The following is a 57,671-nucleotide window of genomic DNA, read 5'->3' as shown; positions in this document are numbered from 1 at the left end:
CCGCTGGTACTTCGTCGCCCGGGACGTGACGCGGGATCAATGGCGAACCTTCCGGGCCGACAGGGTCGACCGACTGCAGCCAACCGGGCACGCGGTGGAACTCATCGACCCACCCGACCCGGCGCTGCTCGTCTCCCGCTCCGTCGCCACCGGCCCCTACCCTCTCTCTGCCACGATCCGTCTCCCGGTGTCCATGAACCAAGCCCTGCGGCTGATTCCTGCGACGGTCGGCACCCACCGTGCCGAAAGCCCCGACACCACGATCGTCGACATCGGCGGTCCCGACGCGGACGGGCTCGCCAGGTACCTCCTCAGCCTGGCCACGCCCCTACGAGTCCTCTCACCGGACGCTGTCCGGCAGGCCCTGCTACGCCGTACCCAGGAACTCTTCGAGGACAACGCGAACGGTCAGTCCACGCCGGGCTGAAGCACCTCCCAAAACCGATTGCAGTCCGGCCCGGGCCCTGACTACGGTTCGCGCATGTCTGTTACGCCCCGTGTCTCTTAGCTCGGACACCAGCTTCGACGTCACCCTTGTGCCCTTGAGCTGTTACGGAGCGTAACTCCATTGAATACTCTTCGCGGTCCCGGCCTGTTCCGGAACCGGGACTTCTCGCTGCTGCTGAGCGGCCAGTTGGTCTCTGCTGTCGGTGACCAGGCTCATTTCATGGCCCTGCCGCTGATCGTGCTGGCCCTCACCGGGTCGGCCACCCAAGCCGGCTTCGTACTCGGCCTCGGTACCCTTTCGTTCCTGGTGTTCGGTCTGATCGCCGGCGCCTTGGTCGACCGGTGGGACCGTAAGGCCACCATGATCTGGTGTGAGCTCGGCCGGGCCGTGCTCACCGCCGGCGTCGCCGTCGCGCTGTGGCTGAACAGGCTCACCATGCCCCAGCTGTATGCGACAGCGGTGCTTGTCGGGATCCTGAGCACTCTCTTCCAGGTGGCGAACACAGCGGCGTTGCCCAACGTGGTCGGTCCGCGCCAGTTGTCCGCCGCGCTCGGCTACTCGCAGTCCGCCGCCGGCGCGGTGGGCATCTTCGGAGCCTCGCTCTCCGGTGCGCTCTACGCCGTCGGCCGGACCGTGCCGTTCGCCGTCAACGCGGTTTCCTTCGCGGTGTCCGCGGCGTCGCTGCGTTTGATGCGTGCTCGATTCCAAGTGGACCGGCAGGACGTGCGGACGACGTCCCGACTCACCACCGAGATCCGAGAGGGGCTCGGCTGGCTCTGGCGTCAGCCGGTCATCCGCTTCCTCACCCTGGTCTCGGCCGCTGACAAGGTACGTTACGGCGCCGGGTACCTGTTGATCATCACTCTCGCCCGGCAGGTGGGTGCCTCGCCGCTGTGGATCGGCGTCATCTTCAGCGGCGCGGCGGTCGGTGCCATGGCGGGGGCGCTGGTCTCGGACAGGGCGACGCGACGCTTCCCGCTGGGCCGGATCGCCGTGGTGATGCTTTGGTTGGAGGCATTGATGTTCCCGCTGTACGCGCTCGCGCCCAACCCGCTGCTGCTGGCAGCGGTCGCGGCCGCCGAGTCGCTGGTGGCTCCCATCTATGCCGTGGCCATGACCACCCACCAGCTGGCCATCACCCCCGATGAGCTGCGAGGCCGGGCCACGAGCGCGGTCTCCACGCTCACCACGGGAGCCTTGTCGATCGGCACACTCGCGGGCGGCGCCCTGATCACCACACTGGGTGCCAAGCCGCTGGTCTGGCTCTGCGGAGCATGGCTGCTCGTCCTGGCCCTCCTCACCACGGCCAACCGGGCCGTGCGGCAAGCACCGCCGGCGGGCGCGCTTCCACAGCAACAGGCCACCAGCGCGGCCGAGACCGCCGACATGACTGGCTGACACCCAGCGCCACGGCCACCGTTGATCGTCAGTGGGCGGAAGAGCACTGACCTTTCAGCGGTGGCCGCTGCAGCGTCAGCCTGCGGAGAAGTCCTCACATGAAAGATCGCCAGGCGCACCTTGCCTGATGCGGCACTGGTTGTATGAGTCATCTCCACCTGCACCGCTCGGTCTGCCACGGACAACTTGTCCGTGGATAAGTGAGGCCTTCATCCGGGTTCTGATCAACGCCACGCTTGATCAGTCGAACACGGGAGGCTGAGATGAACCGGGCGCTGCTGGCCGACTTTCTCCGGGCACGTCGGGAGGTACTGCAGCCGGATGACGTCGGGCTTCCCCGGGGGCCGCGGCGTCGTACCGGGGGGCTGCGGCGCGAGGAAGTGGCCGCACTGGCCGGCATGTCGGTCGACTACTACAGCCGGATCGAGCAGCAGCGCGGCCCGATGCCATCGGAGCGAGTGCTCGCCGGGCTCGCCCGGGGACTGCACCTCAGCCTGAGCGAGCGCGACCACCTCTTCGAACTCGCCGGGCACTCGGCACCGCAACGGGTCCTGCGCGAGGACCACGTCGGCCCCACCATGATGCGCATCGTCGAACGGCTCGCGGACACACCGGCGTTGGTGATGTCCCGGTTCGGTGAGGCGCTGCTGCAGACCCGTCCCGCGGTCGCCCTGCTGGGCGACTACACCCGCTTCAGCGGACTGTCCCGCTACCTGGTCTACCGCTGGTTCACCGACCCGGCGCAACGCGCGCTCTACCCCGTCGAGGACCACGCCTTGCGGGGCAGGGTCTTCACCGTGGAGATCCGGGCGGTGCACACGGCGGAGCCCATGGGCAGGGCCGGCGAGATCGTCGCCGCACTGCTGGCGGTCAGCCCGGAATTCACCGAGGTCTGGAAGTTGCACGAGGTGGACGTCACCCACCACAACGACCTCAAGCGCTACCGCCATCCCGAGCTGGGCGAACTGGAGCTGTACTGCCAGCGCCTCGTCGACCCCGACCAGGCCCAGGAACTCCTGGTCTTCTCCGCCACACCCGGCTCACCCAGCTACGAAAAGCTCCAACTCCTGCCCGCCGTGGGCGCTCAGACATCGCATGACCCAAAAGTGCTTCGAAGGGACTTCCCATGAAGGCAGTACGTTTCCACGAGTACGGCGACCCGAGCGTCCTGCGTTACGAGGACGTCGAGCAACCCGTACCCGGCGCCGGGCAGGTTCTGATCCGGGTCGCCGCGACGTCGTTCAACGGTGTCGACGGCAACATCCGCGGGGGCTTCATGCAGGGCCCCATCCCGGTGACGTTGCCGCACACTCCCGGCATCGACGTCTCCGGCACGATCGACGCGCCGGGTGAGGGCGTGGCCGGCCTCGAGGTCGGCGATCAGGTCGTCGGCTTCCTGCCGATGGCGGGCACCGGCGCGGCCGCCGAGTACGTGGTGGCCCCGGCCGAGATTCTGACGCCGGCGCCCCGGAGCATCCCGCTGCCCGACGCCGCCGCGCTGCCGCTGGTGGGTCTCACGGCCTGGCAGGCGCTGTTCGATCACGCGAAGCTGGCGCCGGGGCAGCGCGTGCTCATCAACGGTGCGGGCGGCGCGGTAGGCGGCTACGCCGTGCAGCTGGCCAAGAACGCCGGCGCGTACGTGATCGCCACGGCCGGCCCGCGCAGCAGCGAGCACGTCGAGACGGCGGGTGCCGACGAGGTCGTCGACCACACCGCCACCGAGGTGACCGCGGCGGTGACCGAGCAGGTCGACGTCGTGCTCAACCTCGCGCCGATCGACCCGGCGCGGCTGACCGCGCTGCTCACCATGATCCGTTCCGGTGGAGTGCTGGTGAACACCACGGTGTGGATGCCCGCGCCCAGCGACGAGCCGCGCGGTGTGCGCGGCATCGACCTGTTCGTCAACAGCGACGCCGAACAGCTGTCGCGGCTGGTGGCGCTGGTCGACTCCGGCGAGCTGCGCGTCGACGTGGCGCAGCGGGTGCCGCTGGCGGAGCTGCCGGCAGTCCACACCCGGGCCGCCACGGGCGAGCTGCACGGCAAGGTCGTCATCGTCGCGCCCGGCACCTGATCCTCACCCGACCGGCCATTGAAGGAGTCGACCCAGATGATCCCCGACGACGACCCGTCCCGCTCACTGACCGTGGCGGACCCCGACGATCCCGGCACGACGTACATCTCTCTGGTGGGCAACACGTACGCCATGCTGGTCACCGGCGAGCAGACCGACGGCCGGTACTGCCTGATCGACATGCGCGTCCCCGACGGCGGCGGCCCGCCGCCGCACCGGCACGACTTCGAGGAGATGTTCACCGTCCTCGAGGGCGAGATCGAGTTCACTTTCCGCGGCGAGAAGCACACCGTGCGGGCCGGGTCCACGGTCAACATCCCGGCCAACGCCCCGCACAACTTCCGCAACGCTTCGGGTGCGCCGGCCCGCATGCTGTGCATGTGCACCCCCGCCGGCCAGGACGAGTACTTCACGCGCATCGGCGATGTCGTCGCGGGCAAGGACGCGCCGCCACCCCACCTGTCGGAGAACGAGCTCGCGGAGCGCCGCCGCCGCGCGGCCGAGTTGGCCCCGACCTACCGGAGCGAGTTCCTGTGAGTGGCAGGAGCACATGAGCAGTCGGTGCGGCGGCGGCCCCCGCGCCGGCGGAAAGCCGCCGCCGCACCGCTCAGAGAGTCACGTGTGTCACTTCGCCGGCTTGTAGAAGGCGTACGTCGCGGTGTACGCCACGCTCACCTGGTCCGTGCCGGTGCAGGCGGCGGCCGGGGCGACGCCGCCGGTGGTGTTGAGGCGCTGTATGTAGGAGACGCCCGCGAAGACGCCCGCGCCCCGGGTGGCGGTGGCCTGGAGCAGGAGCTCGGGGATGGTGCCGGTCTTGGGGGAGCTGGCGATCGCCGCGGCGTTCACCGCGCTGCCGTCCACCGTGGAGACCCAGACGGGGCCACGGGAGTGCAGGGCGACCGTGCGGCCTCTCCTGTCCGACAGGGTGGCGGCCGGCTCCAGGAGCTTCCAGGCACCGTCGGTGCAGGTGTAGGTCTGCACGCCCCGGGCCGGGTAGACGCCCGTCAGCTTGTTGCCGTCGGGCACCTTGAGGGCCGCGGGGGCCTTCACGGGCTTCGGCGCCGCGTCGGCGGGGGCCGCGTTACCGGCGGTCGTCCCCAGGAAGGCGGTCGCGGCGGCGAGGGCCGCGGTGGTCAGGGCGAGACGCTTGGTGAGCTTCAAGTCGGTTCTCCGGAAGGGTTCTTGACTGGTTTTCAGTACAGCGACATCGATGTCGCCGCCCCCGGTCCGGGACTCTACGGGCCCGCCCGAGGGTTACCGGCCAGTTGGCCGAACCCCGTCCCGAGAAGCCGCCTCACCCCGGCCAGACGATCGACTGCACCTCGCTGTAGGCGTGCAGCGCGTACGACCCGCAGTCCCGTCCGACCCCGCTGCTGCGGAAGCCTCCGAACGGTGCCTCCATGTTGCGGCCGACCGTGTTGACCCCGACTCCCCCGGCCCGTAGTCGCCGTGCCACCCGGAAGGCGCGGGCCACGTCCGCCGACCAGACGTAGTCGATGAGGCCGTAGTCGCTGTCGTTGGCGAGCGCGATGCCCTCCTCCTCGTCGTCGAAGGGCGTCACGGTGACGACCGGGCCGAAGATCTCCTCGCGGACCACCCGCAGCTCCGGGCCGCAGTCGGCGAGGAGGGTGGGGGCGACGTAGAAACCCCGGTCCAGGGCGGGCCGTTCACCGCCCACGATGACGGAAGCGCCTTCCTTGCGGCCGAGTTCGACGTACGACTCCACCCGCTCCCGGTGCGCCGCCGAGATCACCGGCCCGACGACCGTCCCGGCCTCCCGGGGGTCGCCCACCTTCAACCTGCCTGCGTATCCGGCCAGTTGCTCGACAAGCCGCTCGTAGACCCCCCGCTGCACCAGCACCCGCGTCGGTGCCGTGCAGATCTGTCCGCTGTAGAAGGAGAAGGTGGTCCCGATCCCGGCCACGGCCGATCCGAGATCCGCGTCCTCGAAGACGACCGCCGCTCCCTTCCCGCCCAGCTCCATCAACTGCCGTTTCATGGACCGCCCGCACACCTCGCCGATGCGCTGTCCGACGGCCGTGGAGCCGGTGAAGCTGACCATGTCGACGTCCGGCGAGTCGACCGCGGCCTCACCGACCTTCACGGAACGGCCGCTCACCACGTTCACGCCCCCGCGCGGCACCCCGGCGGCCTCCAGCGCCTCCGCCATGCGGTAGACGGAGAGGGGGTCCTGCGGGGCGGGCTTCACGACCACCGTGTTGCCCATGGCGAGGGCGGGGGCGATCTTGCCCGCCGGGTTCGCCCAGGGGTTGTTGTACGACGTGATGCAGGTGACGACCCCGACGGGCTGCCGGACGGCCAGCGCGCCCATCACCGCGGCCTTCCCCATCGGCCCGGCCTCGTTGACCTGCGGCGGGATCGCCCACTCGGCGGGCTCGACCTGCGCGTACCGCCGGAAGCGGGCGGCGGCGACGCCGACCTGCATCGCGCGGGCCGTGGCGGTGGTCGCCCCGGTCTCGGCCTGGGCGAGTTCGGCGTACGGCACCAGGCGGGCGCGCATGAGGTCGGAGGCGCGGGCGAGGATCGCCGCCCGCTCCCCCGCCGGCGTGCGTGACCACGGCCCGAAGGCCTCGCGGGCCGCGGCACAGGCCGCGCGCACCTGATCCCGCGAGGCCTCCGGAGCCCACCCGACGGTCTCCTCGGTGGCCGGATCGACCACCGCGTAGTGCCCGCCGTCCGGCACCACCCACTCACCGCCGACGAACAGCCGTTGCTCCTCCGGAGAACTCACCTGGTGCTCACCGTCCGCGTGTCCCGTCCGGACCGCAGCACCCGGCCCGGTACGGCCCCGCTCACCACGTCGTCCCGGATCGCCTCGACCCCGTTGACCCATACGGCCCGTATCCCGATCGCCTTGGCGTCCAGCCGTGGACTGTCACCCGGCAGGTCGTGCACCAGGGTGGCCGTGCCCGCGGCGATCCGTTCCGGGTCGAAGAGCACGAGGTCCGCATGGAAGCCCTCCTCGATCCGCCCGCGCTGCCGCAGGCCGAACAGCTGGGCCGGGTCGTCGGTGAGCATCTTCACGGCCTGCTCCAACGACGTCAGCCGCCGCCCGCGCAGACAGTCCCCGATGAAACGGGTCGTGTACGGCGCCCCGCACATCCGGTCCAGATGCGCGCCCGCGTCGGACCCGCCCAGCAACACGTCCTCGTGCTGCCAGGCCTCGGCACGCATCGCCCAGGACGCCGGGTCGTTGTCGGTGGGCATGGGCCACAGGACCGTACGCAACGAGTCGGCCGCGCAGATCTCGACCAGCGCGGCGAACGGCTCCTGCCCGCGCTCGGCCGCGATGTCCTCCACGACCCGCCCACTGAGCCCACGGTTCGTCTCGCTGTAGGTGTCGCCGATGACGTACCGCCCGAAGTTGGTCAGCCGCCGGAAGACCCCGGCCTCCTTGGACTGGGACTGCCTGAGCAGTTCCTTCTGTATGTCGGGGTCGCGCAGCTTCTCGATCCGCTCGGGGACGGGCAGTCCGAGCACCGGTCCCCAGCCGGGGATCAGGTTCAGTGCGCAGAAGGTGCCCAGGGACATGTTCATCGGGGTGAGGATCGGCATGGTCAGCGCCACCACCCGGCCGCCCGCCTTGCGGGCCTGCTCGCTCGCGAACAGCTGCCTCGGCACCCGCTCCGGCACGGCCGAGTCGATGGTCAGCACGTTCCAGTTCAACGGCCGCCCGGCCGCCGCGCTCATCTCCACGAACAGTTCGATCTCGGCATCGCTGAACTGATCGAGACACCCGGCGACGATCGCCTCGATCTGCGTCCCCTCGTGCTCCCCGACGGCCCGCGACAGGGCCAGCAGCTCGGCGGGCAGCGCGTGCCGGGACGCCACGGGCTTTCCGTCCCCGTCGGAGTGCGTGGACGACTGAGTGGTGGAGAAACCCCAGGCGCCGGCGTCCATGGCCTCGTGGAACAGCCGCAGCATCTCGGCGAGTTGCTCCTCGGACGGCTGGCCCCCGATGGCGTCCGGCCCCATGACATACCGCCGCAGCGCGCAATGGCCCACCATGAAGCCGGCGTTGACCGCGATCCGGCCTTCGAGAGCGTCCAGGTACTCGCCGAAGGAGTGCCAGCTCCAGGGTGCCCCCTCCTCCAGGGCGACCAGCGACATCCCCTCGACCTTGGACATCATCCGGCGGGTGTAGTCGGCGTCGTCCGGGCGGGCCGGGTGCAGAGGCGCCAGCGTGAAGCCGCAGTTCCCGGCGGCGACCGTGGTGACCCCGTGGTTGAGCGAGGGGGTCGCGTACGGGTCCCAGAACAGCTGGGCGTCGTAGTGCGTGTGCGGATCGACGAACCCGGGAGCGAGGACGAGCCCTGAGGCGTCCTCGCTGCTGCGGGCCTCCTCGGCGACACCCCGGCCGATCACGGCGATACGACCGTCCCGGATGCCGACGTCGGCGGTGAAGGCGGGCGCACCGGTCCCGTCGACAACGGTCGCACCCTTGATGACGTGATCGAGCATGGAACCGAGCCCCCTTATGCGGATTCGCGGAATCGGGTCGTCCGGTGCACCGGATCCGTGTCGATCTTCGGGATCACGTGCTCCCCGATGAGCCGGATCGTCTGCAGCGTCTCCTCCTTCGGCACCCCCACCGGCAGCCCGAAGCTCAGCTGGTCCGCCCCGGCCTGCTCCCACCGCTTGCACTGCCGGACCACCTCGTCCGGGTCCCCGCAGATCAGCAGCTCCTCCTCGATGAGCACCTCCACGAACTCCGCGGTGTACTCGGGCAGCGTCTCCGGCCACACCGGGAACCCCTCGGGCCGCGGGAAGGTGTCGTGGTACCGGAACACCAGGGACGGCAGATAGTGCAGCCCCCCGTTCACGGCGATCTCGATCGCCTCGGCGTGCGTCGGCGCGCAGATGGCCGTCGTCGTCACCATCACGTTGTCGTTGACGAAGTCCCCGATCGGCTCGGCGTCGACCACCGCCGTCTTGTACTGCTCGAGGACCCACTCCATGTCGGAGACCTTCTGCACGCTGAAGCCCAGCACTCCGAGCCCCTTGCGCGCGGCCATGGCGTACGACGGCGGCGACCCGGCCGCGTACCACATCGCGGGGTGCGACTTCCCGTACGGCTTCGGCAGCACCTTCCGCGGCGGCAGCTGCCAGTGCTTGCCCTGGAAGCCGGTGTACTCGTCCTGGAGCCACATCTTGGGGAACTCCGCGATGGTCTCTTCCCAGATCTCCTTGGTGTAGTTCATGTCGGTCACGCCCGGTATGAACCCGAGGATCTCGTGCGACCCCGCCCCGCGCCCGCTGCCGAACTCGAAGCGGTTCTCGGTGAGATGGTCGAGCATGGCCACCTTCTCGGCGACCTTCACGGGGTGATTGACCTGGGCGAGCGGGTTGAAGATCCCGGAGCCGAGATGGATCCGCTCGGTCGCGTGCGCGAGGTACCCGAGGAACACGTCGTTGGCGGAGAGGTGCGAGTACTCCTCCAGGAAGTGGTGCTCGGACGCCCAGGCGTACTTGAAGCCGGACCGGTCCGCCTGGATGACGTACTCGGTCTCCTCCATCAGCGCCTTGTGCTCGGCCAGCGGGTCGGTCTCGGCACGCTTGCCCACGTATCCCTGTACAAAGAGCCCGAATTCCAAGGAGGTTCACCGTCCCCAGTCTGTCTCTGACACTCCTGTTTCTGACACTCCGTCAGATTTCTGATCCGCCGCCGACTGTGGCACCGGGCGCATACACCGTCAATAGCTGACGGGTGGTCAGATGACGGAGACCCCGGCGAGCCACCCGCCGTCGATCACGAACGGCTGGCCGGTGATGTACGAGGAGTCGGCGGAGGTCAGGAAGAGCGCAAGCGCCGCCACCTCCTCCGGCCGCCCGATCCGGCCCAGCGGGACGACCTTGCGGTAGAACCGGTCGAGCCCCCGGGAAGCCTCCTCGCCGTCCGCCGACGGGTCCAGGACCGCGGGGTTGGACATGGCGGTGTCCACGGCACCCGGGCACATGGCGTTGACCCGGATACCGCGCGGTGCCAGCTCCAGCGCGGCGACCCGGGTGAGCCCGAGGATCGCGTGCTTGGAGGCCGCGTAGGCGCCCACGCCCGCCATCCCGGTCACCCCGGTATAGGAGGCGGTGTTGACGATCGTGCCGCCGTCGGACAGCACGGGCGCCACGGTCCTGATGCCGAGGAAGCAGCCGACCTGGTTGACGTTCACGATCTGCATGAACTCGTCGAGGGGTGTGTCGAGAAGGGAGTTGAAGCGCAGGATGCCGGCGTTGTTGACGAGCCCGTCGACCCGGCCGTACTCCTCGACGACGGCCTGTGCCGCCCGCCGCCAGTCGGACTCCTGACTCACGTCCAGGTGGATGTACAGCGCCCCGATCTCCTCGGCGAGCGCCTTCCCCTGCTCGTCCAGCACATCGCCCACGACGACCTCGGCGCCCTCCTCCCGGAACAACCGGGCCTCCTGCTCGCCCTGTCCACGCGCCGCGCCGGTGACGAGGACGACACGTCCGTCCAGCTTGCCCATGCGGTGACTCCTCAGAGGTGGGGGCCTATGTCGGCGCCGAACGCCGCGATCTGGTCGATGAGTTCGGCACGGCCGCGGCTGCGGAAGCGCACCTGGATCTGGTCCACGCCCATCGCGCGGTAGGCGCGCAGGGACTCGGCGAGTGCGTCGGGCGCGCCGCTGAGCGTCCGGCAGCCGACGTCCCACGTGGACGTGCCGACGTAGAGCGGCTCGGCGATGGCCCCGACGCTGAACGGCCCTTCGATGCCCGCCTCCGCCCGCAGCCGCCGTATCCGGTCGATCTGTGCGGGCAGCCGGTCCCGGGGGTCCCCCTGGGGCAGCCACCCGTCACCCTTGAGCGCGGCCCGGCGTACGGCGGCCGGAGAGGACCCACCGACCCACACCGGTACGCGGGACTGCGCGGGCCGTGGACGCTGGCCGAGGCCCTCGAAGTCGTAGAGCTTGCCGTGGTGTTCGGGGAACTCCTCGGGCCCCAGGGCCTTTCGCAGCGCGTCGATCGACTCGTCGAGAACGGGCCCGCGCCCCGCGAAGTCGACCCCGAGCGCCTCGAACTCCTCCTGCACATGTCCCGCGCCGACACCGAGGATCAGCCGGCCGCCGCTCAGATGGTCGAGGGTGGCGTACTGCTTGGCGGTGAGCAGGGGGTGCCGCAGCCCGACCACCGCCACATGGCTCAGCAGCCGCACCCGTTCGGTCAGGCCCGCCAGGAAGGCGAGGGTGGCGACCGGGTCGTACCAGACCGTGCTCATCGCGGGAGCGAGACGGCGCGGTACGGCCACGTGGTCGCAGGCCGCGATGTACGCGAACCCGGCGCGGTCGGCGGCCCCGGCCACCTCGGCGAGGTCTTCAGGCCCGGCGCCGGCCTCCCAGGGCTCGGCGTAGATGGTGCTCTGGGACTGGACGGGGAGCTGGATGCCGTACTCCATCACTTCGGGCCGCCCCAGAGTCCGTCCGGGGTGAGACCGAGCAGGTCGATGGCGTTGCCGCGGACGATCCGCTCCACCACGTCGGCGTCCAGGTGCCCCATCTGGGCTTCCCCGACCTCCCTCGACTTGGGCCACGTCGAGTCGGAGTGGGGGTAGTCGGTCTCGTACAGCACGTTCCCGACACCGATCGCGTCGAGGTTCTTCAGGCCGAACGCGTCGTCGAAGAAGCAGCCGTAGACGTGCTCGGTGAAGATCTCGGACGGCGGGCGGTGGACCTTGTCGGCGACGCCGCCCCAGCCGCGGTTCTCCTCCCAGACCACGTCGGCGCGCTCCAGGATGTAGGGGATCCAGCCGATCTGGCCTTCCGCGTACATGACCTTGAGGTTCGGGAAGCGCTCGAACTTGCCGCTCATCAGCCAGTCGACCATCGAGAAGCAGCAGTTGGCGAAGGTGATCGTGGAGCCGACGGCGGGCGGGGCGTCGGCGGAGGTGGAGGGCATACGGCTGCTGGAGCCGATGTGCATCGAGATGACCGTGCCGGTCTCGTCGCAGGCGGCGAGGAAGGGGTCCCAGTCGTCGGAGTGGACGGAGGGCAGGCCCAGGTGGGGGGGTATCTCGGAGAAGGCGACGGCGCGGACCCCGCGGGCGGCGTTCCGCCGTACCTCCGCCGCCGCCAGTTCGGCGTCCCACAGTGGGATGAGGGTGAGCGGTATGAGCCGGCCCTGCGCGTCGGGGCCGCACCACTCCTCCACCATCCAGTCGTTGTAGGCCTGGACGCACAGCAGGCCCAGTTCGTGGTCCTTGGCCTCGGTGAAGGTCTGGCCGCAGAAGCGCGGGAAGGTCGGGAAGCAGACGGCCGACTGGACGTGGTTGACGTCCATGTCGGCGAGGCGCTGCGGGACGTCGTAGGAGCCGGGGCGCATCTGTTCGTAAGTGATGACCTCCAGCTTGATCTCGTCCCTGCTGTAGCCGACCGCCGTGTCGAGGCGGGTGAGGGGGCGCTGGAGTCCCTCGTACAACCACCAGTCGCCCAGGGGTCCGTCGTCCCCGGGGGCGCCCATCACGGGCTTGAAGCGGCCGCCCAGGAAGCTGATCTCCTTGAGCGGGGCGCGGACGATGCGGGGGCCGGTGTCGAGGTACTTCTTCGGGAGCCGGTTCTGCCAGACGTCGGAGGGCTCCACCGTGTGGTCGTCGACGGAGATGATCTTCGGAAGTGCCGTCGTGGTCTCCATGGCGCTCACGGTAGCGCCGATCTGACGGTCCGTCAGCTGGGCGGACGGCGGCCGATGACGACGGTTCCTGTGCGGAAGTGTGCGGAGAGAGGGTGAGGGCCCTGTGACTTACCGCGCGCCCATCTGTGATCAGCCTCCCCACAGCTGACGCATCCGCCATGGACAAGGCAAACTGACGGGGTTGTCAACAGGCCCTAGGGGGACGGCGATGGACGGTGTACCGCGGGTGCCGGAGCAGAGGCGTCCCGGCTCCTCGGCGGGGGCCGGGGAGGACACGGGCTCCGTGGCGGGGGCCGCGCTGCGCTTCAGTGTGCTCGGGCCGGTGCGGGCCCGGCGTGGTGAGGAGTTGCTGAACACCGGCTCGCCCCAGCAACGTGCCCTGCTCGCCGCCCTGTTGCTGCGTGAGGGCCGTACCGCGACCGCCGCCGAGCTGATCGACGCCCTGTGGGGCGAGGAACCGCCCTCCCAGGCCTTGGCCGCCGTGCGCACGTACGCCTCCCGGCTCCGCAAGATCCTCGACCCCGGGGTCCTGGTCAGCGAGTCCGGCGGGTACGCGATCCGCGGGCTCGGCGAGGACGCGCTCGACCTGGCCGCCGCCCAGGAGCTGGCCACCGAGGCGGAGAAGGCCCGCACCGCCGGGGACCTGTGCCATGCGCGGGACGCTCTGACCCGGGCGCTGGCCCTGTGGGACGGCGAGGTGCTCGCGGGAGTGCCGGGGCCGTACGCCGAGGCACAGCGCGTGCGCCTTCAGGAGTGGCGGCTGCAACTCCTCGAAACCCGCCTGGACATGGACCTGGAGCAGGGCTGCCACGCGGAGGCGGTCTCCGAACTCACCGCCCTCACCGCCGAACACCCCCTGCGCGAACGCCTGCGCGAACTGCTCATGCTGGCCCTGTACCGCTCCGGCCGCCAGGCGGAGGCCCTCGCGGTCTACGCCGACACCCGCCGTCTGCTCGCCGACGAACTCGGCGTCGATCCCCGCCCCGGCCTGCGCGAACTCCAGCAGCGCATCCTCCAGGCCGACCCCGGCCTCGCGGCCCCCACCGCCCCGCAGCCCGAACCGGTCGCCGCCCCCGTCCGGCCCGCACAACTCCCGGCCACCGTCCCGGACTTCACCGGCCGCGCGTCCTTCGTCACCGAACTGAGCCAGGTGCTCGCCTCCGGCTCCGAGGGCCGCGTGATGGCGGTCTCCGCGCTGGCCGGCATCGGCGGCGTCGGCAAGACGACCCTCGCGGTGCACGTGGCCCACCAGGCCCGCCCGGCCTTTCCCGACGGGCAGCTCTACGTCGACCTCCAGGGCGCGGGCTCCCGGGCGGCCGAGCCGGAGACGGTCCTGGGCGCCTTCCTCAGAGCCCTCGGCACCGCCGACTCCGCGATCCCGGACTCCCTTCAGGAGCGGGCCGCCCTGTACCGCTCGGTCCTCGACGGCCGCCGGGTCCTCGTCCTGCTCGACAACGCGCGCGACGCGGCGCAGATACGGCCCCTGCTGCCGGGCACGGAAGGCTGCGCGGCTCTGGTGACCTCCCGGGTCCGCATGGTCGACCTCGCCGGAGCCCACCTGGTCGACCTGGACGTGATGTCCCCCGACGAGGCCCTCCAGCTGTTCACCAAGATCGTCGGCGAGGAACGGGTCGCCTCCGAGCGCAAGGCCGCCCTCGACGTGGTGGCCGCCTGCGGATTCCTCCCGCTCGCCATCCGTATCGCCGCCTCCCGTCTGGCGGCCCGCCGCACCTGGACGGTCTCCGTCCTCGCGGCGAAGCTCGCCGACGAACGCCGCCGCCTCGACGAACTCCAGGCCGGCGACCTCGCGGTGAAGGCCACCTTCGAACTCGGCTACGGCCAGCTGGAGCCCGCCCAGGCCCGCGCCTTCCGCCTGCTGGGCCTCGCCGACGGCCCGGACATCTCGCTGGCCGCGGCCGCCGCGGTGCTGGATCTTCCCGCGGAGGACACCGAGGACCTCCTGGAGGCCCTGGTCGACACTTCCCTGCTGGAATCGGCGGCGCCCGGCCGCTACCGGTTCCACGATCTCGTACGGCTCTACGCGCGTGCGTGCGCCGAGCGGGACGAATGGCCGCCGAGCGAGCGGGAGGCGGCCATGTCCCGGCTCCTGGACTTCTATCTCGCGACCGCGGCGGCCGTGTACGCCATCGAGCGTCCCGGCGACCGGCTGGTGGAGCACCTGGAGGAGATCCGCTACCCCGGGCTGTCCTTCGAGGACCGCCACACCGCCCAGGACTGGCTGTACGCGGAGGCCAACGCCCTGCTCGCCTTCGTCCAGCAGTGCGCGAAGGGGGCCCTGCTGCGACGCGCGGTGGATCTGCTGTGGGTGGCCAAGGACCTGGCCGAGTCGGGGGCCAACTCCAAGCAGTACGAGGTCGCCGCCGTCGCCCTGCGGGACGCGGCCGACGCGGCGGACGACCCGCGCAGCCGCGCGCGTGCGCTCACCACGCTGACCAACGTGCATCTCGTCGCCGGCCGCTTCGAGCAGGCGGACGCGGAAGCCCGGCTGGCCATGGAGCTCGCTCGCGCGGCGGACGACCTGGCGCCCAGTTGCTGGGCCGCCAACGACCGCGGCATCATCGCGCTCTACCAAGGGCGCCACCCCGAGGGCGAGGCGTACCTGAAGGAGGCCATCGAAAGCTTCCGGCTGGACCGGAACCTCGCGGGCGAGGCCAGCGCGCTGTGCAACCTCTCCCGCATCCACCTGGCCATGGGTCAGAGCAACAGCGCCGTGGAACTCGCCCAGCAGGGCATCGTCATCTACGACCGGCTGGGGCACGCGCTGCGCGGCGCGAACGGCCGGTACGCGCTGGGCCTGGCGCTCACCGGGCAGGGGCGCCTGGACGCCGCCGTGGACCGGCTGACGGAGGCGCTCGAGGTCTTCCGTGACAGCCGGCAGCGGCTGTGGGAGGGCATGACGCTCTTCCGGCTCGCCGAGGCGCACCTCGTCGGCCGCCGGCCCACGCAGGCCGCCGCCCTGACCGAGCAGGCCCTGGCCGTACTGCGGGGCATCGGCGGCGAGTGGCGGCGCGGCAACGTCCTCACCGTCCTCGGCCGCGCCCTCAGCGGGCTCGGGCAGCCCGGCAGGGCGGAGGCGTGCTGGCAGGAGGCGCTCGGCATCTTCGAGCAGCTGGGCTCGCCGGAGGCGGCCGACGTACGGCGCCTGCTCACCCCGTCGGCCACCGTGTAGGGCGCCCGGCGGACCGGCGTTCATCGTTCGTTTATCGCCGCACGGCACGCTCATGGTGTCGATCCGTCGCGTCGGGGGGCAGACGGGTCAGCGGTGGTCTCCATCGCTAGGGTTACCGACCCTGACATGCCCGTCCGGCGACCCTCGGGGGAGTCGCCGGGCGGGCATCGCCCATCACACAAACGGGAGAGTCACCACCCATGAGTGCAACCGAGAAGCAGGACGGCACGGTCAAGCCGCTCGACAACCACGCCACGGGGACCGAGGACGAGGTCAAGCCGCTCGACAACCACGCCACCGGCGCCGAGAAGGTCGTCACCCTGGCCGCCGACACGACGGACGGCACGGTCAAGCCGCTCGACAACCACGCCACGGACGAGAAGGCCTGACAAGGACTTTTCCTCGCACGGGGATCGGCCGCGGCGGCGCGGAGGGGGAGCCGTCGCGGCCGAGGCATGTCCGGGGGCCGGCCCGCTCAGGTCCGGCGCAGCTCCCCCTTCACCACCTTCCCGCTCGCGTTCCGCGGCAGCGTCGTCACGAACTCCACGGTCCTGGGCACCTTGTAGTTCGCCATCTCCCGGCGGGCCCAGGCGATGAGGTCGTCGGCGGTGAGGACCGAGCCCGGGCGGCGGACCACATACGCCCTGCCGACCTCGCCGAGCCGTGCGTCGGGCACACCGACGACCGCCACGTCGGCCACCGCCGGGTGCAGCCCGAGCAGTTGCTCTATCTCCGCCGGGTAGGCGTTGAAGCCGCCCACGATGAACATGTCCTTCAGCCGGTCGGTGATCCGCAGGTTGCCCGTCGCGTCCAGGACGCCGATGTCACCGGTGCGCAGCCAGCCGTCCTCCGTCACGGCTTCCGCGGTGGCCGCCTCGTCCTCGTAGTAGCCGCGCATCACGTTGAAGCCGCGGACCAGGACCTCGCCGGGCTCGCCGGCCGGCGCCTCCACCCGCACCTCCGTCCCGGGGATGGCCCGCCCGGACGTCGACGCGATCACCGGCAGCGGGTCGCCGCGCCGGCACATCGTCACGATGCCGCTCGCCTCCGAGAGGCCGTACGCGGTCAGGACCGTCTCCACGCCCAGTTCGCCGTGCAGTTGCTCGACCAGACGCAACGGCACCACCGCCGCGCCCGTCACCACCAGGCGCAGCGCGGACAGGTCGTAGGAGGACCGTGCCGGATGGTCGAGGAGCGACTGGTGGAGGGTCGGCGGGCCCGGCAGCACCGAGACCCGTTCCGCCGCGATGTTCGCCAGAACGGTGTCGACGTCGAACACCGGCTGCGGGATCATCGTCGCCCCGCGCATCAGACAGGCGATGACCCCGGCCTTGTAGCCGAAGGTGTGGAAGAAGGGGTTCACGATCAGGTAGCGGTCGCCCTGCCGCAGCCCGGCCAGTTCGCACCAGACGTCATACGCCCGCAGGGTCTGCTCGTGGGTGATCACCGCGCCCTTGGGGCGGCCGGTGGTCCCGGAGGTGAAGACGATGTCCGAGGGCCAGGACCCTTCGACCGCCGAGGCCCTGGCCCGTACCTCGGCCCGACCGACCCCGTCCCCGCTCGCCAGGAAGTCCTTCCAGGTACGGAAGTCCGCCGGGGCGTCGTCCGACAGCACCACCACCTGTTCCAGCTCCGGCAGCGCCGGGCCCTCCGCGACCGCCCGGCGCAGGGACGCCACGTACGACGTGCCCAGGAAGGTGCCGGTCACGAACAGCAGCCGGGTCCCGCTCCGGCGCAGCACATCCGCCGCCTCGGCGCCCTTGAAGCGGGTGTTGAGGGGCACCAGGACCGCGCCCGCCGACACCGCGCCCAGCGCGGAGACCATCCAGTCCAGGGAGTTGGGGGCCCAGACGGCCACCCGGTCGCCCGGCCGCACGCCGTTCGCGATGCACGCGGCCGCCGCCCGCTCCACGCGGGCGCCCAACTCGCCGTACGTGACCCGGTTCCGGCCCTCCACGACCGCCTCCGCGGCGCCGTAGCGCTGCGCGGCCCGGGAGACCAGCTCCGGGATGCTCCGCCACTCCATGTCGGCCTCCCCGAAAGCGGAAACACATTAGCTGACTACCCGTCAGATTAGCTGTAGCCTGACGGGCTGTCAGCAGGCCTCACAGCGTGCGGAGGTGCGTGCAGCGTGACCCTCAAGGACGCCACGGCGATCGTCGGTATCGGACGGACCCCCTTCGCCAAACGCCTCGCCGAGGACGAGAGAACCCTGGCCTGCCGGGCCGTTCTCGCCGCCCTCGACGACGCCGGGATCGCCCCCGGCGAGGTCGACGCCCTGGCCTCGTACACCATGGAGGAGACGGACGAGGTCGAGCTGGCCAAGGCCGTCGGCCTCGGCGACCTCACCTTCTTCAGCAAGGTCGGCTACGGCGGCGGCGGTTCGTGCGCGACGGTCGCGCATCTCGCGGCGGCGATAGCGAGCGGCCAGGCCACGGTCGGCGTCGCCTGGCGGTCCCGCAAGCGCGGCTCGGGCCCCCGCCCCTGGACCAACACCAGCGTCCAGCTGCCCACCCCGGCCCAGTGGACGAGACCCTTCGGACTGCTCCGCCCCGCCGACGAGATAGCCATGCTCACCCGCCGCTACCTGCACGAGTACGGGGCCACCCGCGACCACCTCTTCAACGTCGCCCTCGCCTGCCGCAACCGCGCCAACCAGAACCCCGCCGCGATCATGTACGACCGTCCCCTGACCCGCGAGATGTACATGTCCTCCCGCTGGATCAGCGAACCCCTCTGCCTCTTCGACAACTGCCTGGAGACGGACGGGGCGCTGGCCTGTGTGCTGGTCGGCCGGGAGCGCGCCCGCGACTGCCCGAACACCCCCGTCTACGTCCACTCCGCCGCCCAGGGCCTGCCCGCCCAGCACCACGGCATGGTCAACTACTGGAACGACGACCCGCTCACCGGCCCCGCCTGGACCGCCGCCCGGCACCTGTGGAAACACGCCGACTTCACCCCGCAGGACGTCGACGTGGCCCAGATCTACGACGCGTTCACCTCCCTCGTCCCGCTCTCCCTGGAGGGCTACGGGTTCTGCGGTCGCGGAGAGGGAGGTGCCTTCACGGAGGGCGGGGCCCTGGAGATCGGCGGACGGCTGCCGATCAACACCTCGGGCGGGGGACTGTCCGAGGCCTACGTGCACGGCTTCAACCTCATCGACGAGGGCGTACGGCAGCTGCGCGGGACCAGCACCGCCCAGGTACCGGACGCCACCACCTGCCTCGTCACCGCCGGCGAGGGCGTCCCCACCTCCGCCCTGCTGCTGACCAACAGGAGCTGACATGCTCGAACCGGTGAAGGACGCCACGGGCGCCCCCTTCTGGGAGTACGCCGCCCGGGGCGAACTGCGCGTCCAGGCCTGCGCCGACTGCGGGGAACTCCGCTTTCCGCCCCGGCCCTGCTGCCCGCACTGCCAGTCGTTCGCCGAGAAGTGGCGCCCGGTCTCCGGGCGCGGCCGCGTCTGGTCCTACGTCGTCCCCCACCCGCCCCTCCTGCCCGACTACGCGGCGCAGGCGCCGTACAACGTGGTCGTCGTCGAGCTGGAGGAGGCTCCTCGGATACGGCTGGTCGGGAACCTGGTCACCGTGGCCGGGGCCCCGCTGGACTCCCTCGATCCGGGCCGGATCCGGATCGGCGCCCGGGTGCACGTGGTGTTCGCCGACGGGCTTCCGCAGTGGGTGCTGTCGTGACCGGCCTGCGGGTCACCGCCGACAAGGACACCGGTGTCGCCGTCGTCACCCTCGACCGGCCGCACCGGCTGAACGCCATCGACCTCGGCATGCGGGACGAACTCGTCGCCACCTGGCAGCAGTTGCGTTTCGACGACTCCGTACGGGCCGTGGTCCTGACCGGTGCCGGGGAGCGGGCCTTCTGCACGGGACTGGACCGGGACGCCGAGGTTCCGCAGCCCAACTCCCCCTACATGACGGATGATCCGCTCCTCCACATCGGGCCGAAGTCCAACGACCTCTGGAAACCGGTCATCGCCGCCGTGAACGGGATGGCCTGCGGTGGCGCCTTCTACCTCCTGGGTGAGAGCGACTTCCTCGTCGCCGACCCGGCCGCCACCTTCTTCGACCCGCACACCACCTACGGGATGGTCAGCGCCTACGAGTCGGTGCTCATGGCGCAGGTCATGCCGCACGGGGAGGCCGCGCGGATGGCGCTGATGGGGACGGCGGAACGGCTCTCCGCCGAGCGCGCCCACGCCATCGGGCTCGTCACCGAACTCACGGCACCGGGCGGGGCGTTGGCCGCCGCGGCCGCTGCCGCCGAGGTCATCGCCGGGTATCCGCCGGAAGGGGTGCAGGGCACGGTCCGCGCGCTCTGGGCCGCCAAGGAGGCCGCCGTGAAGCAGGGCTTCGCCCAGGCCCCGCACCTCGTCTCGCTCGGGAACCTCCCCCTGGACCGCCAGGCCGAACTGTTCCGTTCCCGGCGGTCGGGATTCAGGTCGCGCTAGCGCGACACCACGTCGGCTTCCGGCTCGACCTGGCAGCGGTCGAGCTCCGCCAGGACGGCCTGGCCCGCCTTCACCTGGACGTTCGACGTGCCCCTCGCGGGCACCGAGATCTGCTTGGTCTGCGAGCTCAGCGACTTGCCTGCCGCGTCCACGAAGGCGAACTCGACCTCGAAGGTGGCCTGGCGGCTGTTCGGGTTGGTGACCTCGACCGTCGCGTAGGGAGTCGCCTTCGTCGCGCAGCTCACCACCAGCGCGGTGCCGTCCTGGAGGGTCGAGCTGCTGCGGGTGCTGGTGGAGCGGGGTGTATAGCTGTCGTGCTTCTGGCGGGAGCTGCTGCAGCCACCACCGCTGTCACTGTCGCTGTGGCTGCTCTTGTGCCGCCCGCTGCTCTTGTGGCCGCTGGAGAAGCCCGTCAGCGCGAGCACCACCGTCGCCATGACCGCCGTAAACCTGAGAACACGCCCCCGTGAATGCATGCCATCACTCTAACGGGGGCGTCCGCATCACGCTCAAGTGGCCCTGGCCGTCCCCGTCCCCTTCTCCGCGTCCAGCGCGTACACGCACCGGTCCTTGCTGCACGCGTACACGACCCCGTCCTTGACCACCGGCGACCCGGTGATCTCCCCACCGGTCGCGAGCTTCCAGCGCAGCCGGCCGTCGTCGGCCTTCAGGGTGTAGAGCAGATGGTCCGTGGACCCGAAGTGGATCCGCCCCTCGGCCACCGCGGGCGCCCCCACGATGTCCCCGCCCGCCTGGAACCGCCACTTCGGCGTACCGGTGACCGCGTCCAGCGTGTAGAGCCCCTTGCCGCTGCCCACATGGACATGTCCCCCGGCCACCAGCACCGGCTCGACCGACGCCCGGGCCTCGGTGGCGATGCGCCAGCGGTCGCGGCCGTCGGTCGCGTCGAGGGCGTACACCGTGCCGAGGTAGTCGGCGAGGTACACCCCGCCGCCCGTGACCGCGGCCCCCGGTACGAAGGTCGGCGGGCACAGGAAGACCGCCGGGGCCTCGAAGTGCCAGCGCACCCGTCCGCTCGCCACGTCGAGGGCCATGACGCGCGTCCCGGCCGAGATGTACACGAACCCGTCGTGGGCCTGGGCCACCCGGACCGGCACCCCGCCGCAGGAGGCCGCGTCGCCGATGGGGAACGCCCAGCGTTCCTCACCGGTGCGGGCGTCCAGAGCCCGCAGACGGCCCTCCTGCCAGATGTAGACCGTGCCCTCGTGGAGCGCGGGACCGGCCTCGGGGGACTCGAAGTCGGTCTGGCAGCCGGCCAGCTCCCAGAGCTTCTGTCCGGTGGCGGCCTCCCAGGCCTGTACGCCGCCACCGCGGGTCCCGGTGATCACCGTCCCGCGTTCAGCCTTGAGGGAGTACACCCACGCGTCCGTGTTCAGCCGCCACTGGTCGGCGCCCTCGCGGGCGTCGAGGGCGAAGAGCGTGGGGCCGTCGGAGGCGTGGATACGGCCGTCCGCGACCGCCATGGACCAGGCCACGTCCCGCGTCTTGAAGCGACGGCGGCCGGTGCCGACGTCGAGGGCGTGCACCTCGAAGGAGGTGACGTAGACGAGGTCCCCGGCGACGGCCGGGGTGCCCCACACGTCGTTCGACATGCGGAACCGCCAGGGCCGCCAGCCGCCCGAGTTCTCCGGGGGCGCGGGCGGGGGTGCCGGTACGGCGGGGCCCACGGCGGGCTCCGTGCCGTTGACGCCGGGGCGCGGCCGGGACCAGGTGGCGACCAGACCGGCCTCCGGCGGGGGCGCCTTCACGGCGGCGGCACGGGCGTCGGCGACGCGCGGTCCGGGCCCGATGGGCACCTGGGCACCGGCGAGGCGCACGGGGCCGGCGTCGGGGGCGCCGACGGGGACGGGAGCGGGCGGCGGCGGGTCGTAGGCGGGCGGCGGCGGTACGGCGGCGGGGCGGCCGCCTCCGCTGCGGGCACCGCCGGCCTGGGTGGGCACCGGGCGCCCGCCGCGCCGCGTCTCGATCAGGGCCACGGCCTTCTCGGGCAGCCACGCCGACGCCGTACCGCTGTCGTCGGAGCCGGAGCCGAAGAGGTGGGGTGCCAGCTGGGCCTGGAGGTCGGCCGGGTTGGGACGCCCCGTGGCCTCCATCTGCATACAGGACTCGATGAGCGGACGCAGCTCGTCCGGGAGGCCCTCGAGGTCGGGGCCCTCGCGCAGCAGCATGAAGACCGTCTCGACCGGGTTGGCGCCGTGGAAGGGCGGGTGACCGGTGGCGGCGAAGACCAGCATGGAACCGAGCGAGAAGACGTCGCTGGCGCCGGTGACGCTGCGGGAGTCCTTCGCCTGCTCGGGGGACATGTAGGCGGGGGTGCCGACGGCGACGTTCGTCATCGTCAAACGGGTGTTCGAGACGCCGGACGCGATACCGAAGTCGATCACCCGGGGGCCGTCCTCGACCACCAGGACGTTGGAGGGCTTGAGGTCACGGTGGACCAGCCCGGCGCCGTGGATGGACTGCAGCGCCTCCGCGACGCCCGCCGCGAGCCAGCGCACCGCCTGGGCCGGGAGCGGCCCGCAGTCGTTCACTATCTCTTCGAGGGAGGGCGCGGGGACGTACGCCGTGGCCAGCCACGGCACCGCCGCGCGCGGGTCGGCGTCGACCACGGCGGCCGTGTAGAAACCGGAGACCGCCCGGGCCGCCTCCACCTCACGGGTGAAGCGGACCCGGAAGAGCTGGTCCTCGGCGAGCTCCGTACGGACCGTCTTGATCGCCACCCGCCGGCCCGACGCCGAGCGCGCGAGATAGACCAGCCCCATGCCGCCGGCACCCAGCCGTCCCAGCACCTCGAACGGCCCGATCCTGCGCGGATCGTGCTGCGTCAGCTGATCCACCACTCTGCCTGCCACCTCCCCGTACAAGCCGCGCCACCCACATATGTACGCGACCCCGTGCAGCGTCTCACCACCGCACCGCCATGGCGGCACGCAACCCTGATTCTTCCTGGCCGGAGGCCTGGTGGCGAACCCGGGGTCAATTGGGGTGTCTCACCTCAAAGCGGAACCTTCTACCGCTCCGATCGCTCCAGAAGGGCGAACGACGCTCCCTGATTGTCGGTGACGACGGCCACTTTTCCGTACGACGTCTCGAATGGCGGCGCCTGGACCCGCCCGCCGAGCCGGCCGACCGTCCCGAGCGCGGCCTCGCAGTCCTCGACGCCGAAGTGCACGAGGAAGTGGGGCGGCATCTCGGCGGGGAACACGTCGGAGACCGGGGCGCGGCCGAAGTCGGGGTGGGCCTCCGGTCCGAAGAGTGCGTCGTGGAAGAGCCCGCCGTAGAAGGTGTTGGCGGCCTCGGTGTCCCGCGCGTACAGCTCGGCCCAGGCGAAGGTGCCGGGCTCGTGCCGCACACCGAACCCGGCGTGGCCGCCCGGCTCCCACAGGCCGAAGACGGCCCCCTCCGGATCGGTGACCAGCGCGGACGTACCCAGCTCCGCCACCGGCATGGGCGCGGTGACGACCTGTCCGCCGGCCGCCCAGATCCGGTCGGCAAGACCCTCGATGTCCGGGGTGGCGAAGTAGACCGTCCACACGGTGGGCATCCGGCCGTCCGTCTTGTGGGCGAGGGCGGCGACGGGGCGGCCCTTGTGGTGGGCCCACACGGAACCCCCGTGGACGTCCGGCCGGTCGTGGAAGGTCCAGCCGAAGAGCTCACCGTAGAACCGCTGTCCGGCGGCCACGTCGGGAAGCTGCGCGTCCACCCAGCAGGGGACGCCCTCGCCGTATCCCGTTCCGTCTGCGGATGCCCTGTTTTCGGCCATACCGTCAAAGTAACGGCGTCGCACGCACCCCGCAGGACCAGGCACACCCGTCTCCACGGCCCCGTGCACCCCATTTGCAGTCGGCCGAATCGCGCTCCGATCACCCCTCGGTAAGCTGACGGCATGACAGGACAAGTGCGTACCGTCGACGGCCGTGTGGCCGGTCGGCGTGGGCAGGCGACCCGGCAGAAGCTGCTCGACTGCCTCAGCGAGATGCTCAGCTCCTCCCCTTACCGGGACGTCAAGGTCATCGATGTCGCCCGGAAGGCGGGCACTTCACCCGCGACCTTTTACCAGTACTTCCCGGACGTCGAGGGCGCCGTCCTGGAGATCGCCGAGCAAATGGCCACCGAGGGCGGCCAGTTGACGCAGCTGCTCGAAGGCCGGTCGTGGGTCGGCAAGGCGGGATGGCAGACCGCGCAGGAACTCGTGGACGGATTCCTGGAGTTCTGGCGCAGGAACGACGCGATCCTGCGCGTGGTCGACCTCGGCGCCGCCGAGGGCGACAAACGCTTCTACAAGATCCGCATGAAGATCCTCAACTCGGTGAACAACTCCCTCGTGGACGCGGTCACCGAGCTCCAGTCCAAGGGCAAGGTCGACAAGGACGTCAACCCGGCCGCGGTCGCGGGTTCCCTCGTCGCGATGCTCGCGGCGGTGGCCTCGCACCAGAAGGGCTTCCAGACCTGGGGCGTCAAGCAGGCCGAACTCAAGCCGAACCTGGCGCTGTTGGTACACCTGGGCGTGACGGGCAAGAAGCCGACGAAATAGCGGCCCTCCTCGAGTCCTGTCTGGCAGGCGGCTGTTCACACGGGTGGACAGCCGCCTGTCGTGCGTCCGGTCATCACCTCCGGGTGATCCGGAAGAGCCGTATCTCCCGCTCGACCCGTGCCTGATAGGTGGCGTACGGCGGCCAGAACGCCAGCGCGGTCTTCCACACGGCCGCCCGCTCCTGTCCCGTCAGCAGCGCCGCCGTCACCTCGATGTCCTGCCCCTTCCAGCTGACCGAGGCCTTGGGGTGGGCGAGCAGGTTGGCGGTCCAGGCGGGGTGGCCGTCGCGGCCGAAGTTCGAGCCGATGAGGATCCAGCTACGGCCTTCGTCCTCGGGCATGCAGGCGAGCGGGGTCCGGCGGGACAGCCCGCTCCTCGCCCCCGTCGAGGTGAGCACGACACCGGGCAGCATCTGCGCGCTGAGCAGGTACTTCCCCCGCGTGATCCGGTGCACGGCCCGGTCCAGGGCCGGAATCACATGCGGCGCGACCTTGGCGAAGCCGCGCGTGGACGACACCTTCTGGACGATCCGCGCCCCGATCACACCGACACCTCCGCCCGCTCGAAGAGCCGCGCCGCGTCGGCGGCGTGCGCCCGCAGCCGGTGCGCGGGGCCGAAGAGCAGCTCGTCCGCGGTGGCGCGCTTGAAGTACAGCTGCGCCTCGTGCTCCCAGGTGAACCCGATGCCTCCGTGCAGCTGAATGCCCTCGGCGGCGGCGGTACGCAGGGCTTCGAGGGCCTGGGCGAGGGCGAGCCCACCGATCCGCCGCTCGTCGTGAACGGCGGCCCAGGCGGCGAAGTAGGCCGCGGAACGGGCCGCCTGAAGCTGGACGTACACATCGGCGAGCCGGTGCTTCACGGCCTGGAAGGACCCGACCGGCCGGCCGAACTGCTCCCGCTGCTTGACGTATTCGACGGTCATCTCCAGCACACGGTCGGCGGCCCCGACGGCTTCACAGGCGAGGACGCCGGCGGCGGAGTCCCCCGTGCGGGCGAGGACCCCCAGGACATCGGCCCCGTCGTCGTCCCCGAGCAACTCCGCTTCGACGTCCCGCAGTTGGACGCGGGCCTGCGGGCGGGTGGCGTCGAGGGCGCGCTGCCGGGTGCGCACGAGCCCGGGGGCGTCACCGGGGACGAGGAAGAGGAGGGTACGGGACCGGGCGAACCCGCCGGCGTGGGCGGCCACGAGCAGGAGGTCGGCGCTGTGGCCGTCGAGGACTTGATCGACCTGACCGTAGAGCCGCCATCGGTCGGCGCACGGCCCTGACACGTCGGCCGGCGGTTGCTGCGCCGCGGTCCTCGGCTGCTGCGCCGCCGTCTGCGGCTGCTGCGCCGCGGGGGCGGTCGAGCGTCCCGCCGGGGCGGTGCCCGGCGCGCCGGGGGTGGTGCCCGCCAGGGGCGCGGCCGTCCGTCGCTCCACCGCTGCTGCGGCCGACCGTCCCGCCGAGGCGGCTCCCGAACCCCCTGGAGCGGCCCCCGCCAACGGCCCGGCCGTCCGTCCCGCCTGGGCGGATCCCAGCTCCTCGGAGGCGGTTCCCGCCAGGGGCCGGCCGGGGGCGGCACCCCCGCCCGCCCCGGGAACAGGCCGAGCCTGCACCCCGCCCGCACGTCCGCCTCCCGCCCAGTCGTCCCGGTTGTCACCGGTCAGGGCGAGGGCCGTACCTGGTGGCACGGCCAGGGCTGCCGTCAAAGTGCCCGCCGCGATGCGCGGCAGCAGGTCCGCGCGCTGGGCGTCCGTCCCCAGGGCCAGCACCAGCGGGGCCACCAGAACCGCCGTGCTCAGCAACGGCGTGGCCGCCAGCACCCGCCCCGTCTCCTCGCAGGCCAGCGCCAGTTCCGTCACCGAGCACCCCACACCGCCGTACGCCTCGGGAAGCGCCAGCCCCGGCAGTCCCAGCTGTTTCGCGAGGGCCGTCCACAGCGCCGGGTCGTAGCCGGCCGGGGTGTCGACCGCACGCCTCGACTCCTCGGGCCCGCAACGCCTCCGCAGCAGTTCCCGCAAGGCACGCCGGATCTCGTCCTGTTCGGCGGTGAAGCGAGCGTCCATGGCTCTTCCTCTTCCCTCCGGATCTGACGGTCCGTCATATTAGGAGCGCCCGCACCAGATGCCCAGAGGCAGGAGGCCCTCATGCCCCCCGGGAGCCGGAAAGTCGCGATCACCGGCGTGGCCCTGGCCGACTGCGGCCGCGTGGACGACACGACCCCCTACGCCCTGCACGCCCAGGCCGCCCGCCGCGCCCTGGCCGACGCCGGACTGGACCGCTCGCTGGTCGACGGCCTCGCCTCGGCCGGCACCGGCACCCTCGCCCCCGTAGAGATCGCCGAGTACCTGGGCCTGCGCCCCACCTGGGTCGACTCGACCTCGGTCGGCGGTTCCACCTGGGAGGTCATGGCGGCGCACGCGGCCGACGCGATCGCCGCCGGACACGCGAACGCGGTCCTGCTGGTCTACGGCTCCACGGCCCGCGCCGACATCAGGGCGGGCCGCCGCACCGGCACCCTCTCCTTCGGCGCCCGCGGCCCGCTCCAGTTCGAGGTGCCCTACGGTCACACCCTGATCGCCAAGTACGCGATGGCGGCCCGCCGCCACATGATCGAACACGGCACGACCATCGAGCAGTTGGCGCAGATCGCGGTCCAGGCCCGCGCCAACGCCGCCCTCAACCCCGAGGCGATGTTCCGCGACCCGATCACCGTCGACGACGTCCTGTCCGGCCCGATGATCGCGGACCCCTTCACCAAGCTGCACTGCTGCATCCGCTCCGACGGCGGCGCGGCGGTGCTGCTCGCGGCCGAGGAATACGTACGGGACTGCCGTACCGCTCCCGTCTGGGTGCTCGGCACCGGGGAGTACGTCTCGCACGTCAGCATGTCCGAGTGGCCCGACTTCACGGTGTCCCCGGCGGCGGTGAGCGGACGGCTGGCCTTCGAGCGGGCGGGCGTACGCCCCGAGGAGATCGAACTCGCCCAGATCTACGACGCGTTCACCTACATGACGCTGGTGACGCTGGAGGACCTCGGCTTCTGCGCCAAGGGCGAGGGCGGTGCTTTCGTGGAGAAGGGACGGCTGAAGGTCGAGGGCGGGGACCTGCCGGTGAACACGGACGGCGGTGGACTGTCCGCCCAGCACCCGGGCATGCGCGGGCTGTTCCTGCTCGTGGAGGCCGTACGGCAGTTGCGCGGGGAGGCGGGCGCACGGCAGGTGCGGCGCCCGGACGGGTCGGCGCCGGGGCTGGCGGTGGCGTCCGGGACGGGGGGCTGGTTCTGTTCGTCGGGGACGGTGGTGCTGGGGCGTTAGGGTCCGTCTTCGTGCAACTCCCCGACGAGTTCCGCCAATTACCGTGACCGAAGGGGGCATTGGCACTCCTCGGCCACAGGATTCCCTTGAGCCGCTTTCCGCGCAGCGCTCACTCTGATCACTGGCTTCCGCTCACCAGGCCGGAAGCGTCGTCAGTGTTCAGGGGAGGACGCCACCCATGCGAAGACACCACGCCTTCTGGGCCGTGGCAGGAGCGGCCGGACTGCTCACGGGCGCGATCACGCCCGCCGCGGCCGGTTCCGGATCGCAGGTCACCGCACCGGAATCCACGCCCGTGCGGAGCGGCGCCGGGACCGGTGCGACGAGTACGCAGACCGTCACCCTCATCACCGGTGACACCGTGTCCCTCAGCGCCGGACCGGACGGCAAGTACGCCGTCGACGTCCAGCGCGGCAAGGGCCGCGAGGCCGCCACCTTCCTGTCCAGCGAGAAGGACGGCGAGGTCAGTGTCCTACCGTCGGACGCGATCCCGCTCGTGAACGCGGGCCGTCTCGACCCGGCCCTCTTCAACGTCACCCAGCTGGTGAACCAGGGGTACGCCGACGCGAAGACCGGCGACACCCCGGTGATCGCGACGTACACGAAGGGCAACGCGACCCCCGAAGGCGCTCGCCGGATACTCAAGCTGCCCACGATCGACGGCGCCTCGCTCAGCGCGGAGAAGTCGACCGCGTTCTGGACGGACATCGCCCCCGCGCTCGGCACCGAACCGGCCACGAAGGCCGCACGGCAGCTCGGCGAGGGGATCGACAAGATCTGGCTCGACGGCAAGGTCGAGGCGTCCCTCGACGTCAGCGTGCCGCAGATCGGCGCGCCCGAGGTGTGGAAGTCGGGCTACGACGGCAAGGGCGTCAAGGTCGCCGTCCTGGACACGGGCGTGGACGCCGGTCACCCGGATCTCGCGGGGAGGATCGCCGAGTCGACGAGCTTCGTGCCGGGCCAGGCGGTGCAGGACGGCCACGGTCACGGCACCCATGTGGCGTCCACGATCGTCGGCTCGGGCGCGGCCTCGGACGGCAGGCGCAAGGGCGCGGCGCCGGGCGCGGAGCTGCTGGTCGGCAAGGTGCTGGGCAACGACGGCCGCGGCCAGGACTCCTGGATCATCGCGGGCATGGAGTGGGCCGCGCACTCCGGCGCGAAGATCGTGTCGATGTCGTTGGGCGGTGACGCGTCCGGCCCCTCGGACGTGCTGAGTGAGACCGTCGACGAGCTGTCCGCGTCCACCGGCACCCTCTTCGTGATCGCGGCGGGCAACTCCGGCCCGTCCGAGCAGACCGTGGGCACTCCGGGCATCGCCGATTCGGCGCTGACGGTGGGCGCCGTGGACAAGTCCGACAAGCTGGCCTCGTTCTCGAGCCGGGGCCCGCGCATCGGCGACTCCGCGGTCAAGCCGGAGATCACCGCACCGGGTGCGGCCATCACGGCGGCCCGCGCGGCCGGCACCACCATGGGCACGCCGGTCGACGACTACTACACGACATCGAGCGGTACGTCGATGGCCACCCCGCATGTCGCGGGCGCCGCGGCGCTGGTCGCGCAGGCCCATCCGGACTGGACGGGACAGCAGATCAAGCAGGCGCTGGCGACCACCGCGAAGACGAACACCGTCAACTCCGTGTTCGAGCAGGGCGACGGCCGGGTCGACGCCGTACGGGCGGTCGACCAGGGCGTCTTCGCGACACCGACCCTGAGCTTCGGCAAGTACGAGGAGACCGACGCCGAAGTCGACAACAAGGACGTCACCTACACCAACACCACCGACAAAGCGGTGGAGTTGAAGGTCGCCTCGTCCCTCCCCGGTGCCACCGTGAACGTGGACACCGTGACCGTCCCGGCGAAGGGCACCGCCACCGTCAAGGTCACGGTCGACCCGGCCGCGGAGGCGACGGGCCGGTACACGGGCCACATCACCGCGAGCGCCGACGGCGTCCAGGTCACCACCGCCATCGGCTTCGAGAAGCTGGCCAAGACGTACGACCTGAAGCTGTCGCTGGTGGGCAGGGACGGCAAGCCGTCCACCTCGGCGTCGATCTTCACGCTGCAGGAACTGAACGGCGCCTACGAAACCTACGGGTACCTCGGCAGCGGCTACACCTTCAAGGTGCCGGCCGGTACGTACTCCACGGCGTCCTGGATCTCGCAGCGGGACGCGGCCGGACTGGAGGTCGGCACCTCGGTCGTCGGCGATCCGCAGATCAAGGTCGACAAGGACACCGAGGTCGTCCTCGACGCCCGCACGGCGGTCGAGATCAAGCCGAAGACCAAGGAGGACTCCGAGTTCCAGGGCTTCAGCACCACCTGGCACCGAGAGGGCCCGGGCAGCAACTGGGGCCTGACCTACAGCCAGGGCTGGTGGACCGACCACGTCTACGTGGCGCCCACCGAGAAGGTCACCGAGGGCACGCTGGAGTTCTCCTCGAAGTTCCGTCTGTACGCCAAGGAGCTGACGGCGAGCGTCACCAGCCCCGAGAAGTACGCGCTGCCCCTCGACTACGCGCAGACGTCCAGCGGGTTCCCGGTGAAGTTCAGCGGTGCCCGCACGGTCCGTGCGGTGGACGCGGGCAGCGGCAGCGCGGCCGACTTCGACGGGCTCGACGTCAAGGGCAAGGTGGCGGTCGTCCGAGTGGCCGCCGGTGAGACGGCCGACGAGGCACTGGCCAACGCGACCGCTGCCGGGGCCGGTTACGTCCTCGCCTACCACGAGACGCCCGGGTACTGGATCTCCTGGGTGAAGAGCGCGACCATCCCGCTGATGACCGCCACCGGCGAGGACGGCGCGAAGCTCGGGGCCCTGCTGAAGAGCGGGAAGAAGGTCAGGCTGAAGCTGGACGGCACCGCGGTCAGCCCGTACGTGTACAGCGTGATGTTCACGCAGACAGGCGCCGTCTCGGACCAGCAGACGTACCACCTGAACAGCTCCAACACGGTGAAGCAGACGGTTCGCTACCACGGGGGCAAGGCCGGTCAGGTCGGCAAGGACGCCGTGTACAGGTTCCGTCCCGGGCAGAAGACCGACATCGCGACCACCAACAACGTGCGGCTCGGCACGGAGCGCACCGAGTACTACAACGTCTCCGACAACCGGATCTGGCACGCCGTCTACCCCGACACGAAGGCGAACAGGCCGCAGTGGGATTCCCTGCAGACCTTCGACAAAGCGGGCAGGCTGCCCGCCGAGGACTGGCTGCGCCCGGTCGTCCGCCCGGCGACCGTCGAGCAGTACGCCCTCTCCCAGCGCACCGGCGACAAACTCACCTTCGGCGTCCCGGAGTTGAGCGACTCCACACCGGGTCACTACGGGTCGGTGGACAACCTCCAGGACACCGCGAAGGGCACGCTGTACGCGAACGGACAACTGGTCGGCGACACCGCGCTCGGCGGAATCGGCACCTTCGACGTCCCGGCGGCGAAGGCCTCGTACCGCCTCGTGCTCGACGCCCGGCGCACGGCCGACTGGGCCGCGTACTCCACCGGCACCCACACCGAGTGGTCCTTCGCCTCGGCGCACACGGACCAGCGGACGGCGCTGCCGCTGCTCTCGGTCGACTTTGACGTGGACGGGCTCGACCTCCTGGGCCGTGTCGACCGCAAGCACAAGTCGGAGCTCGGACTCTCCGTACGGAATCAGTCGGGCAGCGTCACGGCCGGCGACCTGAAGGCGTGGGTCTCCTACGACGACGCCACGTCCTGGAAGGAGGTGAAGGTGAAACGCGGCGAGCTGGAGCTCAAGCACCCGAAGGGCGCCACGTTCGTGTCGCTGCGTGTGCGGGCCGCCGACCGGAACGGCAACGCGGTCGACCAGACCGTGCTGCGGGCGTTCGGCCTGAAGTAGACGGACGGACGTGGATGGCCTGAAGGAGACGGCCTGAAGTGAACGGCGTCCCAGGCCGGGACAAACGGCCTTAACAAAGATCGCCTACCGTGCCGAGCCATGGTGAACACGGCGTACGACACGGGAGGGCAGACCCCCGCCGCGAGCCCCTGGGCCGCGGTGGGGGTCTCCGCGTTCGACGAGCTGCTGTACCAGGCCATCCTCAACCAACCCGACGCCGGCGCGGCCGGCTGGGCGTTGCTGACGGGTGCCTCCCCGGGCCGGGTCCGTGAGGCCTGCAACCGGCTGCTCACGCTCGGGCTGCTGCAACCACCGGACTCCATGGGCGGCTTACGAGCCGTCGACCCCCGGGTGGCGATCCGCGCGCTGATCAGGCGGCGTGAGACGGAGTCCGAGCTGCTGGCCGCCACCGCCGAGGAGATGGCGACCGCGTACGAGGCGGGGCTGCTGCGCGAGGAACCGTCCCGGCTGGTCGAGGTGGCCTCCGGCGAGGGCGCCATCGCGGCACGCCTGGAGGAGATGTACGCGCGCGCGGAGCACGAGGTGTGCCTTTTCGACACACCGCCGTATCTCGCCCCGGCCGGTCCGCAGGTGGACCTCCAGGCCGATCTGCTCAGCCGCGGGATCCTCTCTCGTGGGATCTACGCGGCGACCGGCCTGGAGGATCCGAAGATCCTGTCCCGTGCCTTCAGGATGGTCGAACTCGGCGAGCAGGCCCGGGTGTTGCCGTCCGTGCCTCTCAAGCTGCTGGTGGTCGACGGATGCCGGGCGCTGCTGCCGCTGACCGCCTCCGCGGCCGGCGGCTACTGTGCCGTCGTGGTGTGGCACTCGGCGGTGACCGAGGCCCTGCAGAAGCTCTTCGAACTGGCCTGGCAGCAGGCTGCGCCGCTGGGGCAGGCGGTCGACGACGGCGGGCTCTCCGAGAGCGAGAGGACGTTGACCCGGCTGCTGGCGGCCGGAATGAAAGACGAGGCGGTGGCTCGCCATCTGGGAGTGAGTCTGCGGACCCTGCGTCGGCGTGTGAGCGAGTTGCAGGAGCGGCTGGGTGCGGCGAGCAGATTCCAGCTGGGGATGCGGGCTTCCCAACGGGGCTGGGTGTAGCAGCGACACCGACCGTTCCCGGCCTCTAATGCACGACTCTGATGGTCGCCTTGTCGTTGGATGTGTCCGGGTCCCTGCGGCCCACGTCCCACGGGCTGGAGGGGGCCTTCTCCAACAGGCTCAGGGAGCCCTCGCCGGGGGCGCCGAGTTCGGCTGTGAACTCGAAGGAACGTGTCTCGCCCGGCTTCAGGCGGGGTACCTCGCAGGTGTAGGTGAAGCCGTTGTTGTGGCAGTACGCCCGGTAGACGCCGTCGTCGTACTCCTCCATGGGCTCCTTCACCACCCTCAGCTCGAAGGGCGGCTCGAAGACCAGCTCGGCCGTGGTGCCGGCGTCGGCGGGCCCGTTGTTGGTGACCTCGATGCGGAAGGTTCGCCGGGTGCCGGGATCGCCTCGCAGTTCGACGTCGGAGAGCTGGTAGTCGGCGTGGGTGTCGACGACGAGCTGGGTGGATCCGCCGCCCCCGACAAAGGTGCCCCGGGTGCCGGCGGTGGGCTCGGCCTCCAGAGCCGGTCCGTCGCCGGGGCCGCCGCCCTTCGAGTAGCTGTGGTACTGCCCCGGGCCCATGTCCAGGGCCCAGACGTCCCGGCCGTAGGAGGGGTACATCTGCGCGTTGGGGACGCGCAGTCTCATGGCGGGGCGGACGACGAGCGTCTCTCCCGGGTCGATGGTCACCTCCGGCAGCTCGCACACCGCGAGATGCCCCTTGCTCAGCTCGGGGTAACGGCAGGTGTCGTACCGCTGCGTGAACTCCGTCCCGTCGGCGCTCATCGCGATCCCCAGCCCCTTGACCGGCACCTCGCCGGTGTTCCGCACGACGAGCGGGGAGACCAGCTCGGAGCCGGGCCGCAGGAGATCCTTCGCGTACGCGGGCACCACCGCCTCGACCACCGGCTCCCCGACGACGAACCGGGTCCGTGCGGTGAGCTTTCTGCCGCTCTTCGTGGTGTAGGTGTAGCGGACGACGGCCGTGGCACCGGCCTCGGCGCCCTTGACGGCGTGCGGCTGCGCACGGGCGCTGTCCGCCCAGTTGCTGTAGTCGGCGTCGACCTCGCAGGTCAGATGCGCGGAGTCGCCCTCACAGGGGCCGTACTTCTTCAGCCGGACCACGTCCCGCCCGTCGGGGGCCACCTCCACCGTGAGCCGGCGGACGCCGGGCCCGTTTCCGTCCTCGGCCGTCACGGAGAAGGGCATCTTGTCCTTCGGGCCGGACTTGTCGCCGTAGGGGCGCAGGTAGTAGAGCTCGGGGACGGTGAGGGAGGAGTGCGCCGCCCCGGAGTCGCAGGCGGCCAGGGACGCGAGCAGAAGTACTCCGGCGGCGCCAACTGCCGTACCGGACCAGCGATTCACCGACCATCCCTTCCTCGGGTGTGCGAAGTACCCTGAACTGTATGGCCCTGACTCGTGAGCAACGTGAACAGTTCCTGGCCGAGCCGCATATCGCCGCGCTGGCGGTCGACGCCGGAGAGGGGCGCGCACCACTCGCTCTGCCGATCTGGTACCAGTACACGCCCGGTGGTGACATCTGGATCATGACCGGGCGCGATTCCCGCAAGCACGAACTGATCCGGGCGGCCGGCCGCTTCTCCCTGCTGGTCGAGCGCATCGAGCCCACCATCCGGTACGTGTCCGTGGAGGGGCCGGTCGTCGACACCCGGCCGGGCACCGTCGAAGACCTCCGGGAGATCTCCGCCCGCTACCTGCCGGCCGAGAAAGTGGACGGGTACGTGGAGTTCGCCTCGAAGAACCACGGCGAGCAGGTGATCATCCGGATACGGCCCGAAAGGTGGGTGACGTCCGACCTCGGTACCGTCTGAGGCATGGCAACGGATCTTCACGAACTGCTCCGGTCACTGCGGGTGTGGGACCCGGAGGTCACCTCGCTGCCCTCCTTCGACCCCGCGACCGCGCCCGCGACCCCGCTGGAGCTCTTCACCATCTGGTTCGCGGAGGCGGTGGCAGCCGGGCAGACCGAGCCGCACACCATGTCCCTCGCGACGGCGGACGCGCAGGGCCGGCCCGACGTACGCACCGTGATGCTGCACGGCGCGGACGAGGACGGCTGGTCCTTCGCGAGCCACTCCCACAGCCGCAAGGGAGGGCACCTGTCGGTACGGCCGTACGCCGCCCTCGGCTTCTACTGGCCGGTCCTCGGCCGGCAGGTGCGGGTGAAGGGGGCGGTGACCGCCGCGCCCTCCGAGGAGGGCCAGGCCGACCTGCACGCCCGCTCGACCGGCGCGCTGGCCGCCGCGCTCACCGGACGGCAGAGCGAAGTGCTGGGATCGCTCGGGGAGTTGGCGCGGGTGTCCGAGGAGGCCTGGGAGCGGGCGCAGCGTGAGCCGGAGGTGCCGGTCCCGTCCTGGACGCTGTACCGACTGCTTCCGGACGAGGTGGAGTTCTTCCAGGGAGACGAGCGCAGGAGGCACATCAGGCTCAACTACCGTCGAGCGGATAAGGGTTGGGCTCAGGAACTGCTCTGGCCCTGAAAGTCGTACACCGCGAAGTCCGCCACCGGCCGGTAACCGATGCGCTGGTAGAGGCCGTTGCTGGTCGGGTTGGCCAGGTCGGTGAAGAGCAGTACCTCGTCGGCGCCCCGCTCCCGTGCCAGCCGGCTGACCTCGGCGGTGGCGGCGCCGGCGTACCCGCGGCCGCGGAGACCGGCCGGGGTGTAGACCGGCGCCACCCGGATCTGGCCGGCCACCGGCGGAGTGAGGCCGGCCATGGAGACGGGGGTGCCGTCGGGGGCCTCCCAGAGGGTGACACCGCCGTAGGAGAGGCGGGCGTCGGCCCAGGACTCGGCGCGCACGGAGTCGTTCTCGCTCTCTCCGATGTCCCGGACGAACTCCCGGAACCAGCGCGCCAGCAGCTCCCGGTCGGCCTCCCCCGCGATCCGCGGCCGTCCCTGTGGCACCGGCTCCGGCTGGGTCAGCGTGTCCAGCCGGTACAGCCGCTGGCGCTGATACGGCGCCACCTCGGCCCCGGTGCGGCGCCGCCAGGCCTCGGCGAAACCTTCCGCGGTCGCGGCCTCGGCACTGACACCGGGCACGGTATGGCCCAGGCCCGCCAGATGAGCGGCGAGGGAGTCGGCCCGAGCGGGGGCCAGGGGCGTGAGATACAGCCGGTACGGCGGTGTCCGGAAGTAGGCTCCCCGTACGCTCCCGTCCTCCTCCAGCAGCCCGAAGAGGGGCGCCTCGTCGCCGTACGCATGGAGCCCGCGGGTGCGCAGGCCCTCGGTCACGGTGAGGACGACGGTGTGCAGGTCCGGGCGGGAGCGCAGGAAGTCACCGGCGCGGGTGAGGAACTCGTCGAGGTCTTCGGTGGAGTGCCAGGCTGTGGGAGGCATGTCTCATGATCCTGCGCGGGCGCGCCGGACGCCTCCGAATTACGACGGCTCGGGGTCCGTCGCCAGTCGGGCGTGCAGGTGGACGTCCCGGAACGCGTCGTGCCGTCCCGCCTCGAACATCGCGCCCCGCAGCGTGCCCTCGTAGCGGAAGCCGCACCGTTCGGCGACGGTGCAGGAGGCGTCGTGGCCGAGGGCATGGCCCAGTTCCAGCCGGTGCAGGCCGAGGTCGGTGAGGGCCCAGTGGGCGCCGAGGCGGAGGGCGCGGGTGGCCACCCCGTGGCCGCGGGCCTCGGGCAGCACCCAGTAGCCGACGCGGGCGGTGCGGAAGACGTGGTCGATGACGTTGATGCCGAGGTGCCCGAGCGTCGTACCGCTCGACTCGTCCGTGATCCGGTACGACACGCTCGTGCCCTGCGCCGCCTGTTCGGCCCTGCGTCGCATACCGGCACGGGCGCCGTCGAGGTCGTGGATCAGGGTCAGAGGCGTGTTCCAGCGCCCGAACTCGGGGTCCAGCGCGCCGCGCAGCCAGTCCTGGGCCTGGGCGCCGGAGTCCGCGTCCCAGGCGCACAGGCGCAGGCCGTGGCCGTGCAGCGGGGTGAAGGGGCGGATGAGGTGCTGATCGTCGACGTCGGTCATCCGCCCATTCAAACCGCCCGGGACGTCCCGCGCGGCCTGAATTTCGGTACCCGGTCCGGGAAGACCGCCTCCAGGTCCAGCCCGGCCCGCAGGTCCTCGTGTGCGCAGTCGACGGCCTCCGTCACCACCAACGGATCCCCAGCAAGGCCGACGCCCGTCACCCACCCCCAACCGCCCCTGCCCCCCGGCGCGGCCTGAATTTCGGCACCCCGTCCGGGAAGACCGCCTCCAGGTCCAACCCGGCACGCAGGTCCTCACAGGCACAACCGACGACCTCCGCCACCACGCCCCTGCCCCCGGCGCGGCCTGAACCTCGGCACCCCGCCCAGGAAGACCGCCTCCAACTCCAGCCCGGCCCGCAGGTCCTCGTGTGCGCAGTCGACGATCTCCGTCATCATCCGGGGGCCCTCGGCGAGGTCGACGACCGCGGCGACGTACGGGGTGCGGTCCTTGAAAGGCGGCAGGTCGTTGCGGTGGACGACGGACCAGGTGTGGAGCGTGGCGCGGCCGGTGGCCGGGGACCAGGAGACGTCCTCGCTCCAGCAGCGCGGGCAGAACTCACGGGGGTAGTGGTGGACCCGGTCGCATGTCCCGCAGTGCCTGAGCAGCAGGACGCCCCGCGCCGCCGCGTCCCAGTAGGTCCGCGTGAAGGCGTCCGCCTCCGGCAGGTCGTACCTCGCGCCCATCAGAACCAGCCCAGCGCGGCGTCGAGCGACCAAGTCTGCCAGGACATCGCGAACAGGGCCACGAGCGAGATGAGGGCCATCATCGAGTTCTGCCCCTGCTCGGCCCAGTCGTGGATCATGAGCGTGAAGTAGAGGACGTTCAGGAGCAGGCCGCCGACCAGCGCGAGCGGGGTCAGGAAGCCGAGGATCAGGCCTGCGCCGAGGGCGAGTTCGGCGTAGGCGACGACGTACGCCATCGTCCTGGGGCGGGGCGCGACCAGTACGTCGAAGCCGCTGCGGACCGGGGTCCAGCGGTGCTTGGCGGCGATGTCCGCGGCCCAGGTGATGCCGCCGCCCTCGAACCACGTCCTCTTGTCCTTGTGGCGCCAGCTCTCCAGCCACCACAGCCCGAGGCCGATGCGCAGGACGGCCAGCCATTGCGCGCCGGTCAGCCAGATCGTGTCCATGGAATCTGACGGTACGTCAGATCACGGACCCCGGGAAGACCGCGGCCGAAGGGAGAATCCTGTGCGTGCACCGAGAAGCTGTGGGTCCCCCATGAATCCCTCAGGATTGTTGGCAATTTTGTCAAAGACACGGCTACGTTCGTTCCCGCCAGCAAAAATGCCGAGGGAGCCAACCGTGAAGCACAGGGCAATCAAGCGCAGGAAAGTCGTCATCGGCATCGGTGCGACGGCGGGGGTCGCGGCCGTCGGAGGCATCGCCCTGAACGCCAACGCGGCGACCGGCAACGCCTCCGGGAGCAGCGCCGGCAGCCTCGTCTTCGACCCCGACGCCTACACCGAGCTGACGACGACGGTCACGGACACCGAGGGGACCGAGCACGCGGTCACCTACCACTTCTGGAAGGCGATCACCTACGTCTCCAAGCCGGTCGACGCGACCTACCAGTCTCTGAACGTCAGCGTGCCGGTCGAGATCGACGGCACGGCGGTCGACGCGAGCAACGCGCCGATCCTGCTCGCCAACTCCGTCGGCGGGTACATGCCGTCCTCCGTGGCCGACGCCACCGGCATCGGAGGCGCGAGCATGGGCGGCGGTGCTCCCAGCGGGGCTCCCACCGCGAGCGCCTCCGCCTCGGCGCCGGGCGCCAACGGCAACACCAACGCCACCGGCGGCGCCATGAACACCAACCAGCTGCTGGCCCTGGCCGCCGGGTACGTCGTCGTCGAGCCCGGCGCCCGTGGTCGTGGACTCAAGAACTCCGCCGGCGAGTACTACGGCAGCGCTCCGGCCGTGATCGTCGACCTCAAGGCGGCCGTCCGGTACGTGAGGTCCAACAAGGGGCGCATCCCCGGCAACGTCGACCGGATCGTCTCCGCCGGCACCAGCGCGGGCGGTGCCGTGTCCAGCCTGCTCGGTGCGTCCGGCGACAGCCCGATCTACGAAAAGCACCTGAAGGAGATCGGCGCGGCCAACGCCTCCGACGCGATCTTCGCGGTGGGCGCGTGGTGCCCGATCACCGACCTGGAGCACGCCGACGGCGCCTACGAGTGGAACTGGGGGACCAACGCCCTCAGCACCGGAAAGCAGGTCGACCAGACGGTCTCCAAGGACCTCCGGTCGCAGTTCGCCGAGTACCAGGCGAAGTTGAGGCTGCGCGGCCTCAGGGGCTCGGGCTTCGGCACCCTGACCGCCCGGAACTACGACGAGTACCTGCTCAAGCAGTACATGGAGCCCTCGGCCACCACCTATCTCGCGGCCCTGTCGGACTCCGACCGTGAGACCTACCTCGCGAAGAACACCTTCCTCACCTGGGACGGCGAGAAGGCCACCTTCACCTGGGACGGCTTCCTCACCCATGTGGGCGCCCGCAAGAAGACCGTGCCGGCCTTCGACGCCTTCGACCTGTCGGCCGGCGAGAACAACGAGTTCGGCTCGGCCACGACCGCGAACCGCCACTTCACCGCGTACGGCGCCAAGAACGACACCACGGGCCTGTCCACCAAGCGCGTCGAGAGCGACATCCCCGAGCTGCTGAACCTGATGAACCCGATGTACCACCTGGTGGAGAAGGTCAACGGCAATCGCTCCAGGCACTGGTGGATCCGCCTCGGCACGAACGACACCGACACCTCGCACGTCATCTCCGCGAACCTCGCCGCCCGCGCCGAGAACCTCGGCGACGAGGTGAACCACCTCTACTACTGGGACGAGGGCCACGGCGCCAACACCGACCCCGGCGACTTCATCACCTGGATCGCCAAGGTCACGGGCTACAAGAAGGCCGGCAAGAAGTAACCCCGTACCGCAGGACCCCCTGTACCGCGGCCCCGGTTTCCCGTCAGTTTCCGGCCGCCGCGCACCACGGTGCCGAGCCCCGCACCCGCGGGCCCGGCGCCGTGGCCTTTCTCCCGTGACTTTTCCGTACACGCACAACCAGGTGACCTACGCCACAGGTCCCACCCACCCCTCCTACAGCCGTGATCGATCCGCAACCAATTCCCGTCTTGACCGAGACCCATCAACGCGCTGTCTGATTACGCTCGCGCTCATGGCCGACTCCGCACCCGCAGACCGCCCCGACCAGCCCGATCGCCCCGTCTACGTCGTCGGTGGCGGTCCGGCCGGACTCTCCGTCGCGTACGCGCTGCGCGCCCGGGGCATCCGCGCGGTCGTCCTGGAGAAGTCCGAGCACGTCGGCGCCTCCTGGCGGCGCCACTACGACCGGCTGCACCTGCACACCACCCGCCGCCTGTCGGCCCTGCCGGGCCTCCCGATGCCCCGCCGCTTCGGCCGCTGGGTCGCCCGCGACGACGTGGTGCGCTACCTGGAGAAGTACACCGAGTTCCACGAGCTGGAGACCGTCACCGGCGTCGAGGTCTCCCGCGTCGAGCGCACCCCCGACGGCACCGGCTGGCTGCTGCACGCCACCGGCGGCCGCGAGCTGACCGGCGCCGCGGTGGTCGTCGCCACCGGCTACAACCACACCCCGCTGCTGCCGGACTGGCCGGGCCGCGACACCTACAAGGGCGAGCTCCTGCACGCCGGCGGGTACCGCAACCCCGAGCCCTACGCCGGCCGTGACGTCCTCGTCGTCGGCGTGGGCAACACGGGCGCCGAGATCGCCGTGGACCTGGTCGAGGGCGGCGCCTCGCGGGTACGGCTGTCCGTGCGCACCGCCCCGCACATCGTCCGCCGCTCCACCGCCGGCTGGGCCGCCCAGTACACGGGCGTTCTCGTACGGCGGCTGCCGGTCGGCCTCGTGGACCGGCTGGCCCGGCCCATGGCGAAGCTCAGCGTGCCCGACCTGTCGGAGCACGGACTGCCCCGCCCCGACACCGGGCTCTACAGCCGGGTCAAGGAGGGCGCCATCCCGGTCCAGGACGTCGGCCTCATCGACGCGATCCGCAAGGGCAAGGTCGAGGTGGTGGCCGCCGTGGAGGGCTTCGAGGACGGCGAGGTGCTGCTCGCCGACGGCACCCGCGTCGCCCCGGACGCGGTGATCGCGGCGACCGGGTACGCCCGCTCGCTGGAGGGCCTGGTCGGCCACCTCGGCGTCCTCGACGCCCACGGCAGACCGGTCGCCAACGGCTCCCGCTGCTCCGACAACACCCCAGGGCTGTTCTTCACCGGCTTCGTCACTCCCATCAGCGGCACCTTCCGTGAGGTCGCGATCGACGCGGAGAAGATCGCCAAGGCCGTAGAGAAGGACGGCGCGGGCAGGCTCTCGCGGCTTCCCGTCTGACGTAGAAAATCTCAACTCTCTTCAGTACGACTCCCGTTACTCATGTGCCAGATGTGGCGGGAGCGTTGTCGTGTGCCACCGTACGGGGCCAGAATGTGAACACTTCTCATGTTCTAGCTCCACACTCTCTCCACTACGGAGGACGCACGTGGCACGCGAAAGACAGCTCCCCCCGCTCTCCCGGCGCTCCCTGCTCGGCGGTGCCGCCGCGGCGGCCGGTGCCGTCACCCTCACCGGCACCGCCGCCTCGCCCGCCTCCGCCGCCACCCGTGACGTGGACGTCGCGATCGTCGGCGGCGGTCTCGCCGGGCTCACCGCGGCCCGTGACCTGGTCGCGGGCGGAAAGACCGTGGCCGTACTGGAGGCCCGTGACCGGGTCGGCGGCCGGGTCCTCAATCTGACCCTGGCCAACGGCGGTGTCACCGAGGGCGGCGGCGAGTTCATCGGCCCCACCCAGGACCGCATCAAGGCCCTTGCGGACTCGCTCGGGGTGGGGACCTTCGCCACCTACAACACCGGCAAGAACCTGCTCTACAAGGACGGCAAGAAGACCGCCTACGCCACCGACGGCCTCCTCGGCTCGGTCCCGCCGATCGACGCGGCCGGTCTCGCCAACGCGGCGATCGTCCAGGCCTCCCTCGACGACATGGCCAAGACGATCCCGCTCGACGCGCCCTGGACCGCCGCCAAGGCCGAGGAGTGGGACCGGCAGACCTTCGAGACCTGGCTGCGCGCCAACGCCGTGATCCCGTCGGCCAAGTTCCTCCTGGACGTGGCCTGCACGTCGATCTTCTCGGCCGAACCCCGTGAACTCTCCCTCCTGTTCGTCCTCTTCTACATCGCCGCCGCCGGCAACGAGACCACTCCCGGCACCCTGGAACGCCTCACCGAGACCGCGGGCGGCGCCCAGGAACTGCGCTTCGTCGGCGGCTCCCAGCTGGTGCCGATCAAGCTCGCCGCCACGCTGGGCGACCGGGTGGTGCTGAACGCCCCGGTGCGCACGATCGCCAAGTCCGGCTCGAAGTACGTCGTCACGGCCGACGGGGTCACCGTCACGGCCAAGCGGGTCGTCGTCGCCGTACCGCCGCCGCTCGCGGCCCGCATCACCTACGACCCGCTGCTGCCCGCCGCCCGCGACCAGCTCACCCAGCGCCTCCCGATGGCCTCGGTCGGCAAGGCGATCGCGATCTACGACACCCCCTTCTGGCGGGCGGACGGGCTCAACGGCCAGGTCGTCAGCGACACCGGCGTGATCAGCTCGACCTTCGACAACTCCCCGCCCGACGCCTCATACGGCGCCCTGATGGGCTTCATCGAGGCCGACGAGGCCCGCAAGTACGACGCGGCGAGCGAGGCGGAGGTCAAGGCGGCCGTCCTCAAGGACTACGTGACGTACTTCGGCTCGAAAGCGGCCTCCCCCACCTCCTTCGTCCTGCAACGCTGGAACAACGAGGCCTACACCCGCGGCGGCCCCGTCTCCATCGGCGCGCCCGGAGTGCTCACCCAGTACGGTCCCGCCCTGCGCGCCCCCGTCGGCGGCATCCACTGGGCCGGTACGGAGACGTCCCTGCACTGGATGGGCTTCATGGACGGAGCGGTGCGGTCGGGCGAGCGGGTGGCCAAGGAGGTTCTCGCGGTCCTGTAGTCGGCGCCTCAACTTTGTGTGCACGCCCGTTCCTGACATCCCGTCAGTTCTGTAATCTGACACAGCGTCAGTTAATCGAGCTGTCACACAGGAGCGGGCGGACCGATGCTTGGATCAACCCACGGCACCCTCACCACCGACTCCCGCCGGGCCCGGGTCGTCGCGTGCGGCGAGCAACCCGGGCCCGCCGTTCACGGCCGGCCCGCCGAGGTCGACGATCTCGACGTCGGCGGCCGTCCGTTGTATGCCGACGTCCCCGATCTGGACCGCTTCTTCCGTCCGGAGTCGGTCGCCGTGATCGGCGCCTCGGACACCGAGGGCCGGCCGAACACCGGTGTCACCCGGCAGTTGATCGACTGGGCGGACCGGGTGGGAGCCCGGCTGCACCCGGTGCATCCGAGCCGCCCGTCGGTCTTCGGCATCCCCTGCGTGGCAGCCGTCGCCGACCTGCCCGAGCAGGTCGATCTCGCCGTCCTGCTGGTCGCGGAGCCTCTTCCGCTGATCGGGCAACTGGCGGAGGCCAAGGTGAAGTTCGCGGTCGTCTTCGCCTCCGGCTTCGCGGAGACCGGCGAGGAGGGGGCGGTGGCGCAGGAACGTCTCGCCGCTGCCGTGGCGGAGTCCGGGATGCGGCTGCTGGGGCCCAACACCAACCTGAACGCCTTCTCGTCGTTCCGCGACGACCTCGACGGGCCCGGGATCGCCCTCATCACCCAGTCCGGCCACCAGGGCCGCCCGGTCTTCGCCCTCCAGGAGCTCGGCATCCGCCTCACCCACTGGGCCCCCACCGGCAACGAGGCCGATCTGGAGAGTGCCGACTTCCTCTCCTACTTCGCCGAGCGCCCCGAGGTCGGCGCCATCGCCTGCTACCTCGAGGGCCTGAAGGACGGCCGCTCCTTCCTGCTCGCCGCCGACCGGGCCGCCCGCCGCAAGGTGCCGGTGGTCGCGGTCAAGGTCGGCCGCACCGAGACCGGCGCCCGCACGGCCGCCTCCCACACCGGCAAACTCACTGGCGCCGACACGGTGGTGGACGCCGCGATGCGGCAGTACGGCGTGATCCGCGTCGACGGTCTCGACGAACTCCAGGACACCGCGGCCCTGTTGGCCCGCGCCAGGCCGCCGCGCGCCGAGGGGGTCGTCGTCTACTCGATCTCGGGCGGCACGGGCGCGCACTTCGCCGACCTGGCGACGGAGGCGGGCCTGCGGCTGCCCGCCCTCTCGGAGGCGAAGCAGACCGAACTGCACCAGTGGATACCGGAGTTCCTGAGTGTGGCCAACCCCGTCGACAACGGCGGGCACCCGGTCGGCGACTGGCGCGGCCGGAAGATCATCGACGCGATCCTCGCGGACCCGTCGGTCGGGGTCCTGATCTGCCCGGTCACCGGGCCCTTCCCTCCGCTGAGCGACCGGCTGGTGCAGGACCTGGTGGACGCGGCCGAGCAGACCGACAAGCTGGTCTGCGTGGTGTGGGGTTCGCCCGTGGGCACCGAGCCGGCCTACCGCGAGGTCCTGCTCGGCTCCTCCCGGGTGGCCACCTTCCGCACGGTCGGCAACTGCATCACCGCGGTCCGCGCCTACCTCGACCACCACCGCTTCGTCAGCGGCTACCGCTCCCCCTTCGACGAGGCCCCGCGCACCCCCTCGCCCTCCTTCCGCAAGGCGCAGGCCCTGATGCGCCCGGGCCAGCAGCTGAGCGAGCACGCGGCGAAGCAACTGCTGCGGGCGTACGGGATCCGGGTGCCGCGCGAGCAGCTGGTGACCAGCGCGGCGGCGGCCGTCCGCGCGGCGGGCCTGGTGGGCTATCCGGTCGTGATGAAGGCGTCCGGCGCGAAGATCGCCCACAAGACCGAGCTGGGCCTGGTGAAGATCGGCCTGACCTCGGCCAGCCAGGTCCGGGACGCCTACCGCGAGTTGACCGACATCGCCCGCTACGAGGACGTCACGCTGGACGGCGTCCTGGTCTGCCAGATGGTCGAGCGGGGCGTCGAGATGGTCGTCGGGGCCGCGCACGACGAGCTGTTCGGGCCGACGGTGACGGTCGGGCTCGGCGGGGTGCTGGTCGAGGTGCTGCGGGACACGGCCGTACGGGTGCCGCCCTTCGGTGAGGAGCAGGCCCGGGACATGCTGGGCGACCTGCGCGGGCGGGCCCTCCTCGACGGGGTCCGGGGGCGGCCGCCCGCGGATCTCGACGCCCTCGTGGAGGTCGTCCTGCGCGTGCAGCGCATGGCCCTGGAGCTGGGGGACGAGGTCGCGGAGCTCGACATCAACCCGCTGATGGTGCTGCCCCGGGGGCAGGGGGCGGTGGCGCTCGACGCGTTGGTGGTGTGCCGGTGAGCGAGGTGCGGCACACCGTCGACGGCCAGGTCTCGTACATCACCCTCAACAGGCCCGAGGTGCTCAACGCGCTTACGGCCGGTCAACGGGACCTGCTCGTCGAGCTGTTGGCCCGGGCGTCCGCCGATCCGGACGTGCGGGCCGTCGTCCTCACCGGAACCGGCCGCGGCTTCTGTGCGGGTGCGGACCTGCGAGAGGCCTCCGGTGCGGGAGAACGCGTGGCCGGCGATGTGGCCCGCACTCTGCGGCTGGGGGCCCAGCGGCTGATCGCGGCCGTACTCGACTGCGAGAAGCCGGTGATCGCCGCCGTGAACGGCACCGCGGCCGGTCTCGGCGCGCACCTCGCGTTCGCCTGCGATCTCGTCCTGGCCGCCGAGTCGGCGAAGTTCATCGAGGTCTTCGTCCGCCGGGGCCTGGTCCCCGACGGCGGCGGCGCCTATCTCCTCCCCCGTCTGATCGGTCCGCAGCGGGCGAAGGAGCTGATGTTCTTCGGCGAGGCGCTCACCGCTCGCGAGGCCGAACGTCTGGGTCTCGTCAACCGGGTCCTGGAGGACGAGGAGCTGACCAAAACGGCCCGCGAATGGGCCGGGCGTCTCGCCACCGGCCCGACCCGCGCCCTCGCCCTGACGAAACAGCTCGTGAACGCCTCCCTGGACTCCGACCGCGCCACCGCCTTCGCAGCGGAGGCCGCCGCCCAGGAGATCAACATGACGACGGAGGACGCGCAGGAGGGCGTGGCGAGCTTCGTGGAGCGCAGGAGCCCCGAGTACCGGGGCCGTTGAGGCTCAGTCCTGGGTCAGGATCCGCAGGTCCGGCGCGTCCGGGTCCCCGAACGGCACGAACAGCTCGGGCTCGGACCCGGTCCCGCCGATCCTCCAGTACGTCTCCTGCCCGCACCCGCCGTCGAGCCGTACGACGACACCGGCGCGGTCGTGGCCGCCCTTGTCGTCGAGCAGCCAGGTGCCGGTGCCGTCGCACACGGCGAAGGGCGGCTCGGCGTACTGGTCGGCGGACCCGGACTCGGTGGGCAGGTCGCTGAGTTCGGCCCGGCCGTCCGTGCCGAGGCTGAGGACCGCGCCCTCGTCGCCCCGCCAGACCCCGGTGAGCTGCTCGGCGGACAGCGCGGGAGGCTCGTACTCCTCGACGATTCCCGTGGTCGTGGCCAGCACGCCGCCGAGGATCACCAGGAGGAACAGGCCGACGGAGGCGAACAGGGAGGGCAGCCACACCCCCCAGAAGCCCCGGGTACGTCTCCGGAGCCACCCGAGGCAGAGCACCGGGAGCACGCCGAGGGCGGCGAGGAGCGGTGCCGTGACGGTGAACGGCCAGTCCCACAGCAGGCCGGCGAGTCCCGCCCAGACCACGCCGAGCCCCGCCGCGCACAGCACGTGCCAGGCCCACAGGGGCCCGCGCGCGCGGCGGACGACGAGCCTTGCGAGTGCCTCGGCCGGCACGATCTGGGCCATCGCGTGCGCGAGGCCGAGCACCGGCAGGATCAGCGGCGCCACGACGAGGAGACACGCCAGGACGAACACGGAGAGGAACCCGTACGCGCCCGCGTACGCGTAGTCGTCGCCGAGCAGGACCCCGATCCACCAGATCAGGCCGATCGCCGGAAGCTGCACCGCACACACCGCGGCGGCCTCGTTGAGCCGTGCGTTCCCCCACCCCATGGACGCAGCGTACGGGTGGTTCACGTGCGCCTGCCCCGCCCCTTTCCATCTGACGCACCGTCAGCTTCAATGGGGGGTGTGATGGGACAAGCAGGAATGGCCGAGGCTGCCGTCCGCTACCTCCGGTCCGGCAGGAGCCTGGCGGTCGAGGCGCTGCCCCGCCCGGAGCTGCGGTGTGTGCGAGAGGACGAGCGCGCGCCGGTCGAGCAGGCCGAGTTCCGGCGCGTGCTGGGATCCTTCGCGAGCGGCGTGACCGTGGTGACGGCACCCGGGGCACCCGGCGCGGAACCGGCCGGTTTCGCCTGCCAGTCCTTCTCCTCCCTCTCCCTCGACCCGCCGCTCGTCGCCTTCATGGTGGGCCGTACGTCGACGACCTGGCCCCGCATCGCCCAGGCGGGCGTCTTCTGCGTGAACGTCCTGAGCGCGCAGCAGGGCGAGCTGTGCAGGGCGTTCGCGGTGAGCGGCGCGGACAAGTTCGCGGGCGTGGCCCACGACCCGGCCCCGGCCTCCGGCTCACCCCGCCTCGCGGGCGCCCTCGCCTGGATCGACTGCACGATCCACGCGGTGCACACCGGCGGGGACCATCTGATCGTGGTGGGACGGGTGGACGCGCTCGGGCCGGGCGACGGAGACGGCGAACCGCCCCTCCTGTTCCACAAGGGGCGGTTTCTCTAGGGGCTAGGCCGTCGCCGGCAAGGGCACCGCGGCCTGCCGCCTCCTGATCACCAGCGCCATCAGCGCTGCCGCCGCGCACAGCGCGCCCGAGGCGTACCAGATCATGTCGTACGAGCCGAACACGTCCCGGGCGACACCGCCGAGGAAGGCGATCAGCGCCGCGCCGACCTGGTGGGAGGCGAGGACCCAGCCGAAGACGATCGCGCTGTCGTCGCCGTACTGCTCGCGGCACAGGGCGACGGTGGGCGGGACGGTGGCGACCCAGTCGAGGCCGTAGAAGACGATGAAGAAGAGCATCGGCGGATGGACCGACGGGGCCAGCAGCATGGGCAGGAACAGGAGCGAGATGCCGCGCAGGGCGTAGTAGACGGCGAGCAGGCGGCGGGGCTCGAAGCGGTCGGTGAACCAGCCGGAGGCCACCGTGCCGACCACGTCGAACACACCGATCACCGCGAGCAGCGAGGCGGCCGCGGTGACGGGCATGCCGTGGTCGTGGGCGGCGGGCACGAAGTGGGTCTGGATCAGGCCGTTGGTGGAGGCGCCGCAGATCGCGAAGGTGCCGGCCAGCAGCCAGAAGGGGCCGGTGCGGGCGGCCTTGAACAGGACCGTCACCGCTCGGCGCGCGGCGCCCGGGACCGGCTCCGGCTTCGGCACGAACTCCTTGGCGCCGTACGGCTTCAGGCCCACGTCGGCAGGGTGGTCGCGCAGCAGCAGCCAGACGAAGGGGACGACCGCGAGGGCGGCGAGCGCGACCGTGATCGCCGCCGGGCGCCAGTCGTGCTTCTCGACCATCCAGGACAGCACCGGCAGGAAGATCAGCTGGCCGGAGGCGGAGGCCGCGGTCAGGATGCCGGTCACCAGGCCGCGCCGCTCGGTGAACCAGCGGTTGGTGACGGTCGCGGCGAACGCCAGTGCCATCGAGCCGCTGCCGAGACCGACCAGCAGGCCCCAGTACAGCATCAGCTGCCAGGCCGCCGTCATCCACACGGTCAGGCCCGAACCGACCGCGATCACGGTCAGCGCGACCGCGACCACCCGCCGGATGCCGAAGCGGTCCATCAGCGCCGCCGCGAAGGGGGCGGTCAGGCCGTACAGCGCGAGGTTGACGGAGACGGCAGCACTGATGGTGCCGCGCGACCAACCGAAGTCGTCGTGCAGGGGGTCGATGAGCAGGCCCGGCAGGGAGCGGAAGGCGGCCGCGCCGATGATCGTCACGAAGGTGACGGCGGCGACGAACCAGGCGCGGTGGATACGAGGGGCCGACGGGTTCTGCGTGGGAGCTGCCTGCACGGCGGCTTCGCTTGGCTGGGTCACGACATAGAGCTTCCGTCCTGCGCCGCCCGGGATCCATTGGCCCGAAGGACAGCATTCGTTAGGATCGGGCCATGAGCCCTGACCGTCGTGCCCGTCGCGCCCCGGAGTTCCGCCCGCACCGCGTGGTCGTCCTCGCCATGGACGGTGTCCTCCCGTTCGAGCTGGGCATCCCGCACCGGATCTTCGGCCGCCCCAGGGACGCCGAGGGGCGCAAGCTGTACGAGGTCATCACCTGCTCGATCCGCCCGCCGGGCCCGGTGCGGACCGACGCCGACTTCGCCATCCAGGTCGAGCACGGCCCGGAGGTCCTGGCCGGCGCCGACACCGTGATCGTCCCGGCGTCGTACGAACTGGGCCCGGTCTTCGAGCAGGGCGTGCTGACCGACGAACTGGCCGCCGCCCTCGCCCACATCCGCCCCGGCACCCGGCTCGCCTCCATCTGCACCGGCGTCTACGTCCTGGCCGCCGCCCGCCTTCTCGACGGCCGCCCGGCCACCACGCACTGGGCCGACTCCGACCGTCTCCAGCGGCTCTTCCCGCAGGTCAAGGTCGACCCGGAGGTCCTGTTCATCGACGACGGGGATGTCCTGACCTCCGCGGGCGTCGCCGCCGGGATCGACCTGTGCCTGCACATGGTGCGCCGCGACCACGGCACGGCGGTCGCCAACGAGGTGGCCCGCCGCACCGTCGTACCGCCGCACCGCGACGGTGGTCAGGCGCAGTACATCCACCGGCCGGTGCCCGACCCGCAGCAGGCGACCACGACCTCGGCCCGCGCCTGGGCGCTCGGCCGTCTGCACGAGCCGATCCAGCTGCGGGACATGGCCGAGCAGGAGGCCATGTCCGTACGCACCTTCACGCGCCGCTTCCGCGAGGAGGTCGGCGTCAGCCCCGGCCAGTGGCTCACCCAGCAACGAGTGGAACGCGCCCGGCACCTCCTGGAGTCCACCGACCTCTCCGTCGACCAGGTCGCCCACGACGCCGGCTTCGGCACCGCCCAGTCGATGCGCCAGCACCTACAAACAGCCCTCGGCGTCACACCGACCGCCTATCGGCGCACCTTCCGCACCGGGAGCGGGACCCTCGACCACACACCCGGGCACTACGACGGCGTCGGCGCCCCGCGCTGAGCTCCCGGCGCGGCGCACCTCCCCCCACCAGCCGATTCCCGTCAGTGCGAGGGTCAACGCCACCCCGGCCAGGACGGCGGTGGACGGCACCGTCACCTTGAGCAGGGCTCCGGCGAGCGAACCCGTGGCCGCGTAACCCGCGCCCGCCGCCGCGTACATCACGGAGTAGCCGGCGGCCAGGGCGCCGGGCGGAAGCGCGTCGCGCAGGGCGAGGTTGCGGGTGAGCAGCGCGCCCGACTGGAGCAGGCCACCCGCGGCGAGCGCGGTCGCGATCCCGGCGGTGTTGGGTATCAGCGCGATGAGGGTCACGCAGAGCGAGGTGCCGCACATCAGCACGACACTGCGGGTGCGCAACAGACCGGGCCAGGTGCGCAGGCCGTAGAGGAACGCCCCGAGTCCGCCGCCCACCGCAAGGCCGGTCAGCAGCGGTCCCGACCAGCCGACACGGATGCCGCGCTGTTCGAGCAGGGCGGGCAGGACGAGTTCGGCGAGGCCCAGCAGGCTGAGGCTGGCCGCGCCCATGACGTACACCGGCCAGGCGCCCAGCAGCAGCCGGGGCAGCGATCCGCCGGACCACGCGCCGCCCGCCGAGTCGTCCACCTTCCAGCCGGCCGGGAGCAGCCACAGCCCCGTGACCGACGCCGCCATCAGCGCGGCGGCGAGCAACAGGGGTATGTGAGGCGCGGCTTGGAGGGCGAGGCCGGCGACGGCGGCCGGGGAGACGGCCCAGATGACGGAGTTGAGCATCGACTCGGTGGACAACGCCTGCGCGACGGCCCGCTCCGGGACCAGCTCGGTGAGCAGTGCGCGCAGCCCTCCGGTCGCGGCGGCGGGGGCGGCCCCGGCCAGGAAGGCGAACGCGCCCAGCACCAGGGAGGGCGCGTCGGGGAACACCCCGAGCCCCGCGAACCCGAGGGCCCCGGTCGCGAGGCCCACCGCCAGCTGGGGCCGGGGACGCTCGGGGGGCAGCCGCATCCCGAGCACCGGGGCGCCGACGATCTCACCGATCACATAGGCCGCCGCGAGCACCGCTCCCAGCGCATACCCTCCTGGTCTCTCGCGCACCAGGAAGACGAGGGCCAGGGGAGCCATCGCCACCGGCATACGGGCGCCGACGGACGTGCAGGCCCAGACCAGGACCCGTGGGGAGGCGACGTCTCGGTAGGTCATGCGTCGAAGCTAGGGCCCGGCACTGACATCGCTCCAAGGGTTTTCCAGCGCCTGTGGACAACTCGGGGGCTAGAAGGTCAGCACCCCCCGAGCCACCCGCCCAGCCTCCGCGTCCCCCACCGCCTTCTCGAAGTCCTCGATGGGATAGGTCTCCGTGACCAGCTCGTCGAGGAGCAGCCGTCCCTGCCGGTAGAGGTCGGCGTACAGCGGGATGTCCCGCTGCGGCCGCGAGGATCCGTAGCGGCAGCCGAGGATGGACTTGTCCAGGAACATCGACGAGACGGCGAAGGACGCCTCCGCTCCCGGCGCCGGGACCCCCAGCAGGACCGCCTGGCCGTGCCGGTCCAGCAAGTCCACGGCGGCGCGCACGAGTTCGACCCGCCCGACGCACTCGAAGGCGTGGTCCACGCCGTGCGGCAGCAGGTCCCGCACCCCCTCCGCCGACGTCAGGAAGTCGGTCGCCCCGAACTGCCGGGCCATCGCCTCCTTCGCCGGATTGGCGTCCACCGCCACGATGCGCGACGCCCCCGCGATCCGTGCGCCCTGGATGACGTTGAGCCCGATCCCCCCGGTCCCGATGACCAGCACGCTCTCCCCCCGGTCCACCCGGGCCCGGTTGAGCACGGCCCCCACCCCGGTCAGCACCCCGCACCCGATGAGCGCGGCGGACGTCAGCGGAATGTCCTTCGGAATCCGGACCGCCTGGACGGCCTTCACCACCGTCCGTTCCGCGAAGGCGGAGTTGCACGCGAACTGGAACACCCGCTCCCCGCGCCGTGAGAAGGGCTTCTGGGGCCGCCCGATGGCTTTGCGGCACATGGTCGGCCGGCCCCGGTCGCAGTCGGCGCAGGCGCCGCAGTTGGCGAGCGTGGACAGCGCCACATGGTCACCGGGCCCGACATGGGTGACCCCTTCCCCCACGGCCTCCACGACGCCCGCGCCCTCATGCCCCAGCACCACCGGAACCGGAAACGGAATGGTCCCGTCCACCACGGACAGGTCGCTGTGGCACAGCCCGGCCGCCGAGATCGCGACCTGCACCTCGCCCGGCCCCGGATCCCGCACCTCCAGATCGTCGACGACCTGGATCTGCCTCCCGTCGAACAGCACGCCGCGCATCAGACGACCCCCTTGGGTTCCCTGGGCAGACCGAGCACCCGCTCGGCGATGATGGTGCGCTGGATCTGGTCCGAGCCGCCGTAGACGGTGTCGGCCCGCGAGAACAGGAACAGATGCTGCAGGGCATCGAGTTCGTACGGCGAGGAAGGGGACCAGTCCCCGGGCCCGACCGTCGCCTCCGCCCCCCGCACGAGCATCGCCAGCTCCCCGAGCCGTTGATGCCACCCCGCCCACAGCAGCTTGGCCACACTGGATGCCCCGGCGTCCCCCGAACCCCCCAGCGTCCGCAGGGCGTTCCACCGCATGGTCCGCAGCTCGGCCCACTGCCGCACGAGCAGCGCCCGCACGACCGGATCGGACACCGCGCCAGTCCGTGCGGCGGCCTGCACCACCCGCGTCAACTCCTCGGCGAACCCGACCTGTTGGGCCAACGTCGACACCCCGCGCTCGAACCCCAACAGACTCATCGCCACCTGCCAGCCCCGCCCCTCACCCCCCACGACATGCTCCGCACGCGCGTGTGCCCCGTCGAAGAAGACCTCGTTGAACTCACTGGTCCCGGTCATCTGCCGAATGGGCCGCACCTCGATGCGCCCCGGCTGATCCATGGGAACGAGGAGAAACGACAGCCCGTGATGCCGACGGGACTCCGGATCGGTCCGCGCGAGGACGAAACACCAGTCCGCCTCATGAGCGAGGGACGTCCAGATCTTCTGCCCGCTGATCCGATACGTCCCGTCCTCGACCCGCGTGGCCCTGGTCCGCACCCCCGCGAGGTCGGACCCCGCCCCCGGTTCGCTGTAGCCCTGGCACCACAACTCCTCCCCGGCGGCGACGGGAGGAAGAAAGCGCGCCTTCTGCTCGTCACTGCCGTGCGCGAGGAGAGTGGGCGCGAGCAGCTTCTCCCCGATGTGCCCCGACCGCGCCGGCGCCCCCGACCGCGCATACTCCTCAGCCCAGACGACCTGCTGGGTGAGGGTGGCAGTCCGGTTGCCGTACCCACCTTCCGGCCAACCCAGCCCTATCCACCCGGACTTGCCGAGGGTCCGCTCCCAGACACGCCGATCCTGAGCCCCATCGACATGGCCGGCAAGCCACTCCCGAACTTCCCCCCGAAACACCTCGTCCTCAGCACCAAACCCGAAATCCACAGGCCCCTCCTCTCAACACCGGTCGCGATGACCCACCCAGGGGCGCGGGGAACTGCGCGAGCAACCACAGACGACCCGCAGCCGCCCCACACACGCCCGACCCACTAGGCATCCGGCCCCGAAAGCAACGGCATCGGATCCACCCCCACGCTCCCCGGCAAAAACTCCGCGATCCGCTCCGGCGTCCACCCGCCGGAGGCATACGCCGCGCGCAACTCCCGAGGCTGAGCCCACACCGCGATCTTCGGCCCCGCCACGGTGTACACCTGCCCGGTGATCTCCTGGGCCCGCGCCGACAGCAGATAGACCACCATGGCGGCCACGTCCTCCGGCTCCCCGATCTCCGTCAGCTCGAACGGCACGTTCGCCGACATCCGCGTACGGGCCACGGGCGCCACCGCATTCGCGGTCACCCCGTATTTGTGCAATCCGAGCGCCGCACTGCGGACCAGCGAAATGATCCCGCCCTTCGCCGCGCTGTAATTCGCCTGCGAAACCGACCCCTGGTGATTCCCGCTGGTGAAGCCGATCAACGTCCCCGCCCGCTGCTTCCGCATCACCGCGGAGGCCGCCCGGAACACCGTGAACGTCCCCTTCAAATGCGTGGCGAGGACCGGATCCCACTCCTCCTCGGTCATGTTGAACAACATCCGCTCACGCAGAATCCCCGCGACACAGACGACACCGTCGATCCGCCCGTAGGAAGACAACGCGGCATCGACGACCCGCTGACCGCCCGCCATCGTCGAGATGTCGTCGGCCACGGCGACGGCCTCACCCCCGGCCGCCTCGATCTCCTTCACGACACCCGAGGCGACGTCACTCGCGGGAGACGCCCCGTCCACGGAAACGCCGTAGTCGTTGACGACGACGCGCGCCCCCTCCCCCGCCGCGGCCAGCGCGACCGCCCGTCCGATCCCCCGCCCCGCGCCGGTCACGGCGACGACCCTGCCTGCCAAGAAGTTCCCCATGCCCGGCCCCTTCCCGCGGTTTCTGACGGACCGTTAGATTTTATGACCCGTCAGATGTGCGGACACAAGCCCCGGGGAGGGCCCGATGTCACTTCCGGCCGCGTTCCACGACATCGCCAAGCGCGTGAACAACTGGGGTCGTTGGGGTGCCGACGACGAGATCGGCACCCTGAACCTGATCACCGACGAGGTCGTCCGCGAGGCCGCCGCGACCGTCCGCACGGGTCGTCGCATCCCCCTCGCCCTGCCCCTCAGGCAGGACGGCGTGCAGACCGGGATGATGCCGGGCCGGGTCAACCCCCTGCATGTGATGGTGCAGATCAACCAGGAGATCTTCGGCCCGGGGACGGTCGCGTGCAGCGATGACGCGGTGACCATGGGCCTGCAGGCCGCCACCCACTGGGACGCGCTCACTCATGTCTCGCACTCCGGCATGCTCTACAACGGACGCCCGGCCGGCACCATCACCCCGCACGGCGGCGCCGAGTTCAGCGGTATCGACAAGGCGCGGCACGTCGTCTCGCGCGGGGTGCTGCTCGACGTGGCCCGGGCGCGGGGCGTCGACCGGCTCGACGGCGGCCACGCCGTGACCCCCGAGGACCTGGAGGCCGCCGAGGAACTCGCGGGCACGCGTGTGCGTGCCGGTGACATCGTGCTCGTACGGACCGGACAGATCCAGGTGTATCTCGCCGGGGACAAGGAGGCGTACGCCTATCCGTCGCCGGGCTTGTCGGTGCGCACCCCGGAGTGGTTCCACGCGCGCGATGTCGCGGCGGTCGCCAACGACACGCTCACGTTCGAGATCTTCCCGCCCGAGATCGAGGACCTGTGGCTGCCGGTGCACGCCCTGGACCTGGTGGAGATGGGGATGCTGCAGGGCCAGAACTGGAACCTGGAGGAGTTGTCCACAGCCTGTGGACAACTTGGCCGGTACGCGTTCCTGCTGTCGGCGATGCCCGAGCCGTTCGCCGGCGGCACCGGAACGCCCGTGGCCCCGGTGGCTGTTCTGTGAGGAGGTCGGTCGGCGGCGCGCAGATCCGCCCCGAGCACGGTCTCGCGCGCCGCCGTCATCGACTTCCTTCCGCCCTGAGGAAATCGACACCGCGTCACGATCCACACTCGTCGGGGGCTTCCGTCACCGAAGCCCTCGGCGTCCCCTCGCGGCGAATCGCTGACCACCAGCGTCATCAATCGAACACGCTGCGTCAACACCGGTACGGGGATTTATTACTTACGACCTATTTGCCATGACCGCGCACGGATGCACGTCCCGGCGCACCGACCCGCCGCGAGTAAAGGGTGACGGCGGTCTCTGCGACCGTGCGCCGGTCACACCGCCTCGAACGCGAATCCCTCGTAGGTCGAGGCGTCGATGTCGTAGGCCTCCGCGCTCTGCCGCGGCTGCTCGCAGCGGTCGAGTTCGCACCAGATGCTCTTGCCCGCGCCTTCCGGGCTCCAGCCCCAGCGGTCCGCGAGGCCGTCGACGAGGGCGAGGCCGCGACCGCCGGTCGCCTCACCGTCGACGCAGCGCGGCACCGGGGCCCGGCCGCTGCGATCGGCGACCTCGAGGCGGACGGTGGCCGACTCCACCTCGGCATCCGGCAGGGACAGCCGCAGGACGGCCGGTCGGCCGGTGTGCACCACGGCGTTGGTGACGAGCTCCGACACGAGCAGGATCAGGATCTCGGCGAGCGGTTCGTCGACCTCTATCCCGCATACGGCGAGCCGCGAGCGGGCCCACCGCCGGGCTCGCCCCACCTCTGCGGGGTCGGGCCGGATCTCCAGCTGCACTTGAAGCACCTGCACCGCTCACACCATCCGAACCGGCGGGCACATGGCCTCGCGCCTCACGAGGGCCACGATCGTAGCCATTTTTTGCATGACCAGAACAATGACCAAAGCCGGGGTCACAGAACGTGAATCCCTTACAGGACAGCATGGTTGACGTACAGTCACGCCAACAAGCGCTTCGGGCATATTCCAGCGCGAAGGAGTACCCGTGCGGGATACTGTGCGACGCCCGCCGCGGGAAGTCGAACAGGCGGTGGCCGCAGGGCCTCCGGCCCCGCGAGCAGCGGCGCGCATCGCCGGGTCCGGGGCCGCCTCTTCGGCAACACCGGCATGGCTCATGCTCGGAACCACTCGCATCTCACACAAGGTACCGGAGCGGGGCGCCGACTCCAGGACGTGACGAGTCACACATAGGACACAACCCGATACCAACGCTCCGTGATTCCGGTATGCCACAATCCGCGACATCCGCTCCGGACCCGTCGGGGAGCGGGCCGGTCGCGGGCGGCTCAGGCCAACAGATCGACGGCGAGCAACTCCTCACTCTCCGCACCGCCGCCGGCCCTCCGGGCCCGCACCCAGGCCCGCTTCAGATGCAGCTGCACCTCGCACTCCCAGGTGAAGCCCATCCCGCCGTGCACCTGGAGACAGTCCCTGGCACCCCGCTCGGCCGCCTCGTCGGCCAGCAGCCGGGCCGCGGCGACGTCCACCGGGTCGGCGGTCACAGCGGCCGCGTACACCGCGGCCCGGGCCGTCTCCGTCCGCACCAGCATCTGCGCGCACAGATGCTTGACCGCCTGGAAGGCCCCGATCGGCTGCCCGAACTGCTCCCGCGTCCCGGCGTGTTGCACAGCGAGCTCACACACACGCGCGGCGGTACCGAGCTGCTCGGCGGCTGTGAGGAGTACGGCGACGGGGTCGGCGCCGCGGGGGGATCGGGACACGGGGAGGCCCGACGGTGAGGGGTCGCGCGCGGGGGCGGTCGTGGAGGACCGGTCGAGGGCGGTCGCGGAGGACCGGCCGGGGGCGCCCTCGGAAGACCGGCCCGGGGCGGTCTTGGAGGACCCGCCGGGGGTGGCCTCGGAAGACCGGCCCGAGGCGGTCTCGGAGGACCGGCCAGGGGCGGCTGCGGAAGATGAACCGGCAGCCTCGACGGGAGACGAGCCAGGCACAGCCGCGGAACCCGAACCGGCAGCGGCGACGAAAGCCGAACCGGACCCGGCAGCCGCCGACGAACCACCAACGGCCGCAGAAGACGAACCAGGCACCACCGCGGAGCCCGAACCGGCAGCGGCGGGGGAAGACGAACCGCGC

At 71.2% G+C, this 57,671-nt stretch carries 50 protein-coding genes (1 of these 50 running past the window's edge); 24 read left to right on the top strand and 26 right to left on the bottom strand.

All coding sequences use genetic code 11. From position 1 onward, the window contains the following. The 5 genes from RNB18_RS46000 to RNB18_RS45980 form a co-directional block, all read left to right on the top strand. Window positions 1–427 carry the end of a helix-turn-helix transcriptional regulator gene (locus RNB18_RS46000; RefSeq protein ID WP_311720123.1) on the top strand. Its footprint begins 545 nt before the window's first position, so 427 of the gene's 972 nt are visible here — the last part of the coding sequence; its start codon lies off the left edge, out of view; it ends in the stop codon at window positions 425–427. A gap of 141 nt (window positions 428–568) precedes the next feature. Further along, window positions 569–1,846 (top strand): MFS transporter, encoded by a 1,278-nt coding sequence (locus RNB18_RS45995; protein WP_311720122.1) that lies wholly within the window; start codon window positions 569–571, stop codon window positions 1,844–1,846. A 263-nt stretch (window positions 1,847–2,109) separates the two neighbouring features. Next, entirely contained in the window at window positions 2,110–2,976 is an 867-nt protein-coding gene (locus RNB18_RS45990) for a helix-turn-helix transcriptional regulator (protein ID WP_311720121.1), read from the top strand. Continuing rightward, window positions 2,973–3,917, top strand: coding sequence for an NADP-dependent oxidoreductase (locus RNB18_RS45985; RefSeq protein ID WP_311720120.1), 945 nt, complete (start codon window positions 2,973–2,975; stop codon window positions 3,915–3,917). Before RNB18_RS45990 ends, RNB18_RS45985 begins: the two co-directional genes overlap by 4 nt. Before the next feature lie 36 nt (window positions 3,918–3,953). After that, window positions 3,954–4,454: a cupin domain-containing protein gene (locus tag RNB18_RS45980; protein ID WP_311720119.1), complete on the top strand. Its 501-nt coding sequence runs from the start codon at window positions 3,954–3,956 to the stop codon at window positions 4,452–4,454. An 87-nt stretch (window positions 4,455–4,541) separates the two neighbouring features. Here the strand turns inward: RNB18_RS45980 and RNB18_RS45975 are convergent, their stop codons facing one another. The 7 genes from RNB18_RS45975 to RNB18_RS45945 form a co-directional block, all read right to left on the bottom strand. Further along, window positions 4,542–5,078 carry a DUF3455 domain-containing protein gene (locus RNB18_RS45975; protein WP_266517940.1) on the bottom strand — a complete coding sequence of 179 codons (537 nt, stop codon included), beginning with the start codon at window positions 5,076–5,078 and terminating at the stop codon, window positions 4,542–4,544. 133 nt (window positions 5,079–5,211) lie between these two features. Next, window positions 5,212–6,645: an aldehyde dehydrogenase family protein gene (locus RNB18_RS45970; protein WP_394817779.1), complete on the bottom strand. Its 1,434-nt coding sequence runs from the start codon at window positions 6,643–6,645 to the stop codon at window positions 5,212–5,214. A 20-nt stretch (window positions 6,646–6,665) separates the two neighbouring features. Beyond that, window positions 6,666–8,399, bottom strand: a complete 1,734-nt coding sequence (locus tag RNB18_RS45965; RefSeq protein WP_311720117.1) for an N-acyl-D-amino-acid deacylase family protein — start codon at window positions 8,397–8,399, stop codon at window positions 6,666–6,668. A gap of 14 nt (window positions 8,400–8,413) precedes the next feature. Next, on the bottom strand, window positions 8,414–9,532 hold the full coding sequence (locus RNB18_RS45960) for an LLM class flavin-dependent oxidoreductase (protein WP_079072332.1): 1,119 nt from the start codon (window positions 9,530–9,532) through the stop codon (window positions 8,414–8,416). Between the two features lie 117 nt (window positions 9,533–9,649). Then, window positions 9,650–10,420 carry an SDR family NAD(P)-dependent oxidoreductase gene (locus RNB18_RS45955; protein ID WP_311720116.1) on the bottom strand — a complete coding sequence of 257 codons (771 nt, stop codon included), beginning with the start codon at window positions 10,418–10,420 and terminating at the stop codon, window positions 9,650–9,652. An 11-nt stretch (window positions 10,421–10,431) separates the two neighbouring features. Then, a complete protein-coding gene (locus RNB18_RS45950) occupies window positions 10,432–11,346 on the bottom strand; it encodes an LLM class F420-dependent oxidoreductase (protein ID WP_311720115.1) in 915 nt (304 codons plus the stop codon). Then, the gene (locus RNB18_RS45945; RefSeq protein ID WP_311720114.1) at window positions 11,346–12,587 is read right to left on the bottom strand and encodes an amidohydrolase family protein; all 1,242 of its coding nucleotides are present in this window, start codon (window positions 12,585–12,587) and stop codon (window positions 11,346–11,348) included. The genes RNB18_RS45950 and RNB18_RS45945 overlap by 1 nt, the downstream gene beginning before the upstream one ends. Window positions 12,588–12,786: 199 nt before the next feature. Here RNB18_RS45945 and RNB18_RS45940 point away from each other — a divergent pair, with 199 nt between their 5' ends. Then, complete coding sequence (locus RNB18_RS45940; RefSeq protein WP_311720113.1) at window positions 12,787–15,768, top strand: AfsR/SARP family transcriptional regulator; 2,982 nt, start codon at window positions 12,787–12,789, stop codon at window positions 15,766–15,768. Between the two features lie 200 nt (window positions 15,769–15,968). Next, window positions 15,969–16,157 carry a hypothetical protein gene (locus RNB18_RS45935; protein ID WP_062044456.1) on the top strand — a complete coding sequence of 63 codons (189 nt, stop codon included), beginning with the start codon at window positions 15,969–15,971 and terminating at the stop codon, window positions 16,155–16,157. 86 nt (window positions 16,158–16,243) lie between these two features. Here RNB18_RS45935 and RNB18_RS45930 read toward each other — a convergent pair whose 3' ends face one another. Further along, window positions 16,244–17,794, bottom strand: a complete 1,551-nt coding sequence (locus RNB18_RS45930) for a FadD3 family acyl-CoA ligase (protein WP_311720112.1) — start codon at window positions 17,792–17,794, stop codon at window positions 16,244–16,246. Between the two features lie 105 nt (window positions 17,795–17,899). Here RNB18_RS45930 and RNB18_RS45925 point away from each other — a divergent pair, with 105 nt between their 5' ends. Genes RNB18_RS45925 through RNB18_RS45915 form a run of 3 tightly spaced genes read left to right on the top strand, consistent with a single transcriptional unit; the run spans window position 17,900 to window position 20,230 of the window. After that, entirely contained in the window at window positions 17,900–19,051 is a 1,152-nt protein-coding gene (locus RNB18_RS45925; RefSeq protein WP_311720109.1) for a lipid-transfer protein, read from the top strand. A 1-nt stretch (window position 19,052) separates the two neighbouring features. After that, the gene (locus RNB18_RS45920; RefSeq protein ID WP_311720108.1) at window positions 19,053–19,460 is read left to right on the top strand and encodes a Zn-ribbon domain-containing OB-fold protein; all 408 of its coding nucleotides are present in this window, start codon (window positions 19,053–19,055) and stop codon (window positions 19,458–19,460) included. Continuing rightward, window positions 19,445–20,230: an enoyl-CoA hydratase/isomerase family protein gene (locus RNB18_RS45915; RefSeq protein WP_311720107.1), complete on the top strand. Its 786-nt coding sequence runs from the start codon at window positions 19,445–19,447 to the stop codon at window positions 20,228–20,230. The genes RNB18_RS45920 and RNB18_RS45915 overlap by 16 nt, the downstream gene beginning before the upstream one ends. Here RNB18_RS45915 and RNB18_RS45910 read toward each other — a convergent pair. From RNB18_RS45910 to RNB18_RS45900, 3 genes are all read right to left on the bottom strand, one after another. Continuing rightward, on the bottom strand, window positions 20,227–20,667 hold the full coding sequence (locus RNB18_RS45910; protein ID WP_311720106.1) for a hypothetical protein: 441 nt from the start codon (window positions 20,665–20,667) through the stop codon (window positions 20,227–20,229). The genes RNB18_RS45915 and RNB18_RS45910 overlap by 4 nt on opposite strands. Window positions 20,668–20,739: 72 nt before the next feature. Beyond that, window positions 20,740–23,091, bottom strand: a complete 2,352-nt coding sequence (locus tag RNB18_RS45905; protein WP_311720105.1) for an outer membrane protein assembly factor BamB family protein — start codon at window positions 23,089–23,091, stop codon at window positions 20,740–20,742. A gap of 170 nt (window positions 23,092–23,261) precedes the next feature. Continuing rightward, on the bottom strand, window positions 23,262–24,014 hold the full coding sequence (locus RNB18_RS45900) for a VOC family protein (protein ID WP_311720104.1): 753 nt from the start codon (window positions 24,012–24,014) through the stop codon (window positions 23,262–23,264). A gap of 135 nt (window positions 24,015–24,149) precedes the next feature. On the opposite strand from RNB18_RS45900, the gene RNB18_RS45895 reads away from it, so the two are divergent. Further along, complete coding sequence (locus tag RNB18_RS45895; protein ID WP_059206610.1) at window positions 24,150–24,785, top strand: TetR family transcriptional regulator; 636 nt, start codon at window positions 24,150–24,152, stop codon at window positions 24,783–24,785. Window positions 24,786–24,858: 73 nt separating this feature from the next. Here the strand turns inward: RNB18_RS45895 and RNB18_RS45890 are convergent, their stop codons facing one another. Further along, window positions 24,859–25,329: a nitroreductase family deazaflavin-dependent oxidoreductase gene (locus RNB18_RS45890; RefSeq protein WP_311720103.1), complete on the bottom strand. Its 471-nt coding sequence runs from the start codon at window positions 25,327–25,329 to the stop codon at window positions 24,859–24,861. Next, window positions 25,326–26,831: an acyl-CoA dehydrogenase family protein gene (locus RNB18_RS45885; protein ID WP_311720101.1), complete on the bottom strand. Its 1,506-nt coding sequence runs from the start codon at window positions 26,829–26,831 to the stop codon at window positions 25,326–25,328. Before RNB18_RS45885 ends, RNB18_RS45890 begins: the two co-directional genes overlap by 4 nt. Window positions 26,832–26,912: 81 nt before the next feature. On the opposite strand from RNB18_RS45885, the gene RNB18_RS45880 reads away from it, so the two are divergent. The 3 genes from RNB18_RS45880 to RNB18_RS45870 all read left to right on the top strand — a co-directional run bounded on the left by RNB18_RS45880 (window position 26,913) and on the right by RNB18_RS45870 (window position 33,036). Continuing rightward, the gene (locus tag RNB18_RS45880; protein WP_311720100.1) at window positions 26,913–28,082 is read left to right on the top strand and encodes a thiolase C-terminal domain-containing protein; all 1,170 of its coding nucleotides are present in this window, start codon (window positions 26,913–26,915) and stop codon (window positions 28,080–28,082) included. A 178-nt stretch (window positions 28,083–28,260) separates the two neighbouring features. Then, window positions 28,261–31,935 (top strand): S8 family serine peptidase, encoded by a 3,675-nt coding sequence (locus tag RNB18_RS45875; protein WP_311720099.1) that lies wholly within the window; start codon window positions 28,261–28,263, stop codon window positions 31,933–31,935. A gap of 99 nt (window positions 31,936–32,034) precedes the next feature. Next, the gene (locus tag RNB18_RS45870) at window positions 32,035–33,036 is read left to right on the top strand and encodes a LuxR C-terminal-related transcriptional regulator (protein WP_311720098.1); all 1,002 of its coding nucleotides are present in this window, start codon (window positions 32,035–32,037) and stop codon (window positions 33,034–33,036) included. 25 nt (window positions 33,037–33,061) lie between these two features. On the opposite strand, the gene RNB18_RS45865 is transcribed toward RNB18_RS45870, so the two are convergent. Further along, window positions 33,062–34,384 carry a hypothetical protein gene (locus RNB18_RS45865; protein WP_311720097.1) on the bottom strand — a complete coding sequence of 441 codons (1,323 nt, stop codon included), beginning with the start codon at window positions 34,382–34,384 and terminating at the stop codon, window positions 33,062–33,064. A 41-nt stretch (window positions 34,385–34,425) separates the two neighbouring features. Between RNB18_RS45865 and RNB18_RS45860 the strand changes: the two genes are divergently transcribed. Then, entirely contained in the window at window positions 34,426–34,851 is a 426-nt protein-coding gene (locus tag RNB18_RS45860; RefSeq protein WP_311720096.1) for a pyridoxamine 5'-phosphate oxidase family protein, read from the top strand. 3 nt (window positions 34,852–34,854) lie between these two features. Then, window positions 34,855–35,520, top strand: a complete 666-nt coding sequence (locus RNB18_RS45855) for a pyridoxine/pyridoxamine 5'-phosphate oxidase (RefSeq protein WP_311720094.1) — start codon at window positions 34,855–34,857, stop codon at window positions 35,518–35,520. Here RNB18_RS45855 and RNB18_RS45850 read toward each other — a convergent pair. From RNB18_RS45850 to RNB18_RS45835, 4 genes are all read right to left on the bottom strand, one after another. After that, a complete protein-coding gene (locus RNB18_RS45850; protein ID WP_311720092.1) occupies window positions 35,499–36,377 on the bottom strand; it encodes a GNAT family N-acetyltransferase in 879 nt (292 codons plus the stop codon). The two genes, RNB18_RS45855 and RNB18_RS45850, sit on opposite strands and share 22 nt — an antisense overlap. Window positions 36,378–36,416: 39 nt before the next feature. Next, window positions 36,417–37,013 (bottom strand): GNAT family N-acetyltransferase, encoded by a 597-nt coding sequence (locus tag RNB18_RS45845; RefSeq protein WP_311720091.1) that lies wholly within the window; start codon window positions 37,011–37,013, stop codon window positions 36,417–36,419. A 254-nt stretch (window positions 37,014–37,267) separates the two neighbouring features. Beyond that, window positions 37,268–37,699: a Zn-ribbon domain-containing OB-fold protein gene (locus RNB18_RS45840; protein WP_311720090.1), complete on the bottom strand. Its 432-nt coding sequence runs from the start codon at window positions 37,697–37,699 to the stop codon at window positions 37,268–37,270. Then, window positions 37,699–38,145: a DoxX family membrane protein gene (locus RNB18_RS45835; protein ID WP_059206620.1), complete on the bottom strand. Its 447-nt coding sequence runs from the start codon at window positions 38,143–38,145 to the stop codon at window positions 37,699–37,701. The genes RNB18_RS45840 and RNB18_RS45835 overlap by 1 nt, the downstream gene beginning before the upstream one ends. Window positions 38,146–38,320: 175 nt before the next feature. Between RNB18_RS45835 and RNB18_RS45830 the strand changes: the two genes are divergently transcribed. The 5 genes from RNB18_RS45830 (at window position 38,321) to RNB18_RS45810 (ending at window position 46,145) form a co-directional block, all read left to right on the top strand. Next, window positions 38,321–39,940, top strand: a complete 1,620-nt coding sequence (locus RNB18_RS45830) for a subtype B tannase (protein WP_311720089.1) — start codon at window positions 38,321–38,323, stop codon at window positions 39,938–39,940. A gap of 253 nt (window positions 39,941–40,193) precedes the next feature. Then, entirely contained in the window at window positions 40,194–41,387 is a 1,194-nt protein-coding gene (locus RNB18_RS45825) for a flavin-containing monooxygenase (protein ID WP_311720088.1), read from the top strand. A 148-nt stretch (window positions 41,388–41,535) separates the two neighbouring features. Next, entirely contained in the window at window positions 41,536–43,032 is a 1,497-nt protein-coding gene (locus RNB18_RS45820) for a flavin monoamine oxidase family protein (RefSeq protein ID WP_311720087.1), read from the top strand. 105 nt (window positions 43,033–43,137) lie between these two features. Further along, complete coding sequence (locus tag RNB18_RS45815; protein ID WP_311720086.1) at window positions 43,138–45,363, top strand: acetate--CoA ligase family protein; 2,226 nt, start codon at window positions 43,138–43,140, stop codon at window positions 45,361–45,363. Then, window positions 45,354–46,145, top strand: coding sequence for an enoyl-CoA hydratase/isomerase family protein (locus RNB18_RS45810; protein ID WP_311720085.1), 792 nt, complete (start codon window positions 45,354–45,356; stop codon window positions 46,143–46,145). Before RNB18_RS45815 ends, RNB18_RS45810 begins: the two co-directional genes overlap by 10 nt. Before the next feature lie 3 nt (window positions 46,146–46,148). On the opposite strand, the gene RNB18_RS45805 is transcribed toward RNB18_RS45810, so the two are convergent. Then, window positions 46,149–47,036, bottom strand: a complete 888-nt coding sequence (locus RNB18_RS45805) for a hypothetical protein (RefSeq protein ID WP_311720084.1) — start codon at window positions 47,034–47,036, stop codon at window positions 46,149–46,151. Between the two features lie 81 nt (window positions 47,037–47,117). Between RNB18_RS45805 and RNB18_RS45800 the strand changes: the two genes are divergently transcribed. Further along, complete coding sequence (locus tag RNB18_RS45800; protein WP_311720083.1) at window positions 47,118–47,711, top strand: flavin reductase family protein; 594 nt, start codon at window positions 47,118–47,120, stop codon at window positions 47,709–47,711. 3 nt (window positions 47,712–47,714) lie between these two features. Here RNB18_RS45800 and RNB18_RS45795 read toward each other — a convergent pair whose 3' ends face one another. Further along, complete coding sequence (locus tag RNB18_RS45795; protein ID WP_311720082.1) at window positions 47,715–49,025, bottom strand: MFS transporter; 1,311 nt, start codon at window positions 49,023–49,025, stop codon at window positions 47,715–47,717. A gap of 71 nt (window positions 49,026–49,096) precedes the next feature. Between RNB18_RS45795 and RNB18_RS45790 the strand changes: the two genes are divergently transcribed. Continuing rightward, window positions 49,097–50,155, top strand: a complete 1,059-nt coding sequence (locus tag RNB18_RS45790; RefSeq protein ID WP_311720081.1) for a GlxA family transcriptional regulator — start codon at window positions 49,097–49,099, stop codon at window positions 50,153–50,155. Here RNB18_RS45790 and RNB18_RS45785 read toward each other — a convergent pair. The 4 genes from RNB18_RS45785 to RNB18_RS45770 all read right to left on the bottom strand — a co-directional run bounded on the left by RNB18_RS45785 (window position 50,042) and on the right by RNB18_RS45770 (window position 54,566). Continuing rightward, complete coding sequence (locus RNB18_RS45785; RefSeq protein WP_311720079.1) at window positions 50,042–51,325, bottom strand: MFS transporter; 1,284 nt, start codon at window positions 51,323–51,325, stop codon at window positions 50,042–50,044. The genes RNB18_RS45790 and RNB18_RS45785 overlap by 114 nt on opposite strands. 69 nt (window positions 51,326–51,394) lie before the next feature. Continuing rightward, complete coding sequence (locus RNB18_RS45780) at window positions 51,395–52,444, bottom strand: Zn-dependent alcohol dehydrogenase (protein ID WP_311720077.1); 1,050 nt, start codon at window positions 52,442–52,444, stop codon at window positions 51,395–51,397. Further along, window positions 52,444–53,595: an acyl-CoA dehydrogenase family protein gene (locus RNB18_RS45775; protein WP_311720076.1), complete on the bottom strand. Its 1,152-nt coding sequence runs from the start codon at window positions 53,593–53,595 to the stop codon at window positions 52,444–52,446. The genes RNB18_RS45780 and RNB18_RS45775 overlap by 1 nt, the downstream gene beginning before the upstream one ends. 104 nt (window positions 53,596–53,699) lie before the next feature. Then, window positions 53,700–54,566, bottom strand: a complete 867-nt coding sequence (locus RNB18_RS45770; RefSeq protein WP_311720075.1) for an SDR family oxidoreductase — start codon at window positions 54,564–54,566, stop codon at window positions 53,700–53,702. An 85-nt stretch (window positions 54,567–54,651) separates the two neighbouring features. Between RNB18_RS45770 and RNB18_RS45765 the strand changes: the two genes are divergently transcribed. After that, entirely contained in the window at window positions 54,652–55,578 is a 927-nt protein-coding gene (locus RNB18_RS45765; RefSeq protein ID WP_266384638.1) for a cyclase family protein, read from the top strand. Between the two features lie 317 nt (window positions 55,579–55,895). Here the strand turns inward: RNB18_RS45765 and RNB18_RS45760 are convergent, their stop codons facing one another. Together RNB18_RS45760 and RNB18_RS45755 are read right to left on the bottom strand one after the other, a co-directional pair. After that, complete coding sequence (locus RNB18_RS45760) at window positions 55,896–56,357, bottom strand: ATP-binding protein (protein WP_311720180.1); 462 nt, start codon at window positions 56,355–56,357, stop codon at window positions 55,896–55,898. 509 nt (window positions 56,358–56,866) lie between these two features. Further along, entirely contained in the window at window positions 56,867–57,529 is a 663-nt protein-coding gene (locus RNB18_RS45755) for an acyl-CoA dehydrogenase family protein (protein ID WP_311720179.1), read from the bottom strand. Window positions 57,530–57,671: the final 142 nt, after the last annotated feature.

It is taken from the genome of Streptomyces doebereineriae (genome assembly GCF_031845645.1).
Taxonomy (GTDB): domain Bacteria; phylum Actinomycetota; class Actinomycetes; order Streptomycetales; family Streptomycetaceae; genus Streptomyces; species Streptomyces canus.
Note: the sequence above shows the minus strand (reverse complement) of the source record. Positions and strands in the feature narration are given on the sequence as shown.

Bases quoted from the DNA above. Each gene is read 5' to 3' on its own strand.
- RNB18_RS45990 (WP_311720121.1), top strand. From the start codon at position 2,110: ATGAACCGGGCGCTGCTGGCCGACTTTCTCCGGGCACGTCGGGAGGTA.
- RNB18_RS45985 (WP_311720120.1), top strand. From the start codon at position 2,973: ATGAAGGCAGTACGTTTCCACGAGTACGGCGACCCGAGCGTCCTGCGT.
- RNB18_RS45980 (WP_311720119.1), top strand. From the start codon at position 3,954: ATGATCCCCGACGACGACCCGTCCCGCTCACTGACCGTGGCGGACCCC.
- RNB18_RS45965 (WP_311720117.1), bottom strand. From the start codon at position 8,399: ATGCTCGATCACGTCATCAAGGGTGCGACCGTTGTCGACGGGACCGGT.
- RNB18_RS45955 (WP_311720116.1), bottom strand. From the start codon at position 10,420: ATGGGCAAGCTGGACGGACGTGTCGTCCTCGTCACCGGCGCGGCGCGT.
- RNB18_RS45950 (WP_311720115.1), bottom strand. From the start codon at position 11,346: ATGGAGTACGGCATCCAGCTCCCCGTCCAGTCCCAGAGCACCATCTAC.
- RNB18_RS45940 (WP_311720113.1), top strand. From the start codon at position 12,787: ATGGACGGTGTACCGCGGGTGCCGGAGCAGAGGCGTCCCGGCTCCTCG.
- RNB18_RS45935 (WP_062044456.1), top strand. From the start codon at position 15,969: ATGAGTGCAACCGAGAAGCAGGACGGCACGGTCAAGCCGCTCGACAAC.
- RNB18_RS45930 (WP_311720112.1), bottom strand. From the start codon at position 17,794: ATGGAGTGGCGGAGCATCCCGGAGCTGGTCTCCCGGGCCGCGCAGCGC.
- RNB18_RS45920 (WP_311720108.1), top strand. From the start codon at position 19,053: ATGCTCGAACCGGTGAAGGACGCCACGGGCGCCCCCTTCTGGGAGTAC.
- RNB18_RS45910 (WP_311720106.1), bottom strand. From the start codon at position 20,667: ATGGCGACGGTGGTGCTCGCGCTGACGGGCTTCTCCAGCGGCCACAAG.
- RNB18_RS45900 (WP_311720104.1), bottom strand. From the start codon at position 24,014: ATGGCCGAAAACAGGGCATCCGCAGACGGAACGGGATACGGCGAGGGC.
- RNB18_RS45885 (WP_311720101.1), bottom strand. From the start codon at position 26,831: ATGGACGCTCGCTTCACCGCCGAACAGGACGAGATCCGGCGTGCCTTG.
- RNB18_RS45880 (WP_311720100.1), top strand. From the start codon at position 26,913: ATGCCCCCCGGGAGCCGGAAAGTCGCGATCACCGGCGTGGCCCTGGCC.
- RNB18_RS45875 (WP_311720099.1), top strand. From the start codon at position 28,261: ATGCGAAGACACCACGCCTTCTGGGCCGTGGCAGGAGCGGCCGGACTG.
- RNB18_RS45870 (WP_311720098.1), top strand. From the start codon at position 32,035: ATGGTGAACACGGCGTACGACACGGGAGGGCAGACCCCCGCCGCGAGC.
- RNB18_RS45860 (WP_311720096.1), top strand. From the start codon at position 34,426: ATGGCCCTGACTCGTGAGCAACGTGAACAGTTCCTGGCCGAGCCGCAT.
- RNB18_RS45855 (WP_311720094.1), top strand. From the start codon at position 34,855: ATGGCAACGGATCTTCACGAACTGCTCCGGTCACTGCGGGTGTGGGAC.
- RNB18_RS45850 (WP_311720092.1), bottom strand. From the start codon at position 36,377: ATGCCTCCCACAGCCTGGCACTCCACCGAAGACCTCGACGAGTTCCTC.
- RNB18_RS45845 (WP_311720091.1), bottom strand. From the start codon at position 37,013: ATGACCGACGTCGACGATCAGCACCTCATCCGCCCCTTCACCCCGCTG.
- RNB18_RS45840 (WP_311720090.1), bottom strand. From the start codon at position 37,699: ATGGGCGCGAGGTACGACCTGCCGGAGGCGGACGCCTTCACGCGGACC.
- RNB18_RS45835 (WP_059206620.1), bottom strand. From the start codon at position 38,145: ATGGACACGATCTGGCTGACCGGCGCGCAATGGCTGGCCGTCCTGCGC.
- RNB18_RS45825 (WP_311720088.1), top strand. From the start codon at position 40,194: ATGGCCGACTCCGCACCCGCAGACCGCCCCGACCAGCCCGATCGCCCC.
- RNB18_RS45815 (WP_311720086.1), top strand. From the start codon at position 43,138: ATGCTTGGATCAACCCACGGCACCCTCACCACCGACTCCCGCCGGGCC.
- RNB18_RS45805 (WP_311720084.1), bottom strand. From the start codon at position 47,036: ATGGGGTGGGGGAACGCACGGCTCAACGAGGCCGCCGCGGTGTGTGCG.
- RNB18_RS45800 (WP_311720083.1), top strand. From the start codon at position 47,118: ATGGGACAAGCAGGAATGGCCGAGGCTGCCGTCCGCTACCTCCGGTCC.
- RNB18_RS45790 (WP_311720081.1), top strand. From the start codon at position 49,097: ATGAGCCCTGACCGTCGTGCCCGTCGCGCCCCGGAGTTCCGCCCGCAC.
- RNB18_RS45785 (WP_311720079.1), bottom strand. From the start codon at position 51,325: ATGACCTACCGAGACGTCGCCTCCCCACGGGTCCTGGTCTGGGCCTGC.
- RNB18_RS45780 (WP_311720077.1), bottom strand. From the start codon at position 52,444: ATGCGCGGCGTGCTGTTCGACGGGAGGCAGATCCAGGTCGTCGACGAT.
- RNB18_RS45770 (WP_311720075.1), bottom strand. From the start codon at position 54,566: ATGGGGAACTTCTTGGCAGGCAGGGTCGTCGCCGTGACCGGCGCGGGG.
- RNB18_RS45765 (WP_266384638.1), top strand. From the start codon at position 54,652: ATGTCACTTCCGGCCGCGTTCCACGACATCGCCAAGCGCGTGAACAAC.